Genomic DNA, 52,405 nt, shown 5'->3' with positions numbered 1-52,405 from the left:
GGTTCAGCGTCGGCGGAACCACCTGGTCGCGCAGCGCAAGCACGGTCAGGATGGATTCCACCGCACCGACCGCACCCACCGAGTGGCCGAGTGCGGACTTGGGCGCGTACACCGCGGGCTTGTTGCCACCCAGGGCATTGTTGATCGCCTTGCCCTCGGCGAGGTCACCGACCTGGGTGCCGGTGGCGTGGGCGTTGACATGGCCGATGTCGCTCGGGCTGAGGTCCGCGAGCTGAATCGCCCGGGACATCGCGTGCCCGGCGCGTTCACCGTTGGGGTCCGGCGCCACCATGTGGAAGCCGTCCGAGGTGATGCTGGCCCCCATGATCCGGGCCAGGATGTTCGCGCCACGCGCCTTTGCGTGCTCCTCGGTCTCGATCACCATCAGAGCGCCGCCCTCGCCGAACACGAAGCCGTCGCGGTCCTTGTCGAAGGGGCGACACGCACCGGCGGGGTTGTCGTTGTTGGTGGACAACACGATGCGCATGTTGGCGAACCCGGCGATGGGCACCGCCTCGATCTTCGTTTCCACACCGCCGCAGATCGCGATGTCGGCCTCGCCGAGCACGATCTGCTGCCAGGCACGGGCAACGCCCTCCGACCCGGATGCACAGGCCGATATCGGCGTCATCACCCCGGCCTTGGCGTGCCGTTCCAGGCCCACGGCCGCGGCCGCGCCGTTGGGCATGTACTTCTGCACGGTCAGCGGGGACATCGCTCGGTACCCGCGCGTGTGCATCTCTTGGTATCCGAAGACGAGCTCTTCGGCCGAGCCCAGGCCGGTGCCGATGGACACCATCAATCGGCCGGTGTCGACCTCCGGCGAGCCGGCGTTCTCCCAGACCCGCCGGCCCAGGACGGTGGACATCCGCTGCAGGTATCCCGACCGGCGCAGCTCGATGCGGGTGAGTTGGCTGTCGAAATCCTCCAACAGATGGCCGCCGATGCGGACCGGCAGGTCGTATTCCGTGACGAACGGATCGTCGAGGGTGCGGATACCACTTTGGCCGTCGAGCAACAACTTCCACGTGTCCTCGGCGTCGGTTGCCAGGGCGGTCGTCATGGCAACGCCAGTGACGACCACATTCGGGAGTGCTTTCCCGGTAACCAGCTCTGTCATGGGTCTTACGAACGTTCCTTCCGTGCTTGGCAGCGCTTAGTAGCGCCCGAAGGCGAGTGCCACGTTGTGGCCACCGAACCCGAACGAGTTGTTGATCGCATAACGGAGTTCGCCGTAGCGGGGTTCGCCCGCGACAACGTCCAAATCGATCTCGGGATCGGGGGTTTCGAAGTTGAGTGTTGGCGGTATCACGCCGTCCCGAAGGCTCAATACCGTGAGAACAGATTCCAGCGCCCCGACCGCACCGATGGAGTGCCCCAGAGCCGACTTCGGTGCGTACACCGACGCCTCCTGGCAACCCGCGACGCGAATGGCGTTGGCCTCGGCGGTGTCGCCGATCGGAGTTGCGGTCCCGTGGGCGTTGACGTGGTCGACGTCCTTGGGGGACAACCCCGCCAGCTCCAGCGAACGGGTCATAGCGCGACCGGCGCGCACGCCGTCCGCCGCCGGCGCCACCATGTGGAACGCGTCCGAGGTGATGCCGGCACCCATCAGCCGGGCCAGTGGCTTGGCGCCCCGGGCCTTGGCGTGCTCTTCAGTCTCGATGATCATCAGCGCACCGGCTTCACCGAACACGAAGCCGTCACGGTCCTTGTCGAACGGCCGTGATGCGCGCTCGGGCTCATCGTTGCGCGTCGACATGGCCCGCATCATCGAGAACGCCGCGATGGGCAGTGCTTCGATGGGACCCTCGACACCGCCGCAGACGGCGAAGTCGGCGTCACCCATGACGATCTGACGCCACGCGTGGGCGATCGCCTCCGAGCCCGACGAGCAGGCCGAGACCGGGGTCATGACCCCCGCGCGGGCGCCGAGTTGCAGGCCCACCACCGCCGCGGCGCCGTTGGGCATGATCATCTGAACGGCGAGCGGCGACACCTTGCGGGGGCCGCCCTCGTTCATCAGGTCGTAGGTCTCCACGATCCTCTCGGCGCCACCCAGCCCGGTGCCGACCACGACCGAGAACCGGTCGGGGTCGACCTCCGGGCTGCCGGCGGTCTCCCACAGCTGACCGCTCAGATATTTGGCCAGCCGCTGGACATACGACATACGTCGCAGGTCGAGCCTGCTCATGTGCTCGTCGATGGGCTCCTTGAGGTGGCCACCGATCTTGACGGGCAGATCCCACTTGGTGACGAACTCGTCTTCGAGGGTGTGGATGCCGCTTTCGCCGGACAGCAAACCCTTCCACGTGCCCTCGACGTCCGGCGCGATCGATGTCGTTGCCGCGACAGCGGTTACCACAACGTTGGGGTAACCGCCATTAGCAGTGGAAGGCTTGCTCACTTGCTGTCTGCTTCCAGCCTTGCCTTGACGCTGGCCACGGCATCGGGGTTCTCCGACTCGAGCTTGGCGCGCAGCGCGGCGGCGGCTTCGGGGTCTTCTTCCTCGAGCTTCTGGATGTAGGAGACGACGTCACCGACGGTACGCAGACCAGCGAGGTCCTCGTCCGGGATCTTGACGCCATACTTGTCCTCGGTCTGAACGGCGATCTCGACCATCGACAGCGAGTCGATGTCCAGGTCGTCGACGAACGACTTCTCCGGGGTGACCTCGGAGGGCTCGATACCGGTTACCTCTTCGATGATCTCGGCGATACCGGCGATGATTTCTTGCTGGCTGACGGCCACAGCGTGCTTCCCTTCGTAATGTGTTGTGTGTTAGTCGAATTGACGTGCTATGCGGTTGTACTGGTTGTGCAACTGGTCGAGCTGGCTTTAGAACTCGGCCAAAGCGTCCAGGTCTGCGGGCGACTTGACGGCACGAGCCGTGATCCCCCGAAGTTCTCGTTTAGCGATACCGGTGAGTGTCCCCGCGGGCGGGAACTCCACGGCCGCAGTGACTTCCAGGTCACGCAGCGTCGCGGTGCACAGGTCCCAGCGCACCGGCTGGGTCAGCTGAGCGACCAGCGCCTCCATCGCCGCGGCCGCCGACGCGACCGGCTTGCCGTCGCGGTTCGACAACAGCTTGGCGGTGGGCTCGGACGTCTGAACGGCGGCCGCCGCGGCGGCATAGCCGTCAAGCGCCGACGCCATGTACTTGGTGTGGAACGCTCCGGCCACACCAAGGGCGCGCACCCGAGCCTTCTCCGGCGGGTCTTCCGCCAGCTTCTCCAGCGCGGTCAGCGAGCCGGCGGCGACGATCTGCCCGGCGGCGTTGCGGTTGGCGGGGAACAGGTCAAGCTGTTCGAGTCGGGTCAGAACTTCGCCCTCGTCCCCACCGAGCACCGCCGACATGCCGGTCGGCTCGACGGCGCAAGCCTTGGCCATCTCGGCGCCACGAGTGGCGGCCAGTGCGACGGCGTCGTCGGCGGCGATCACGCCGGCGATCGCATAGGCGGCGATCTCTCCGACGGAGTGGCCGGCGACGACCAGTTCCGTGTTGGACAGCAGGCCGCGCTTGGTCAGCTCCTGGTGGGCCAGCAGCGTGGCGGCGACAACCAGCGGCTGGGTGACCGCGGTGTCGGTGATCTCTTCGGTCGATGCGGTGGTGCCCAGGCGCACGAGGTCGAGGCCACTGGCCTTGGACCACAGCGCCAACTGGTCAGCGGCGCCGGCGAGCTCCAGCCATGGCGAGAGCATCCCCTCGGTCTGCGAACCCTGTCCGGGCGCAAGCAATGCAATCACGTGTTTAAGAGAACACTGTGGAAACGGTTTTGGCGGGTGTATCAGATTATGAACCTCGTCTTAGGTTTTTGTGAACACCCTACAAAACGGCTCCGTAAGCTACGGGTTTGATATCGTGCCGCGATGTGTTGCCTGGGTCACTGTCACCCGGATTGCCTCGCTGCAACCCCTCTGACCGGCAGCGGAACCGCGGGCATGGCGTTGTTGGCGGCGCTTGACGGATTGGTTGGGTAGTTGAGCTGGCCGACCGTCGCCGCCACTCGCAGCACATATGCATCGCGCGGCTGCATGGGATCGCGGCCCGTGAAGTCGGTGATCCGCTTGAGTCGATAGCGCACGGTGTTTGGATGAACGAACAACTTTCTGGCGCATGCCTCAATTGCGCCGCCACAATCTAAGTACGCATCAAGGGTCTCGATCAGCGTGGGACCCGCGTCGGCCAGCGGGCCCATCACGTCGGTATGCAGCGCCACGATCGCCGACGCATCGCCCATCAGGGCCCGTTCGGGCAGCAGCTCACGGGCCGGCACCGGACGCGGCGCTCCACGCCACCCACCCACGGCGTTCATGCCGGATATCGCCTCGCTGGCGCTGTGGTAGGCCGCCGTCAGCATGGCCGCGGTGGGCCCGACGACCACGGGACCGTCGGCGAACGCCACCAGCAGATCGCCGAGGAATTTGTCAGTTGGCGACAGTTGGCCGGAGACGATCGCGACCAGCCAGGTGCCGTGCACGTCGGTGAGGGCCGCGCGCCCGTGCTGCGCGGCGATATCGCGGACGTGCTGACTCGCGCGCTCGCTGTCGTCGGGGCCGGTCGATCCGTCGCGGCCGGGGGCCGGGGTGCCGACCACGACCGTCGCCGGGGCGGTGGTGTCCCAGTTCAGCGCCGCGGCGCGGGACAGCAGTTCGGGGCCGGTGTCGCCGCGGACCACCGCGTCGACGACGCTGGCTTCCATCCGGCTGTCCCAGGTCCCGCGTGCCTCGGCGGCGTTCGCGTAGGCGGTGGCGGCGGTGAACGCCAGGTCGCGGCTGTACTTGAGGATTCCCACGGTCAGCGCGGTCAGCTGGTCGTCGGAGCGAGCCAGCAGCGGGACCACTTCCTCGAAGAAGTCCATGGTCACGCGCGCCATGTCGACGCTGTGGCGCAACGCGATGCGGCGGGCGAGGTCCTGGGGCACCAGCTCGAAGGCCTGCGCGGTGTGGCTGACGTTGCTGTGCGGGTCTTGCATCCACTCGGCGAAGTTGTTGATGGCCGTCTGCACCACCAGCGCCATGCTGGCCCGCTGCGACGCCTCCAGGTCGCCGAAGAACGGCAACCGATCATGCATGACCGAGACCGCCTCGGTGGCCAGCCGGCCGGAGTACTGCTTCAACCGGCGTAGGACGGACTCCGGCACCGTGTCCAGCATCTCCAGTGGCGATCGCGGCTGCTTGGCGAACGGACCGGCGAAGGGATTGTCATTCACCCCTAAAACCTACGCGCCTTTTCTGGAAGTTTCCCCCAAAGGCGGCGTGCGGCGCTCTTAAGGACCAGCCGCAAGGCCGTCACGCGCAGCGCCGCGAGCGTGAAGCTAGCGTCACGTTCGCCGCCGAGCGTGACGCTAAGTTCTCGCTCGGCGAGCGGTGCAGGTCGACCGCGCAGGATTAGGCCGAGCGGAGAGCCTCAGGCCACGCCGGGGTCAGACGTCTGCTCCGGGGCGGCCTGCACGTCGTCGATCTTGTACTGGCGTGCCGCGGCGATCGGCACGGACGGGTCGATCTCACCGTCGCGCGCCAACGCCTCCAGCACCGCGACCACCTGTGATTCGGCGTCGGTGTTGAAGTACCGCCGCGCCGCCGGCCGGGTGTCGGAGAAGCCGAACCCGTCGGTGCCCAGAGTGACGTAGGTGCCCGGCACCCAGGGCCGGATCTGCTCGGGAACGGCACGCATCCAGTCCGAGACCGCGACCACCGGCCCGCTCGCGTTCGAGAGAGCCTGGGTGACGTACGGGACGCCGGCCGGCCGGTCCGGATGGCGCAGTCTCGCCCTGTCGACGGCCACACCGTCGCGGTTCAACTCGCCCCAGCTGGTCACCGACCACACGTCAGCGGCGACGTCCCACTCCGCGGCCAGCATCTCCGCGGCGTTCAGCGCCGACGGCATTGCCACCCCGGACGCCAGGATCTGCGCCTTATTGGTCCGCTCTTCGGTGGCGGCGCGGTAGCGGTAGAGACCGCGCAGCACGCCCTCGGGGTCGAAATTCTCCGGCTCGGGCGGCTGCACGTATGGCTCGTTGTAAACGGTGATGTAGAAGAACACGTTCTCGGGGTTCTCCCCGAACATCCGGGCCAGCCCGCTCTCCACGATGTAGGCGATCTCGTAGGCGAACGCCGGGTCATAGGCGACCGCCGCCGGGTTGGTGCTCGCCAGCAGCAGCGAGTGGCCGTCGGCGTGCTGCAGGCCCTCGCCGGTCAGCGTGGTGCGCCCCGCGGTGGCTCCCAGCAAGAAGCCGCGCGTCATCTGGTCGGCGGCCGCCCACAGGCCGTCCCCGGTGCGCTGGAAGCCGAACATCGAATAGAAGATGTAGATCGGGATCATCGGCTCGTCGTGCGTCGCATACGAGGTGCCGGCCGCGATGAACGAGCCCACCGACCCGGCTTCGTTGATGCCCTCGTGCAGGATGTGGCCGCCTTCGCTTTCCTTGTAGGCCAGCATCAGCTCGGCGTCCACGGCCGTGTACAGCTGGCCGTTGCGGTTGTAGATCTTCAGCGACGGGAACCACGAGTCCATGCCGAACGTGCGGGCCTCGTCCGGAATGATCGGCACTATCCGCGGGCCAACTTCGGAGTCCCGCAACACTTCCTTGAAGGTGCGCACCGTCGCCATGGTGGTGGCGACTTCCTGGGTTCCCGACCCTTTCTTCAGCGCGGCGTAGATGTCCCGGCTGGGCAGCCGCAACGCCCTGGTCTTGGTCCGGCGTTCGGGCAGGAAGCCGCCGAGGGTGCGCCGGCGGTCAATCATGTAGCGGATTTCCGGGGCGTCGGAGCCGGGGTGGAAATAGGGTGGCAGGTAGGGATCCTCCTCGAGCTGGGCGTCGCTGATCGGTATCCGCATGGCGTCGCGGAAGTCCTTGAGGTCTTGCAGCGCAAGCTTTTTCATTTGATGCGTGGCGTTGCGACCCTGGAAATGCGCACCCAGCGAGTAGCCCTTGATGGTCTTGGCCAGGATCACCGTCGGCTGGCCCTTGTGGTCGACGGCGGCCCGGTAGGCGGCGTAGACCTTGCGGTAGTCGTGGCCGCCGCGCTTGAGGTTCCAGATCTCGGAATCGCTCATGTTCTCCACGAGCGCCTTGGTGCGCGGGTCGCGGCCGAAGAAGTGGTCGCGCACGTAGGCGCCGTCGTTGGCCTTATAGGTCTGGTAATCCCCGTCGGGGGTGCTGTTCATCAGGTTCACCAGCGCGCCGTCGCGGTCGGCATGCAGCAGGGCGTCCCACTCGCGGCCCCACACCACTTTGATGACGTTCCAGCCGGCACCGCGGAAGAACGACTCGAGTTCTTGAATGATCTTGCCGTTGCCGCGCACCGGGCCGTCGAGGCGCTGCAGGTTGCAGTTGATGACGAAGGTCAGGTTGTCCAATCCCTCGAGTGCGCCGACGTGCAGCAGTCCGCGGCTCTCCGGCTCGTCCATCTCGCCGTCGCCCAGGAAGCACCACACGTGCTGGTCGGAGGTGTCCTTGATGCCGCGGTCGTGCAGGTAGTGGTTGAACCGCGCCTGGTAGATGGCGTTCAGCGGACCCAGGCCCATCGAGACCGTGGGGAATTCCCAGAAGTCGGGCATCAGCCGCGGGTGCGGGTAGGAGGGCAGTCCGCCGGCGGCGTGGCTGTGCTCCTGCCGGAAGCCGTCCATCCGGTCGGCGGTCAAGCGGCCTTCCAAGAAGGCGCGGGCATATATACCCGGGGACGCGTGGCCCTGGATGAATACCTGGTCCCCGCCGCCGGCGTGCGATTTGCCGCGGAAGAAGTGGTTGAACCCGACCTCGTACAACGCCGCCGACGAGGCGTAGGTCGAAATGTGGCCGCCCACACCGACTCCCGGGCGCTGGGCACGGTGCACCATGATGGCCGCGTTCCACCGGATCCACGCGCGATAGCGCCGTTCTACATCCTCGTCGCCGGGGAACCACGGCTCGAGTTCGGTCGGAATGCTGTTGACGTAATCGGTTGACGTCAGCGACGGGAGGGCGACGCGCTGCTCGCCGGCCCGTTCCAGCAATCGCAGCATCAGATAACGCGCCCGCGACGGACCGGAGCGCTCCAGCAGTTCATCGAAAGACTCCAGCCACTCCGACGTCTCTTCTGGATCGATGTCGGGTAGGTAGGAGGCCACCCCTTCGCGGATCACCCGAACGCGGTCGGGTTCGGTTGCGCTGTGGGGGTTTGTGGCCAGATCGTGGCGCACGAACTCAGTTGTCAACGCACTACTCCTGTTGTTGGCGGAATGTGTGCCGTAACGGGTGGGTCGCACCCTTCCCACCATCGTGCCGCACCGGTGTTTCGCGCGGATAGCCGACTCGGCTAGCCGACGGAGCTCGCCTGGCGAACGCCAACTCGGCGTGTATGGGGCAGGTGCGCAACCCACCCGGTAACGTCAGGCTTGTGCTCATCCGGTGGCGTGCCGTCCCTCAGACGCAGGTGAAGGCTTTGCCCCGGCGCGGGGCCTTGGCGCTGGGTTGTATCGCCGTGGCGCTGATGGGCATCGTCGGGTGCACCTCCGTCACCAACGGCACGGCAACGCCTGACACCAAGGTGGCACCGGCCTACCGGCAGTCGGTATCCGCGTCGGTGTCGGCGTCGTCGGTGACCTCTAGCGTCCGGGAGTCCCAGCGGCAACAATCCCTGACCACCAAGGCGGTGCGCACAGCCTGCGCCACGCTGATCACCACCAGCAAGAACGCGATCGACAAGACCAACGACTTCGTGAAGGCGTTCAACGCCGGCCGCGGCACCGGCCCGACCGAAGGCCCGGCCATCGACGCCCTCAACGACAGCGCCACCACGGTCGGCAACAGCTTCAGCGATGCGATGTCACAGCAGATCAAGGACGCCTTCAACGCCTACATCGACGCCGCCCGCGCGGTGGCCAACGCCATCGGCACCCACGCCGGCACCGGCGAATTCAACAAACGGGTCGATCAACTCAACGACACCAAAAAGAACGCGGTGAAACTGTGCCTGGCAACGTAGTGATGCGGAAGTATGGACCAGGTTCTGGCTGTGCGACGATAATCCCCAATCGCATAGCGTGCGGACGTTAAGGAGGCTCCACGGTGGTCGCGGCGGATGACGCCCCGAGCTACGCTCGCAAATTGGGCATCCAACGGGACCAAGTTGTCCAGGAGTGGGGCTGGGACGAAGACACCGATGACGAGATCCGCGCCGCGGTCGAGGAAGCCTGCGGCAGTGAGTTGCTCGACGAAGACACCGACGAGGTAGTCGACGTCGTGCTGCTGTGGTGGCGAGACGGTGATGGCGACCTGGTGGACACCCTGATGGACGCGATCGGCCCGCTGGCCGAAGACGGCGTGATCTGGGTGCTGACGCCCAAAACCGGCAAGCCCGGCCATGTATTGCCGGCCGAAATCGCGGAGGCCGCCCCCACCGCAGGTTTGATGCCGACCTCGTCGGTCAGCCTGGGGGACTGGAGCGCCAGCCGGTTGGTGCAGCCCAAATCCCGTGCCGGGAAGCGTTGATGCTTTCCGTAGGCACATCCGCCCCGGATTTCACTTTGCGCGACCAGAATCAACAGCGCGTCATGCTGAGCTCCTATCGGGACGCCAAGAACGTTCTGCTGGTGTTCTTCCCGTTGGCTTTCACCGGGATCTGCCAGGGCGAGCTGGATCAGTTGCGTGACCACCTGCCCGATTTCGAAAATGACGGCAGCGCGGTGCTGGCGATCTCGGTGGGACCCCCGCCCACGCACCGGGTGTGGTCGCTGGACAGCGGCTTCACCTTCCCGGTGTTGTCGGACTTCTGGCCTCATGGCGCGGTCAGCCAGAGCTACGGCGTGTTCGACGAGGACGCCGGCTACTCGAACCGCGGGACGTTCGTCGTCGATCGGTCCGGGATCATTCGCTTCGCCGAGATGAAACAGCCCGGCGAGTCCCGCGACCAGCGGATCTGGACCGATGCCCTGGCGGCACTCCGGGCCTGAGCGGGGCTCGAAGTTTTGGGAACTAGGCCTTCGGAGGGGTAGCCTGCCCGGGGCACGGGCGCGTAGCTCAGTGGTAGAGCTCTGGTTTTACACACCAGCGGTCGGCGGTTCGATACCGTCCGCGCCCACCAACGAAAACACAAGGTAGATATCGGTTTCGCGTTTTCGGATCCGACCTATCTCGAACCTCTGTCAGGCCGCTGGCGCCGGCCCCCATCTCGTGCGGCGAATCGGCCGCTTACGAGCTGGCGGCCGTCGTCGTGGTGGTCGACGAGATCGCGTCCGGACAGTAGGCGCTGGCCGCGATCGCGGTGAATTTCTCTGCTTTCTCCTCGGTCAGTGCGGCCGCCTTGGATGTCATCGCCTTCGCGATATCCGCCATCGCCGTGCCGCCGCCGGCCGCCGAGCACACGTAGTGGGCGGCCTGGATAACCTGCGCCGGATCGTTATAGGTGAAGCCGGCCGAATTCAGCGACGCGAGGAACGCGTCGTCGGTGTCATCGGCGTGCGCGGGCACGGCCAAGCCAATCACGGCCGCAACACTGGAAATCGTCAGAACGAGCTTCATAAATTCGAAATCGTCCCAGAAGCGCGGGCGATTCGCGTCTGACGAAACAATTTGTAACAATCGGCAACCTCCGGTTGACAGCTGGTCGGTTCGATACCGTCCGCGTCCACCACTATTTACCCAGTTCAGCGTCGCAGACGAGCCAACGGGTTTGGCGGGCGAACCCCCCGTTGCGCGCGCAGGACAGTGAATGGCGCCGTCCGTGAGCTGGTCGGTCTTGACCGAATTATCCGAGTGTGCATTGCGCAGAGCTTCCCGGCGTTACTCTTTGCCGATGATCGCGGGCGAGAAGGCGCCTGACTTCACTCTGTTTGATCACACCGGTCGGCCCCGGGCGCTGTCCGCGCTCCTTGCCGAAGGGCCGGTTGTGCTCTTCTTCTTCCCATTAGCGTCCTCACCGATCTGTACAGCCCAGGCTTGTCATTTCCGGGACCTGAGCAATGAATTCGTCACGGTGGGCGCCCACCGGGTGGGCATCAGCACCGACACCGTCGACAAGCAGGCCCACTTCGCCCAACAGCGCTCGTTCGATTATCCGCTGCTCTCCGACGCGGACGGCGTGGTGTCCGAGCTGTTCGGAGTGCGCCGAGGCAGGCTCGCCAGGCTGCGTAGATCCGTCGTCGCGCGTGGCGAGGCCCGGCGTGGCCGGCACACTCGGCGCCGTGGCCTGCTGGCCCGGCTGCTGCCGGTCAGACGAACCACTTTCGTCATCGATACCGATCGCACCGTACTCAAGGTGGTCTCCAGCGAGCTGCGCGCATCGGTGCACGCCGACCAGACCTTATGGTTCTTGCAGAACCGCCACGTGGCGCATGGTTCGCCGCATGGCCGGGAGAAACACCCCGACGCGCATCAGCAGTCGGAGGACGAGGGCACAGAACCGGAAACCGCGAACGAGCCGAGCCTGGTCCGGCCATACACGCTGACGGCAGGCCGTACCGACTCTGGTGTGGAACTGCCACTCGAGGCTCCGGTCGAAGTGCTCAACACCACATCGAAGCCACCGCGCTGGCCGAGAAATGATGTGCGGGGCCAGATCCTGACGTGCTGCGCGCACAGCCCCTCGGTCGCAGAGATCGCCGCTCGGCTGTCCTTGCCGCTCGGTGCGACGCGGTTCCTGGTCGGCGACCTCGTGACACAGGGTTATTTGCGGGTGCACGCCCCCCTCGGCGACTCGATGCCGATCGACGAAAGACGTGAACTGATAAGCAGGACCCTGCGTGGCTTACGAGCAATCTGAGGGCCCTGACGCCGCCTCGACGAAAGCCTAGGGCCCGACGCGCCGGGGTGCGTGCCGCCGATCATGCGGCCGGGGGCACTATGAACGCGTGAAACCGTTCCGCATCGACGTTTCTGACGACGTTCTCGACGATCTGCGATCGCGGCTGGCCCGTACGCGTTGGCCGGAGGCAGAATGCGTGCACGACTGGAGCCAGGGCGTGCCGTTCGCCTACACCCGCGAGCTGGCGGACTACTGGGCCAACGACTACGACTGGCGATCGCGGGAAGCCGCACTCAACCGCTTCGATCAGTTCACCACCGAAATCGACGGTCTGGACATCCATTTCATCCATCAGCGATCGCCGCACGCCGATGCCTTCCCGCTGCTGATGACGCACGGCTGGCCGGGTTCGATCGTGGAGTTCCACAAGGTGATCGAGCCGTTGACCAACCCCGCCTCGGGACGCGCCGAGGACGCCTTCCACGTCGTCTGCCCGTCGCTTCCGGGATACGGTTTCTCCGGAAAACCCACCGACACCGGCTGGGGCGTGGAAAAGATCGCCGTGGCATGGGAAACGCTCATGCTGCGCCTGGGGTACGACCGCTACGGCGCCCAGGGCGGCGACTGGGGTGCCGCCGTCACGACACAGATCGGCCGCAACGTCGGCCACTGCGTGGCCATCCACCTGAACATGCCGGTCGGCCGGCCTACCAAGGACTCGCTGACGAACCCGAGCGACGAAGAGCAGCGAGCGCTGGCCGGGTTGGCCAACCACCGCAAGTGGGGCACGGGTTATTCCAAGCAACAGTCCACCCGGCCACAAACACTGGGCTATGGGCTGGCCGATTCGCCCGCGGGGCAGCTCGCCTGGATCGTCGAAAAGTTCTGGGACTGGGCCGATTGCGACGGGCATCCCGAAAACGCGGTGAGCCGTGACGAGCTGCTCGACAACGTGATGGTGTACTGGGTGACCAACACCGCCGCGTCCTCGGCCCGCCTGTATTGGGAGAGCTTTGCGGTGTGGGGTGGCGGCGATCGCGTCGAATTGCCCACGGGCGTCGCGGCTTTCCCCGCGGAGCTGCTCAAGGCGCCGCGTAGCTGGTGCGAGCCGGTCTACAACATCACCCACTGGACAAACATGCCGCGCGGCGGGCATTTCGCGGCGTTCGAACAACCGGAGCTGTTCGTCGAGGACCTCTGCGCGTTCTTCGCGACGGTGCGCTGAGCCGATCAGCCCGGCGGGGCGAAGAACTCCAAGGCAATACCGTCGGGGTCGCGAAAACTCAGTCCCGAGCCGTACGGCGCATCCACGATGCCGCCGTGCTCGACGCCCAGTTCGCCCAGCCGGGTCTCCCAGTTCTGTAGCTCGGCGCGGCTGGCGCAACCGAACCCGACATGATCGAGCCCGACGCGGTGTTCGCTGAACTTTTCGTCGGGTGCGCGGCGATCGTGCTGATGGATGCCGAATATCGTGCCCCCGTCGAGCATCCACACCTGATGGTGAAATCCGGCGTCAGTGTGCTCGTCGAGGATCGGGTCGGCGCCGAGCAGGTCGCGATACCACGGGCCGCTGATCTCGATGTCGCGCACCGTGACCGCGACGTGGTTGAGCGCTGGAAAGGTCATGCCATGCCACGCTAGTCCGCTTTGCGCGGTTTGCCGACCATCGGGCCGTCGGCCGGATACCCGCCGTCCACCGCTGTGCCATCTAGACGATCCGCCGGCCCCGGCGCGCGCGAGATCGCATGTCCCACAAATAGAGCCGGTAACCAAAGATCCAGGCCCAGTGTGGGATCAGCCGATCGGCCAGCCGCAGTGCGGTCAGCAGCCAGCCGAAGCGGCGCTGCTGGCCGGGCGACCAGTCCAGCTGCATCAACGCCCGGAATTCGGGAGCCAGGAACCCCGTCGTCGCGAACAGATTGAACGGGCCCGCCAGCACCCGCAACGGCCATGGCAGGAACGCCAACGACGCCACGCCGTGCAGGTGTTCGCGTACCGGGGGGTCGATGCGCAGCTCGTCGAGGGAGCGTTTCCAGTACTCGTCGAACGCGTTCCGGTCGGGCGGCCACATCCGCTCGGGCACCTGCAGCGTGGTGCCCAGCCGCTTGGCGTCGGCATAGACGGCGTCGGCCGTCGCGTCGTCCAAGGGGCCGTGCAGGGACTCGTGCTGGTCGACGAAGTACCGGTACAGGCACGCCGCCACCCACAGCTGCAACTTGGGGTCAAAAGCGTTGTAGGACACCGGACTCGACGACGTCGACCGGACCTGCCGGTGGGCGACGTCGACGGCCGCGCAGATCAACGCTCGGTCGTACTCGGTCCCGATGGTCGCGGCCGCCAGATACGTGCCGGTAGTGCGGGCGCGCTTGAACGGATGCTTGTAGACATTGCCACTGTCCACCGGACTTTCCAGCACGCCATAGCCGACGCCGGGCAACGACAACTGCATGATGACGTTCGCGGCGGGCAACAACGTCGCCGCAGGGTTCAGCAGGTCGGCGACCCGGGTCGCGGGCCGCTTCACCGGGAACCTTGTCTGCTGGGTCTCATGCCTTCGAGTAGACCATCGCCGGATCGGCACGATCAATGATCTGGTGAGGTCATATCGCCCATCATCTTCGTCGTGTTCGTGGCGATCGCCGGCAGGGCCGCGATGCCCGGTATGAGACGCTGCCGGGGTGGTTGCGAGGCGGACCCGGATCGCGGGTGTGGTGATCGGCTACCTGGCCGACCGCGCGCTGAGCGACCCGCGGCGGGGTCATCCGGTCGCGCTGTTCGGCCGAACCGCCGCAGCGCTGGAGAACGTGACCTACCGCGACAGCCGGATCGCCGGCGCGGTCCATGTCGGAGCGCTGATCGGGACGGTGGGCCTGCTCGGACTGGCGGTGCAGCAGGCCGCGGCGCCGCGCGGCCGGGTGTGGTCGATCGCGGCGACCGCCGCGGCCACCTGGGTCTCGCTGGGTGGAACCTCGTTGGCCTGCACCGGCCTGGACATGTCGGAGCGGCTGGAACGCGGTGACGTCGAGTCCGCCCGGGGGCTGCTGCCGTCGTTGTGTGGGCGCGACCCGGCGTCGCTGGACCGCGCGGGCCTGATCCGAGCGGCGCTGGAATCGATCGCCGAGAACACCTCCGACGCCCAGGTGGCACCGCTGCTGTGCGCGGCGGCCGGCGGCGTACCCGCGGTCTTGATGTATCGCGGCATCAACACCCTGGACTCGATGGTCGGTTATCGCTCGCCGCGCTACCTCCGATTCGGCTGGGCCGCAGCGAGATTGGATGACGTCGCCAACTTCCTCGCCGCGCGGGTGACCGCGTCGCTGGCGGTGCTGCTGGCGCCAGTGGTCGGCGGATCACCGTCGGGTGCGGCGCGGGCCTGGCGCCGTGATGCCGCCCGTCATCCCAGCCCCAACGCCGGCGTCGTCGAGGCGGCCTTCGCCGGGGCGCTGGGCGTGCGCCTGGGCGGTCCCACGCAATACCGCCGCGGGCTGCAGATCCGGCCCACACTCGGCGATGGCCGCGAGCCGACGGTGACCGACCTGCGGCGCGCGGTGACGTTGTCGTCGCTGGTGCAAGCGGGCGCCGCGATGTTGGCCGGACTGTCGATGTACCTGTCGGGTTACCGCCGGCGGCCGTAGCGGTCGGCGAGTTTGGCCTCGACAGACCGCGCCGCTTCCGCCGCTTGGGGTGTGGGCGCCGCCTCGGCGGCGGGCGACGGCCGGTGTTGCTTCTCCTGCCGGCGGGCGCGGATCTCCGAGTAGGCGAAATAGCCCAACCCGATGGGGGCGAGGATGCCGAACGCGATCCACTGGATGCCGTAGGACAGGAACGGGCCGGCGTCCAGCGCAGGCACGCCGACGACGCCGAGCCCACCGGGCTGACCGTCGATCAATTGCAGGTAGGACCCGGCCAGCGGGGTCTTGGTCAGCACCGCGACCTGTTCGGTGTCGATCGAATACACCTGCTGCACACCGTCTCCCACGAACGGATCCTTATTCACCGCGGCGGTCTCGGAGTTGCGCAGCCGCGCCGTGATGGTCACCGTCTGCCCGGGTGGGCGGGGGATCGGCGGGACATGAGACCCCTCCAGGGGCCGCACGTAGCCGCGGTCGACCAGGACGGTCGGTCCGCCGTCGACGACGAACGGCGCCAGCACCTCGAACGCCGGCTTCGAATCGATCACCCGCAACCGGGCCAGCACTTGCACGTCCGGCAGATAGTGCCCGGTGGCCGTGACCTGGCGCCACTGTGCGCCAAAAGCCGCTGAGTTCTGCTGCGGCAGGAACGTTTTCAACGGAACCGGCGCGGTATTCAGCGAAGATTCGATCTGGCGGTTCTCCTGCGACGTCCTGCTGTGCTTACCGAGCTGCCAGGGCGCGAGCACCGTGAAGCACAGATATGCGAAGGCGACGACCACCAGGGCCAGCACGATCCAGCCCGGACGCAGCGGAAACGGCAAGCGGCGCATCAAGTGGATCCGTTCTGCGCGAGCCGTTCATCGACCCAGTCGTGCAGGCCCGGCAGCGCGGCCTCGATGACGGCGTAAACGCGTTCGAAGTCCGCGATGTCGCCGTAGTAGGGATCGTCCACGTCGGGCGTGTGGGCTCCGGTGCGCGCATCGAAGGACCGCAGCATCCGGACACGGTCCTCGTCGGCGCCCAGGTGCCGCAGCATCCGGGCGTGATTGCGGTCCAGGGCCACCACCAGATCGGCCCCCAGGTGCTCGGCGCCGACCTGTGTGGCGCGGTGCTCGGTCGGGTAGCCGTGGGCGCGCAGCACGCCGGCGGCCCGCTCGTCGGCGCGCTCGCCCACATGCCAGTGACCGGTGCCGGCACTGCTCACCCGCACCGCGTCGGCCAGACCCCGCCGGCGCAGTTGGTCGGCGAACATCTTCTCCGCCATCACCGAACGGCAGATGTTGCCGGTGCACACGAAAGTGACGTGCAGCGTCTCGCGATCAGACACCCAGCGCCCTCCGCAGTTCGTCGATGGTCGAGGCGTGCGTCACGCCGGGAGCGGTCGTGTTGCTCCTGGCTGCGCGGTCGGGGAAGTCGGCCTTGCCGTAGCCCCAGCCGACCACCACGGTGTCGATGCCGTGGACGGCCGCGCCGTGCACGTCGTGGCTGCGGTCACCGACCATCAGCACCCGTTCGGGCAGCGGCTGAAGCTGCGACAGGGCGTGGGCCAGCACCTCGACCTTGGTCTTGCGCGAACCGTCAGGACTCGCGCCGGCGATGACCTCGAAGTGCTGGTCGAGCCCGAAATGGGCGAGGATGCGCCGCGCCGTGGGTTCCAGCTTGGAGGTGGCGACCGCCAGCCGGATACCGGCGGCGCGCAGATCCACCAGCAGTGCCTCGATCCCGTCGAAGAGCGCGTTCATCGCCCAGCCCCGGGCGCCGTACTCGGCGCGAAAGGCGGCGATCGCCTCCTCGGCATCGTCGCCGAGCTCCATGGCCCGGAACGTGTCGTCCATCGGGGGGCCGACGATCCGGGCGACCAGGTCGCCGGGCGGAACCGGGGCGCCGATGCGCTCGAGCGCATGCAGGAAGCTGGCGACGATCCCCTCCGCGGAGTCGGTCAGCGTGCCGTCGAGATCGAAGATCGCCAGCTGCACCCCGCCGGGGGAGGTGGCGTCGCCGGGGACCTGGCGATCGGCTGACCTTGTGCCTGTCACCTCACCATTGTCCTCGATGGGTGTCGCCGGGTGTGACGGTGTTGCCGATGCTCCTCCGGGCGGCCCGGCCGGCGCACTAGTGTTTCACGGATGGCGAGTCTGAACCTGAGCCCGCCTGCGGCGCGCTACCACGGTGATCAGGCCGTCGCGCCCGGGATGCTGGATTTCGCCGTCAACGTCCGGCACGGCCGACCACCGGAGTGGCTGTTGCGACGGCTGGCCGAGCGGCTGCCCGACCTGGCGCGCTACCCGAGCATTGACGACGTCCACCGGGCGCAGGACGCGGCCGCCGAGCGGCACGGCCGGACCCGCGACGAGGTGCTGCCCCTGGCGGGGGCGGCCGAGGCGTTCGCCCTGCTGGGTAATTTGCGTCCGCAGCGCGCGGCGATCATCGCGCCGGCGTTCACCGAGCCGGCCGTCGCGCTGACCGCGGCCGGAGTGCCCGTGCACCACGTCGTGCTGGAGCCGCCGTTCGCCCTGGCCGGTGCGGCCGTCCCCGACGACGCCGACCTTGTCGTGGTGGGTAATCCGACGAATCCCACCTCGGTGCTGCACACCCGCGAACAACTGCTGGCGTTGCGCCGGCCCGGACGGATCCTGGTGGTCGACGAGGCCTTCGCCGACTCGATTCCCGGTGAGCCACAATCGCTGGCCGGCGACGCGCTGCCCGACGTGCTGGTGCTGCGCAGTTTGACCAAGACGTGGGCGCTGGCCGGGTTGCGGGTGGGCTACGCGCTGGCTTCCCCAGAGGTGCTGGCGCGGCTGACCGCGCAGCGGGCGCACTGGCCGGTGGGGACGCTGCAACTGACGGCCATCGCGCAGTGTTGCGGTCGGCAGGCCGTCGTCGACGCCGCGGCCGGGGCGACACGATTGACCCGGTTGCGCGCCGAGATGGTGGCCGGTCTGGCGTCGGTGGGAGTCGAGGTGATCGACGGCCAGGCCCCGTTCGTGCTGTTTCGCACACCGGAAGCGGTCCGGCTACGAAAAAGTCTGCATGACAGGGGAATTGCGATTCGCCGCTGTGATACGTTCGTCGGCTTGGACGAGCGGTACCTGCGGGCCGCGGTGCGCCGCGAGTGGCCGCGATTGGTACAGGCGATTTCGGAGGCGGTCACGCCGGAAAGCATCGGGGGGCAGCGGTGAGCGTGCAGCTGGCCGAAGTCATCGCGGTGCTCGACGAGGCCTACCCGCCGCGGCTTGCCGAATCCTGGGATTCCGTGGGCCTGGTGTGTGGTGACCCCGACGACGAGCTGGACTCGGTGACCGTCGCGGTCGACGCGACGCCGGCGGTCGTCGACGAAGTTCCCCGGGCGAGCCTGCTGCTGGCCCATCATCCACTGCTGTTGCGCGGGGTGGACACCGTGGCGGCCAGCACCCCCAAGGGTGCGCTGGTGCACGGGTTGATCCAGACCGGGCGTTCCCTGTTCACCGCGCACACCAATGCCGACTCGGCCTGCCCGGGCGTCTCCGATGCGCTGGCAGCGGCCCTGGGCCTCACCGTCGAGGCCGTGCTCGAACCGGCACCGGGAGCGCCCGACCTCGACAAGTGGGTCGTCTACGTGCCCGGCGTGAACGCGGAAGCGGTGCGGGCCGCGGTGTTTGCGGCCGGGGCCGGCCATATCGGCGACTATTCGCACTGTAGCTGGACCGTCAGCGGTATCGGGCAGTTCCTGCCGCACGAAGGCGCCTCGCCCGCGGTGGGCAGCGTCGGGAATGTCGAGCGGGTGGCCGAAGACCGGTTCGAGGTCGTCGCGCCCGCGCGTTCCCGGGCCGCGGTGCTGGCGGCGATGCGCGCCGCCCACCCCTACGAGGAGCCCGCCTTCGACATCTTCGCGCTGGTGCCCACGCCCAGCGACGCCGGGCTGGGCCGCATCGCGACACTGGCACGCCCGCAACCGTTGCGCGAGTTCGTCTCCCGCGTCAGCGCAGCGTTGCCGCGGACATCCTGGGGAGTGCGGGCGGCGGGCGACCCCGACACGCCGATTTCGCGGGTCGCCGTCTGCGGCGGCGCCGGGGATTCGTTGCTGGCCGCCGCTGCCGGTGCCGGCGTGCAGGCCTATGTCACGGCCGACCTGCGGCACCATCCGGCCGACGAACATCGCCGCGCTTCCGATGTGGCTCTGATCGATGTGGCACATTGGGCAAGTGAATTCCCCTGGTGTGAACAGGCCGCCGGCTTGCTGCGGTCACGTTTCGGTGCAGAGCTCCCGGTGCGGGTGAGCTCGATTCGCACCGACCCTTGGAATGTCGAGCAGATTGGCAACGAGTCCGGGGGTGACGGGCCATGAAAGCCGAAGTGGCACAGCAACGTTCGCTACTCGAATTGTCTAAACTGGATGCTGAGCTGTCCCGGATCACGCACCGGGCCACGCATCTGCCGGAACAAGAGGCGTGCGAGCGGTTGCAGCTGGAATTCGAGGCAGCCGGTGACCGGCTGGCCACGGTCCGCATCGCCTTGGAAGACATCGATGCACACGTGTCGCGGCTCGAGGCGGAGATCGATGCGGTGCGCCAGCGGGAAGACCGCGACCGCTCGCTGCTGCAGTCGGGAGCGACCGACGCCAAGCAACTGTCGGATGTGCAGCACGAGCTGGAGACCCTGCAGCGTCGTCAAACCAGCCTGGAGGACTCGCTGCTGGAGGTGATGGAACGTCGCGAGGAGCTGCAGTCTCAGCTCGACAATGAGCAGCAGACGCTCACGTCACTGGAGGCCGAGATGGCCGGCGCTCGCGAGGCACTCGACGCCGCGGTCGCCGAGATCAGCGAGGCCCGCGAGCTTCAGTCCTCGCGGCGTGACTCGGTGAGCGCCGAGCTGGATCCGGCGCTGTCCGCCCTGTACGAACGCCAGCGCGCCGGGGGAGGCGCGGGCGCCGGGCAGCTGATGGGGCGCCGGTGCGGGGCCTGCCGGCTCGAGATCGACCGCGGCGAGTTGTCCCGCATATCGGCGGCCGCCGAAGACGATGTGGTGCGCTGCCCCGAATGCGGCGCGATCCTGCTGCGGGTCAAGGGTTTTGATCAGTGAAGGTCGTCATCGAGGCCGACGGCGGATCACGCGGCAATCCCGGGCCGGCCGGATACGGCGCGGTGGTGTGGACGGAGGACCGCACGACCGTGCTGGCCGAGGCCAAGCAGGCGATCGGCCGGGCAACCAACAACGTTGCCGAATACCGGGGTCTGATAGCCGGTTTGGACGACGCCCTGGACCTGGGTGCCACCGAGGCCGCGGTGTACCTGGATTCCAAGCTGCTGGTGGAACAGATGTCCGGGCGGTGGAAAGTCAAGCATCCCGACCTGATCGAGCTGCATGCCGAAGCCCGAAACCGGGCCAGGCGGTTCGCGAAGATCAGCTACTCGTGGATTCCGCGGGAGCGCAATACGCACGCCGATCGGTTGGCCAACGAGGCGATGGACGCCGCGGCCGAGGTCGATGGTGCGACGGAAAAGCCCGAGTTGGCCAAGCAATCCGGTCCGGTGCAGAAACCCGAACCGCTCAAGTCCGCGACTGCCCCGTCCCCATCGGCGCCCGGCTGGACCGGCGCACGCGGCACTCCAACCCGCCTGCTGTTACTGCGACACGGCCAGACCGAGTTGTCGGTGCAGCGCCGCTATTCGGGCCGTGGCAACCCGGCGCTCACCGAGATGGGGCGGCGGCAGGCCGATGCCGCGGCGCGCTATCTGGCGCAGCGCGGCGGGATTTCGGCTGTATTCGCCTCGCCGCTGCAACGGGCTTATGACACCGCGGCGGCGGCGGCCAAGGGGCTGGGCCTGGACGTGACCGTCGATGACGACTTGATCGAGACGGATTTCGGCTCCTGGGAGGGGCTGACGTTCGCCGAGGCCGCCGAGCGCGACCCCGAGCTGCACGGTCGCTGGCTGCGCGACACCAGCACCGCACCGCCGGGCGGGGAGAGCTTCGACTCGGTGGCCGATCGCGTGTCGAAGGTTCGTGACCGGATCGTCGCCGCATACCAGGGCACGACGGTGCTGTTGGTGTCACACGTGACACCCATCAAGATGCTGCTGCGCGAGGCGCTGGACGCCGGGCCCGGCATCCTGTACCGCCTGCACCTCGACCTGGCATCGTTGAGCATCGCCGAGTTCTATTCCGACGGAGCGTCTTCGGTGCGGCTGGTCAACCAGACAGCGTATCTGTAAACGTCACTCCTGCTCTTGGTTGAGTCGCGGGATCAAGCCGCCGGCCAACACGTCCTTGACTTGTCGTGGCGAGAGTCGATGCCGCACCGCGAATGACGATTCCTTGCCGACATTGTCGACCTGCAGGACATCCTCTTTCTCGAGCGCGTTCAGATTTCGCAAGCGGAGGGTGTCGTCTTGGTCGATCGAGTCGTAGTCGTCGGGGTTCTCGAACTCGAGCGCCAAAATTCCATAGTTGGCCAGGTTTTGCCAATGGATGCGTGCGAAGGACTTGGCGATGACGACGCGCAACCCGAGGTAGCGCGGCGCGATCGCGGCGTGCTCACGCGAGGACCCTTGGCCGTAGTTGTCCCCGGCAACAATGACGTGCCCACTGTCGCCGGCCTTTTGAGCCCGCTCGGGGTAGGAGTCGTCGACCCGAGTGAAGCTGAACATTGCGAGCTTCGGGATGTTGGACCGAAGCGGAAGAGCCTGCACGCCGGCCGGCGAGATTTCGTCGGTGGAGACGTTGTCGCCGACCTTGAGCAGCACCGGCGCCTCGAGTTCGTCCGGCAGCGGCGACAACTCGGGCAGGCTGGAGATGTTAGGCCCCTTCACGGGCTCGACACGGTGCGCCTCCTCGGCGTCGAGCGGAGGCACCAGCATTGCGGTGTTGACGGAGTTACGTTCGGGCAGATCGAGTTTCGGATACTCCATCTGCTCCTGTTTGGCCCAGTCCCGCGGATCCGTGATCACTCCCGTCAGCGCCGATGCCGCGGCGGTCTCGGGCGAGCACAGCCAGACCGCGTCCTCCTTGGTGCCGGACCGGCCGGGGAAGTTGCGCGGCATCGTGCGCAGCGAGTTGCGGCCGACCGCGGGAGCCTGGCCCATGCCGATGCACCCCATGCAGCCTGCCTGGTGGATGCGCGCGCCGGCGACCACCAGGTCCAGCGTCGCGCCCATCTTGGTCAGGTCGGCCAGGATCTCGCGCGAAGTCGGGTTGATGTCGAAGCTGACCTGCGGGGCCGTCTGGCGTCCCGCCACCATCGCGGCGGCGATCGCGAAATCGCGCAGCCCGGGGTTGGCGCTGGATCCGATCACCGCCTGCGCGATCTCCTCGCCGGTCACCTCGCGAACGGGTACCACGTTGCCCGGCGACGACGGTTTGGCGATCAGCGGCTCGATCTGCGACAAGTCGATTGTGTCCTCGACGTCGTAGCCCGCGTCTTCGTCGGCCAGCAACTCTATCCAGTCATCCTCGCGGTCCTCGGCACGCAGGAATTCGCGAACGGCTTCGTCGCTGGGAAACACGGTCGTGGTGGCGCCGAGTTCGGCTCCCATGTTGGCGATGACATGCCGGTCCATCGCCGTCAGCGTCGCCAGGCCGGGACCGTGATACTCGATGATCCGGTTCACCCCGCCCTTGACGTCGTGGCGACGCAGCATCTCCAGGATCACGTCTTTGGCCGAACACCACTGGGGCAGCTCACCGTCGAGCCGCACACCCCATACCTCGGGCATGCGGATGTGCAGGGGCCGCCCGGTTATCGCGAGCGCCACCTCGAGACCGCCGACGCCGATCGCGAGCATGCCCAACGATCCCGCCGCCGGAGTGTGGGAGTCGGAGCCCACCATCGTCTTGCCGGGGATGCCGAAGCGCTGCATGTGGGTTGGGTGCGAGACTCCGTTGCCCGGTTTGGAGAACCACAGGCCGAAGCGTTGCGCCGCGGTGCGCAGGTACTCGTGATCCTCGGCGTTCTTCTCGTCGCCCTGCAGCAGGTTGTGGTCGACATACTGCACGCTCACCTCGGTGCGGACGCGATCGAGCCCGAGCGCCTCGAGTTCCTGCATCACCAGCGTGCCGGTTGCATCCTGGGTCAGCGTCTGGTCGATGCGGATCGCGATCTCTTCTCCCGGGGACATCTCCCCGGAATCCAGATGCGAGCTGATCAGCTTGTGAGCGACGTTCATGGCCATACCCCGGGGTTTACCCCGGTACGGGTTGTTTTAGCACCATTTTGAGCCGACGTTTGGCGTCGGCTCGACCCTTCGACGAGCCAGCGTGATGGCGCCTTCCGGGCAGTTCTGTTCGGCCGTGGCGGCCTGTGATTCCAGCTCGTCGGACACCTCGTCGACGAGCACCACGCAGTGGCCGGCCTCGTCGGCGTCGAAGACATCGGGCGCCAAGGTGTAGCAGCGCCCGTGCCCGGTGCATCGGTCGGTGTCGACGGCTATGCGGGTCATTGGCGCCGCTCCTCCTCATCGCTTCGCTCTGCATCGTCGCCGGCGCGGCGGGTCATGACACCGGAAAGACCAGCGGCAGCGACTCCACCGAGCGCAGCGCGGCGGTGTAGGCCAGCTCGGTGCCGGGCTTGATCTCGTAATCCGGTATGCGCCTGTGGAATTCGCGCAGCGCCACCCGCAGCTCCATGCGGGCCAGGTGCGAGCCGAGGCAACGGTGCGGACCGCCGCCGAAAGCCCGGTGCCGGTTGGGGTTGCGGGTAAAGTCCACCAGCTCCGGGTCGGGAAACTCGGCCGGGTCGGTGTTTGCCGCCCCCAGTAACGGACTGACCCGTTCGCCCTTGCTGATCGGACACCCGCCGACCTCGACGTCTTCGATGGCGACGCGCGCGACGCCGGGCACCGGTGTTTCCCAACGCAACAACTCCTCGACCGCACTGGGCAGGACGTCGGGCTGCTCGACAAGTTGATGACGGTGATCGGGGTGACGCGCCAGGTACACGAAGAAACAGTCGAGCGAGTCGGTGACCGTGTCCAGTCCGGCGATGAGGAACAGGAAGCAGATGTCGAGCAGCTCGTCTCGCGACAACGGTTGGCCGGTCTCATCTTTGAAGTTCGCGGCGATCATCGCGGACAACACATCGTCGCGGGGGCTGGCGATGTGGTCGTCGATGGCGCGGTCGAAGTATTCGTAGATCTGTTGGGCCACGCCCGCCGAGCTTTCGTGGCGGCGGTTAAAACCCGAGTCGCCCTCGGGGCGGATGACGCCGTCCTTCCACACCAGGAACTGGTCGAGGTCGTCCAGTGGCAGGCCGAGCAGCTGCAGAAAGACGGTGCAGGGCAGCGGCACCGCGAACTCGGTGTGGAAGTCGCACTCGCCCCGGTCGGCGAAGCGGTCGATCATCTCGTTGACCAGCTCGGTGACGCGTGGTTCGCGTCGGGCCATCTCGCGCGGAGTGAACAGCGGGTCGAGGATGCGCCGGTACTTCGCGTGCTCGGGCGGATCGATTTGGAGCGGGATCAGCGGCCGCACGTTACCCAGGTCGACCGCGTCCATGTTCGACGAGAACAGCTCGGTGTGTTTGAGCGCCATTTCGATGTCGGCCAGGCGGCTGAGCACCACCGCCTGCGGCGACCGGAACACCGGGCTGGTTTCGCGCAGCGCCTTGTACATCGGTTGCGGCTCCGCGAGCCCCGTGACCGTCTGGTCGACGAAACTTTCGGCTTCTGTCATGCGGCCAGCCTGGCACCGACCTGCTTATTGGGCAATGGGCTAATGCGGGTCAACTATGCAGGTGGAGCCGCTCGCCGTGCGGTCCGAAGATGACAATGGCCTCCACCGGCCCGTCCACCACGCCGAACCAGTGCGGCGTCCACGTCGAGAACTCGACGGCTTGGCCAGGGTCGATAGTGAAGTCGTGGTCGCCCAGGATGAGCCGCATCCGGCCGGACAGCACATACATCCAGTCCTGGCCCTCGTGCACCGGCAGCTCGGCGGGCGGGATGCGGCGCCGCGCGCTAACCCGGAGCTTGAACGCGTGCAGGCCCCCGGCGGGGCCCTGGCGGGTCAGCGGCCAATAGGTGACGCCGTGGTGGGTGTGCGCGGTGCCGCGCACCCTCGGGTCAAGCGTTGGCGGCGCTTGCAACAGCTCGTCGGTGCTGACGGACAGGGCCCGGGCCAGCCGCGGCAGGTGATCCAGTGCCAGCCGGCGTTTCCCGGATTCGAGGCGGCTTAGCGTCGAGACGTCGATCCCGGCGCGCTCGCCTACCTCTTGCAGCGTCAGGCCCCGCTGAACGCGCAGTTCCCGCAGTCGCCGGCGCACCAGGAGATCGATGTCGGGGGTATTTTTTGCCTGCATGGCAATTCAGCTTGGCAAAAGTTGCGCCGGGTAGGCAAGCTCGCGGCGTGGAGAACTCGTGCAAACCTGATGATGCCCAGCGGTTCTGGGAGGAGCGCTACCGCTCGGCGGAGCGGGTGTGGAGCGGACGGGTCAATCCCCGCCTGGCCGAGGTGGCCACCGACCTGCCGGCGGGTCGGGCGCTCGACCTGGGCTGTGGGGAGGGGGCCGACGCTTTGTGGCTGGCCGAGTGCGGCTGGGAGGTGGTGGCCGTCGATATCTCGACCACCGCGCTGCAGCGCGCTACCGAGGCTGCGTCGGCGCGGAACGTGCTCGCGCACATCGACTTTCAGCGGCACGACCTCAACGAAAGCTTCCCCGGAGGGACCTTCGACCTGGTGTCCGCACAGTACCTGCACTCGCCGGCGCGACTGGAACGCGACGGGGTGCTGCAACGGGCGGCCGAGCGGGTGAATCGCGGCGGTGTGCTGTTGATCGTCGACCATGGAGCGCCTCCGCCGTGGGCGGAGCACCACAATCGCCACTTCGCCGGTATCGGGGAGGTCCTCGCGTCGCTGCAGCTGGACGCGTCGTGTTGGACGCGGGTGCGGACCGAGGCCCTTGAGCGCGAAATGGTCGGGCCGAAAGGGGAACTCGGAACGATGGCCGACAACCTGATGGTTCTGCGACGAACCGGCTAGCCCCGCTTAGGCCGCATCGTGGAAGATCAGGCCCATCGCATAACGCTCGCCGGAGCGAACCACCGAGACGCCGTGGCGCACCGGCGCCGCAGACCAACCCCGGGCTGAGGGCACCGGCCGTTCCCGGGTGGTGAAGACATACCCGTGTCCCTGCGGCAGTTGTGTTGCCATGCCGCGGGATTGGGCTCGCAGTCGTTGTTCGACGAGCAGGAATTCGCCGCCGGTGTAGTCGGTGTCCGGGTTGCTCAGGTTGATGACTACCTGGAGCGGGAAAACCAACTCACCGTACAGATCCCGATGCAAGGCATTCCAGTCGCCTGCGCCGTATTTCAGCATCAGAGCGGTCGATCTGCCCTGGCCGGCGGCGTGGCAGGTGGCCAGCCATTCGTTGAGGTTGTCCGGCCAGGGTGCGTCGCGGCCGAGCTTGCCCCACCAATCGCGCGCTATCGGCAGCAGCCGGGGGTACAGCGCCTGCTTGAGCTGTTCGATCGGTTCGGGGTAGGGCGCATGAAAATAGCGGTATTGCCCGGCGCCATAGCGTTTGGGCGCCATGTCGATGGTCGACCGAAACAGGTCGTCGTCGGCGTAGAGCTTGCGCAGCCGGGCCGCTTCGCCGGGCGTGACCAGCCGCGGCAGCAGCGCACCGCCGTACTCGTCGACCGCGGTGGCAATGGTGTCCCAATCGCCTGTGTCGACGCGCTTTTTCCACTTAGACATCGCCGCCTCCCGTGCGTTGGTCTGCCTGTCCACCATAGATAGCGCCGGCCGGGCGGGGTCGAGCGTCGGTCGCGCGTTGCTGGCCCCAGCATGCCGCAGGTAGTACCGTGGTTCGTCGCGGACGAGTTGGCCGGGCGGCCGCGGACCGTCGCAAGCGGTTCGAGGAAAGTCCGGACTTCACAGAGCAGGGTGATTGTTAACGGCAATCCGAGGTGACTCGCGGGAAAGTGCCACAGAAAACAGACCGCCACCCTCGCGGTGGTAAGGGTGAAACGGTGCGGTAAGAGCGCACCAGCATCCCGGGTGACCGGGGTGGCTAGGCAAACCCCACCCGAAGCAAGGCCAAGAAGGCCGCACCTGGTGCGGCCGCGCAGGCGTTCGAGGGCTGCTCGCCCGAGCCTGCGGGTAGGCCGCTCGAGGCACCCGGTGACGGTGTGTCCAGATGGATGGTCGCCGCCGCGCCGCCGTTGCTTATGCGCGGCGGCGGGGAACAGAATCCGGCTTACAGGCCAGCTCGTCCGCCTTCAGCTTCCTAATGACCGGCCTTGCGGACAGCTTTGGCGAGTTTGCGCAGGGCGTCGTCGAGTTCGTCGCGGCACCCGTCGGCCAGGTCGGCCTCGCGTTGATACAGCAGCCCGTAGGTGAAGGTGTCCTCGCCGGCGGCGTGCGCGGCTTCTGCCTCCAGAGTCAGGTGCTCGCGGCTGACGACGCTGTCTTGATGATCGCCGAGCAGCGACTGGACCGCCTTGGCCTGTTCGGACACCCCAGCCGCGCCCGTGGCGGACGCGGTGTAGCGAAGTCGCTTGGCGCGCTTGCGGATCCGATGGATCGCCTCGTCGCGCTGGTGTTGGTCGTCCGGGTGCTCGCGGTCGACTTGGGCGGAGGCCTTCTGGGCCTTGCGGACCTTCTTGTAGGCGGCGTCGATGGTCACCGGGGCCTGTTCCTCGACCGTGGCGGCGCCGGGCGTTTCGGCCGCAATCAGGTCGAGGGAGTCCAGCAGGCGGAAGTATCGCTGCGATCGCATGGCGATCAATGACCGGCGCAGGCCGATCTGATAGCGTCGCTGGGCACCCCCGACCAGGCGTTCGCGCACCGGTCCGCGCACCAATTCCGGTGCGAGCGTGTCCAAATCGCGCTCGTATCGCTCGGCGAGCACCTCGGCGTCGCGGGCCACACCCAAAATTCCGGCCAGCTCACGCAACTCGTCCAGGACCCAACCCTCCTCGGGCAATCCGAACGACTCCTGGTAGTCCCGCAGCAGGCTGCGTAACTTGCGGGTGGTCACCCGCATCTGGTGAATGGAGTCGTAGGCGTCGGCGCGCACCGCACGATCCCACACCACGAGCTCGCGAACCTGCTCGGCGATGGCGCGCTGCAGCGGATCCTCGGGCGGCTGAGCGCCGTTAGGCTGCGTGGCACCGAGCACCCGCGCCAGCTTGGAGCCGTGGCCCGCCGGTGCGGCGCCGGCGTCCAGTAGCCGGTTGCTCAACCGGTTCAGCAGCTCGACGCCGGCTGTTCCGTTGGCGAGCCCGCTCGCTTCGAGGAGCTCCAATTCCCACTCGCGCCATTCCTGTTCGGTCGCCGCCGAGTCGGTGTCCTCGGCTCCCCGGGTCGACCACGCGGTGACATGGTCGTTGCTGAACTCGGCCAGCGCGGTGCCCGCGGCGTCGTACAGCACCTGGCTCTCGCGTTGGGTGGTGATGCGCGCGACGGGCTGCAGCGGGCGGTCGCGGACAATCGCCAGCACCACATCCGTCAACTCGTTGGGCACGGAGTCGTTTCCGCCCGATGCGTCCAGCGGTAGGCGGACCTCGGTTCGGGCGTCCGGACCGGCCGGCAGCTTCAGGTGCCATCCCGCGTCGGAGCCACCGGTACGGCGGCGCAGGGTGATCTTGTTGCGCGCCAAGTCGTATATGGGCGTGTCGAAGTACGTCGCATCCAGGGTTTGCGTCGGCGACTTCTCGACGTGGGCAACCGCGGCGATCCCTTCGAACGAGGGTGACACGGTGGATTCGACTACGTCGAACTTGCGCTCGACCTCGAGATGACGCGAGGGCGGTGGCGCTTTTGCAGGCATCTTCGGCTCCGTTGCGGGCGCGTCATCGCGGCCGTGAACATGGTGGACGGTGGGAAATGAGCACCCACAGCCTGCCATACCGAAGCGACGAGACCGCCGGGGATCGGCCGGTGAGTGAAGCGCCCGTCGCCGCTGCCGTTACGGCGGGGGAGGAGCTGTGGTGTCGTCCTCCGGCAGCGGCGCATAAACGGCCGGCGGCGGGACATAGCGTTGGATGTTGTCAGCGATGTCGGTGCACCCGCTGACGGAGACGCGCCGGCCCGCGTTCACGCATACGGTCGCCTCCGCCCGACCAGCGGAATGCGTTGCAACGAGAATGCCGGGAGTCGCTGCAAAGCCCGCGAGAAGCAGCACTGCGGCAAACCAGCGGCGCCGTTTCATGTGCGGTCTCCTTCCTGCCACCCGTAAAGCATTCTGCCGTCGCGGCGCAACGGACGGGCCGAGATTGAAGAATGGCTTCATATTTCTTTGCCGGCTAATAGCGCATGCGCGGCGAAAAAACCCCTTATGGTTTGCGGTACGGATAGCGGCCACGGTTGCGGAAGCCGATGAAGGAGCGTTGCCATGGTGTCTTTTGTTCGCCCGGCAGTCCGAGTCGTTGCCGGCGCAATGGCGGCCGGCGCGGTGAGTGTGGCAGTGCTGTTCGCGACGGCGGGTTCGGCCGCCGCGGACTGGCCGATGGACGATCCGGAACCGACGCCCTCGTCGCAACCGAATTGCTCGGCGGCCGATCTGGCCCAGGTGTCGTCGGGCGTTGCCGGGGCGACCTCGGCGTATTTGTTCGCACACCCGGACGTCAACGCGTACATCACCGGTCTGAAGGGGCAGCCCCGCGATGATGCGCGCGCGCAGTTGAAGCAGTACATGGATGCCAACCCGCAGACTCACGCCGACCTCGAGGGCCTTCGCCAGCCGTTGACCGATTTCCAGAATCGGTGCCGCTGAGCGATCGCCGTCAGCCGGCCGGCGGTGGCGGCTGCTGCATGTGCATCGCCAGGTCGCTCAACTCCAGAATCGTCTGAATCTCGGTGTCGCGGAAAGGCCGTCCGTCGGGACCCAGCAGGTCGTGAAACCACTCCCGCGGCATCGCAGGGTCCGGGTTCGGGTGATCCCAGGAATCCCAGGGAAAGAAAGTTTGTGTCTTCCCGGCGACCAGACCCCAATTGAACGCGCCGACTCCTGCACGCTTTGCGATCGGCAGGATGCCTTGCACCGTGCTGCCCAACGGGCGGGCCATGTACTCGGTGCACAGGATCGGGCGGCCCAGCGGGACGAGCTCGGCGATGCGTCTCTCGAACTCCGCCGGCTCAGCATAGGAGTGGAACGTGATGACGTCGGAGTTGTCGAGCTGGATGCCACTGATGACGCTGCGACGTCGCGGATCGGCCCACTCGCCGTGCCAGACGCCACTGGTCAACGGCTGGCAGGGATCAACCAGCCGTGCCCACTCGAACACTTGGGGCAGCAGCTGGGCGACCAAGTCCACCTTGTCCTTGCGCTCGACCGAGGCGTAGGCGTCCGCGGGGTTGTCCGGCTCGTTCCACAGATCCCAGCCCAAGATGCGGTCATCATTGCGGAACTGCGTGAGGACGCCAGTGACATAGCCGCGCATGGTGCGCAGGTAGCCGGGATCGTCCAGGCGTGCCGCCCCCGGACTCTGCACCCAGCCCGAGTTGTGAATGCCCGGTCGCGGCGCGCGCTGTGGGCCAGCCTGGGGGAACGGATCCCAGCACGAATCGAACAAGGCGAACAGCGGTTTGATGCCGTGGCGGGCGGCGATGTCGACGAACCGGGCGAGACGGCCCTGAAACCCGCGATAGTCCTGCGCCCAGAGCTGGTCGTGCAGGAAGACCCGTATCGCGTTGAACCCGTTGGCTCGCGCCCAGCCCAGTTCGGTATCGATGCGCCGGGGGTCGAAGGTTTCGCGCTGGAACATCTCCAGCTGATTGATGGCGTTGGAGGTGATGTAGTTCGCGCCGACCGGCCAGACCTGTGCGCGATACCAGCGGTTGGCACGCTCGGGCGACCACCTGCTTGCTTGCGGCGAGGTGCGAGGCGGTTCGGCGGACGCGCGGGGTGCCTGGGCCAAAGCCATGCCTCCTGCCACTAGCAGCGGCAACGTCAGCACCATTCGACGGCGCACGAAGTCACCGCGAGTCCCCCGGTCGATGTGGTCCACCCCTGCCCGTCAGAGTTCGGATCGTCTCCGCGAGCCATCGTACATCTATGTACCGCAACGGTTTTCAGCGGTTTGGTTGTGGTAGGGATAACGTCGTCAACCAGGCGCGAACCTCAGACCGGCGACGTGAGCGCGCAAAACAGCGCTGCCGATCGGCGTGGACCCGCAAGCGGCGAATCAGAAGCAGTGCTCGTCGGCGGGGAACACCCCACCGGCCACCTCTTGCGCATATTGCGTTGCCGCCCGGCGCAATTCCCCGCCGATGTCCGCGAACCGCTTGACGAAGCGGGCGGCCTTACCGCTGCTCATACCGGCCATGTCCTGCCAAACGAGCACTTGGCCGTCACAGTTCGGTCCGGCGCCGATCCCGATGGTCGGAATGGTCAGCTTGCCGGTGATCTGGGTGGCCAACTCGGCCGGCACCATCTCCATGACGACGGAGAACGCGCCCGCCTCCGCGACGGCAATCGCGTCGTGCACCGTCTGCTCCGCCGCGTCACCGCGGCCCTGCACCCGGAACCCGCCCAAGCCGTTGACGCTTTGCGGGGTGAACCCGATGTGCGCCATCACCGGGATGCCGGCGGCGGTCAGGCAGGCGATCTGCTCGGCCACCCGCTCGCCGCCCTCGAGCTTGACCGCGTGTGCGCCGCCCTCCTTCATGAACCGGGTGGCGGCCGCCAGCGCGGCGGCCGGCCCGGCCTCGTAGCTGCCGAACGGCAGGTCGGCGACGACGAGCGCGTGCGGGGCACCCCGCACCACGCCGCGCACCAGCGGAATCAACTCGTCGATCGACACGGGCACGGTGGTGTCGTAGCCGTACACCACGTTGGCCGCCGAGTCGCCGACCAGCAGTACCGGGATCCCGGCCTCGTCAAAAATGCGGGCGGTCGAATAGTCGTAGGCCGTCAGCATGGCCCACTTGTGGCCTTCGGCCTTCATCTTCTGTAGGTGGTGGGTGCGAATCTTGGGCCTCGCCTTTTCGGGCTGCGCAGGCGAGTTGGCACCGTAAACGTTGTGCTCAGACATCATTGTCCCTAGTGGTCGTCGGTTCGATCCTCGTGGCCGCTGAGGGTCCCCGGGTTCGTTTGACTATTCGATTCTGCCATTTCTTTTGCGCAGTTGCACCGCCGCGGTGGTGTGAGACACACCATGCGCGCATGCAGCGGCTGAGTGGACTGGACGCCAGCTTCTTGTACCGGGAGACCTCGTCTACAGCCCATGCATGTGTGTTCGATCGTCGAACTGGACACGTCGACGGTGCCGGGTGGTGCTACACGTTCGACCGGCTGCGCGACGCCCTTGCACTGCGCATCAAGGCGATCCCGGCGTTTCGTGAAAAGCTCGCCAACGGTCCGCTGAATCTCGACCACCCGGTGTGGGTGCACGACGAGAAATTCGACATCGGTCGCCACCTGCACCGCATCGACCCGTTGGGGCCGATATTTTCACGGCTCGGGACTCAACATCACCGCAATGTCGCTGGAGGGCAAACTCGACATCGGCCTGGTGGCTTGCCCGGATTTGCTGCCGGCCTTATGGGAAATGGCCGACGAGTTCGCGGTGGGGATGGAGGAGCTGTTCGCGCTCGCGCGGTAGCCGGCGGCGGTGCCGCTAATCGCCGATCTCAGGTTTCCTCTGGCAGCATAGGTTGGCATGGGCCTGTCTCGCCGCGGCAAGATCGCGCGCACGCTGCTGATCTGGACGTCGATGGCTGCCGTCGCGCTGCTTCTGGCGGGCTGTGTCCGCGTCGTGGTGGGACGTGCCGTCATGGCCGGACCGAAGCTGGGCCAGGCGGTGGAGTGGACGCCGTGCCGGGCCGCGAACCCGAAGGTCAAACTGCCGGCCGGAGCATTGTGCGGCAAACTGGCCGTGCCGGTCGACTACGACCACCTCGACGGCGACGTGGCAACGCTGGCCATGATTCGTTTCCCTGCGACCGGAGACAAGGTCGGCTCGCTGGTGATCAACCCCGGCGGGCCAGGGGAGTCCGGCATCGAGGCGGCGCTGGGCGTCGTTCAGTCGTTGCCGAAGAAGGTCCGCGAACGATTCGACCTCGTCGGTTTCGACCCCCGCGGCGTGGGAGCGTCGCGGCCGGCGGTCTGGTGCAACTCCGACGCCGACAACGATCGGCTGCGCACGGAGCCCAACGTCGACTACAGCCCGGCGGGCGTCGCCCACATGGAGGACGAAACCAAGCAGTTCGTCGGCCGCTGCATCGACAAGATGGGCAAGGACTTCCTGGCCAATATCGGGACCGTCAACGTCGCACGGGATCTCGACGCCATCCGGGCCGCGCTCGGTGACGAGAAGCTCACCTACCTCGGCTACTCCTATGGCACCCGGATCGGCTCGGCGTACGCAGAGGCCTTTCCGCACAACGTGCGGGCGATGATCCTCGACGGAGCCGTCGACCCCAACGCCGACCAGATCGAAGCCGACCTTCGTCAGGCCAAGGGATTCCAGGACGCCTTCAACGACTACGCCGCCGAATGCGCGAAGCAGCCGACCTGCCCGCTGGGCACCGACCCGGCCAAAGCGGTGGACGTCTACCACAGCCTGGTCGACCCGATGGTCGACCCGAACAACCCCATGGTCGGCCGCCCCGTCCCGACAAACGACCCGCGCGGACTGGGCTACAGCGACGCGATCATCGGCACCATCATGGCGCTGTACTCGCCGAACCTGTGGCATCACCTGACCGACGGTCTGGCCGAACTCGTCGACCATCACGGCGACACCCTGCTCGCCCTGGCCGACATGTACATGCGTCGCGACTCGCACGGCCACTACAGCAACGCCACCGACGCGCGGGTGGCGGTCAACTGTGTGGACCAGCCGCCGATTACCGACCGCGCCAAGGTGGTTGACGAAGACCGCCGCTCCCGCGAGGTCGCGCCGTTCATGAGCTACGGGCAATTCACCGGCAACGCCCCGCTGGGCACCTGCGCGTTCTGGCCGGTGCCGCCAACCAGCAAGCCGCACACCATTTCCGCGCCCGGGCTGGCGCCCACGGTGGTGGTGTCGACGACCCACGATCCAGCCACTCCGTACAAGGCGGGCGTCGATCTGGCCAACGAGCTGCGCAGCTCGCTGCTCACTTACGACGGCACCCAGCACACCGTCGTCTTCCAGGGCGACGGCTGCATCGACAACTACGTGACGGCGTATCTGGTCGGCGGCTCCATCCCGCCCAACGGCGCCAAGTGCTAACCGGACAGTCACGCTGACGCCGAACGTGCACTCACGGCGAGTTTTTCGTCGATTCTTCGCCGTGAGTGCACGCTCGGCGACGACGGCAGCCGAGACCAAGGCGTAACCGTTTCGCGCTGTCACGGGTACCCGGGACTGCAACGATGACAGCCATGTCGCGCCTGAGATCCCTGAGCTCGGCGCTGTTTTCCTTCGGGCTGCTGCTCAGTGGTCCCTGCGTCGTCGCAGCGCCCACGGCCGGCGCCACGCCGGAACCGGGTGCCGGGCAGACGCCGGGTCCGAATCCGCCGTCGGCCGCGGTGCCGCAGGGGTGGGGCAGCTGCAGCCAATTCGTCAGTGACACAAGCGATATCCCGACCGCTCAGTGCACCAACGTGTCGGTACCGATCGACTACAACAATCCCGCCGGCGCGCAGGCCAAGCTGGCGGTGATCCGGGTGCCCGCGACGGGACAACGGATCGGATCCCTTCTGGTCAATCCCGGCGGTCCCGGCGGCTCGGCGGTCGACATGGTGGCCTCGATGGCCTCGGACCTGGGGGACTCTCCAATTAGGCGCAGTTTCGACCTGGTCGGCTTCGATCCGCGTGGGGTGGGCCATTCGACACCTGCGCTGCGCTGCCGCACCGACGCCGAGTTCGACGCGTACCGGCGTGAGCCGATGGTCGACTACAGCCCGGGCGGGGTCGCCCATATCGAGCAGCTCTACCGGCAGTTGGCCCAGCAGTGCGTCAACCGGATGGGCACGGCATTTCTGGCCAACACCGGCACCGCCTCGGTCGCACGCGACATGGATGCCGTCCGCCAAACACTGGGCGACGACCAGATCAACTACCTGGGCTACAGCTACGGCACCGAGCTGGGCACCGCCTATCTGGAGAAGTTCAGCAACCACGTGCGCACGATGGTGCTCGACGGCGCCATCGACCCGACCGTCGGCCCGATCGACGAGAACGTCAACCAAATGGCGGGGTTCCAAACCGCTTTCAACGACTACGCCACCGACTGCGCCCGCTCGGCCGGCTGCCCGCTGGGCACCGACCCGGCCCAATTCGTCAACCGATACCACGCGCTGGTCAACCCGCTGGTGACCAAGCCGGGTCGCACCGCAGACCCGCGCGGCCTGAGCTATGCCGACGCGACCACCGGCACCATCAACGCCCTATACACGCCGGCGCACTGGAAATACCTGACCAGTGGCCTGCTCGGCCTGGCGCGCGGCACCGACGCGGGTGACCTGCTGCTGCTCGCCGACGACTACGACGGGCGCGATAAGGATGGGCACTACTCCAACGACCAGGATGCGTTCAACGCGATCCGCTGCGTCGACGCGCCGAATCCGACCGACCAAGCCAGTTGGGTGAGCGCCGATCAGCGCATCCGCCAGGCCGCGCCGTTCCTCAGCTATGGGCAGTTCACCGCAAATGCTCCCCGCGATTTATGCGCGCTGTGGCCGGTGCCGGCGACGTCGGCCCCGCACGCCGCGCCGCCCATGGCGGCCGGCAAGGTCGTCGTCGTCTCCACCACCCACGATCCGGCCACGCCGTATCAGGCCGGCGTCAACCTGGCCCGCCAGCTCGGCGGCCCGCTGATCACCTACGACGGAACACAACACACCGCGGTGTTCAACGGCCACGAATGCGTGGACACCGCCGTCGTCCGATATTTCGTCGCCGGCACGCCGCCGCCGGCTTCCTACCGCTGCCAATCCTGACCAGCGCCGGACAAGCGAGTCTTCATCCCGCGGGCGACTGCCCAAACTTCCGAGCAGCAAGCCCTCGAAGGTGTCCCGGCCGTGCACCGAATTGTTTGCTGATTATTCAGGGTTGCAGCTGGGTATTCCTCTGACCGTGCGTTTCATCTATCTCGCTGTTGCGGCCGGGCTAGCCGTCGCCGCCTTGCTCATCGCCCCGGCTGTGCTGATGGGCGCGTCTGCTCACGCTGATTACAGTGGTTACCGTCGCTGCGTGGGAAAGATTACGGAACCGGTCGGGGAAGCCGACCCGCAGAACTTGCAGCTTGTCGGCGAAATCGAGCAAGATCTCAATTCTGGTGTCTCGCCTGCTGCTGAAGCCCAGAGAGTTGCCCACAAGGGATTCAACCCACAGCTTGCCAATGGGATTGTTCAGTGTGTGATTGAGGAGCGTCCTTAAGGCACGAGCGAAGCCGTAGAGCCGCGCCGGCGCGCCAAGGTCGCGCGTTCGCGTAGCCTAGGTCCGGACCGCGTGCTGGCGCTTCACTTGTTCGGAATCAACCGACTCGATGGCTTATTAAATTGAACTCGTGTACGCGCGCGGTCGTCGTCTAGAGAGCGCATCCGGCCGAGGCGGAATTCTGTGACATCCGCACCGCCTCAGGGCTCCGAATATCTACGGACGCTTTTAGCTCGTTTCGAGATGGATTTAGGGGATGGATTGTGGGTAGATCGCGCGACCTCAAGGAGTGGTTTTGGCTCCACGTTGGCCAGCTCAGGGGGGCCCTGGACACGATGATGCGACGAAAGGACTTACAGCTCATAGGGGAAGCGTCGCGGCAACGCGCTGCCGTGTGGACGGAACGGGCAGGCGCACGCGACGAATTCCGCCCGGAAAGTTCATGCTGCGCGCGGGAAGGGTGAACGGCTAGTGTGCGCCGGCTCCCGTCGTCAGGTCACGACCTTCGCGGCGGGAGCGCTTGTCATCAGCGGACTGTCGGATAGGTACCGCGTCCGACCTGGAGTCCAGGTCACAGCACAGCGGTACTGATCCGGTAACACAGAATTAACAGCAGTTGCATACTGTTCGAGTTATGGATCGACAGAAGGAATTCGTCCTCCGCACCCTCGAGGAACGAGACATCCGCTTCGTTCGGCTGTGGTTTACCGATGTGCTGGGATTCCTCAAGTCGGTCGCCATCGCCCCGGCCGAGCTCGAAGGCGCCTTCGAGGAGGGCATCGGCTTCGACGGATCCTCGATCGAGGGCTTCTCGCGGGTCTCGGAATCCGACACCGTGGCCAACCCCGACCCGTCCACCTTCCAGGTACTGCCGTGGGCCTCGCCCAACGGCCACCACCACTCGGCGCGGATGTTCTGCGACATCACCATGCCGGACGGATCACCGTCGTGGGCCGATCCGCGGCACGTGCTGCGCCGCCAGCTGCAGAAGGCCAACGACCTGGGCTTCTCCTGCTACGTGCACCCCGAGATCGAATTCTTCCTGCTCAAGCCGGGCCCCGACGACGGGACGCCGCCGGTTCCCGTCGACAATGCCGGCTACTTCGATCAGGCCGTCCACGACTCCGCCTCGAACTTCCGCCGCCACGCGATCGAATCCCTAGAATTCATGGGCATCTCGGTGGAGTTCAGCCACCACGAGGGCGCGCCCGGCCAGCAGGAAATCGACCTGCGCTTCGCCGACGCGCTGTCGATGGCCGACAACGTCATGACGTTCCGCTACGTCATCAAAGAGGTCGCGATCGAGAACGGCGCCCGCGCGACCTTCATGCCCAAGCCGTTCGGGCAGCATCCCGGCTCGGCGATGCATACCCACATGAGTCTGTTCGAGGGTGATGTCAACGCCTTCCACAGTCCCGACGATCCGCTGCAGCTTTCGGATGTGGGCAAGTCCTTCATCGCCGGAATCCTCGAGCACGCCTCGGAGATCAGTGCGGTCACCAACCAATGGGTCAACTCCTACAAGCGCTTGGTGGGAGGCGGCGAGGCGCCCACCGCAGCGTCGTGGGGTGCGGCCAACCGGTCCGCGCTGGTGCGGGTGCCCATGTACACGCCGCACAAGACGTCGTCGCGGCGCGTCGAGGTCCGCAGCCCCGACTCCGCGTGCAACCCGTACCTGGCCTTCGCCGTGCTGCTGGCCGCCGGACTGCGCGGGGTGGAGAAGGGTTACGTGCTGGGGCCGCAGGCCGAGGACAACGTGTGGGACCTGACCGCCGAGGAACGCATCGCGATGGGATATCGCGAGCTGCCGACCAGCCTGGACAGCGCACTTCGTGCCATGGAGTCCTCCGAGCTGGTCGCGGAAACCTTGGGGGAGCACGTATTTGACTTCTTCCTGCGTAATAAGCGCACGGAGTGGGCCAACTACCGCAGCCACGTCACCCCGTACGAACTGAGCACCTACCTGTCGCTGTAGCCCGTATCGGGCGCCGATCAGGCTGACGACCGGCAGGTTGCGCTACGGTCGTGGTCGTGACCAAACCCGCGACGCAGCGCCCCAGGCTGCCCAGCGTCGGCCGGCTCGGGTTGGTCGATCCGCAAGCGGCCGAACGCATAGCGCAGCTGGGTTGGTACGAGCACGACGACCAAGCTCATGTCGACCTGCTCTGGTCGCTGTCGCGTGCGGCGGATCCCGACGCCGCGCTGCTCGCCTTGGTCCGGTTGTCCGAGAACCCCAATGCCCGATGGGATCAGCTCAACGCCGCCCTGCTCGCCGAACGTCCGCTGCGCGGTCGGCTGTTCGGCGTGCTCGGCTCGTCGCTGGCCCTCGGCGATCACCTGGTCGCCCAGGCAGAGTCCTGGAAACTCCTGCGCGGCAACGTCAAACTCCCCACCCACGACGAGCTGCGCGACATGTTCACCGAATGCGTCGACGAATCGCTGGCGGCGCCGGGCTCGGCGATGGTGCGGTTACGCACGCTGTACCGTGACCAGCTGCTGGTGCTGGCCGCGCTGGATTTGGCCGCGACGGTCGAGGACGAACCGGTGGTGCCGTTCACCGTGGTGGCGGCACACCTCTCGGACCTTGCCGATGCCGCGCTGGCCGCCGCGCTGCAGGTGGCCGAGAACAGCGTGTGTGGTGACCGGACGCCGCCGCGGCTGGCGGTCATCGCGATGGGCAAATGCGGTGCCCGCGAACTGAACTACGTCAGCGACGTCGACGTCATCTTCGTCGGCGAGCAGGCCGACACGGTCACCACCCGGGTGGCCAGCGAGATGATGCGGCTGGCCGCCGAGGCGTTCTTCCAGGTCGATGCCGGCCTGCGGCCGGAGGGGCGCAGCGGTGAACTGGTCCGCACCGTCGAGTCGCACATCGCCTATTACCAGCGCTGGGCTAAGACCTGGGAGTTCCAGGCGCTGCTCAAAGCCCGTGCGGCGGTGGGCGACGCGGAGCTCGGGCAGCGCTACCTGGACGCGCTGATGCCGATGGTTTGGGTCGCCTGCGAGCGTGAGGACTTCGTGGTCGAGGTGCAGGCCATGCGCCGCCGGGTCGAACAATTGGTGCCCGCCGAGGTCCGCGGCCGCGAAATCAAACTCGGCAGCGGCGGATTGCGCGACGTGGAATTCGCCGTGCAGCTTCTGCAGCTGGTGCACGGCCGCGGCGACGACTCGCTGCACGTGGCGTCGACGGTGGATGCGCTGGCGGCGCTCGGCCAGGGCGGCTACATCGGACGCGAGGACGCGGCCAACCTCACCGCCTCCTACGAGTTCCTCCGGCTCCTCGAGCACCGGTTGCAGCTGCAGCGGCTCAAGCGCACTCACTTGCTGCCCGAGGCCGACGACGAGGAGGCGGTGCGCTGGCTGGCGCGGGCCGCCCACATCCGGCCGGACGGGCGCCAAGACGCGGCCGGGGTGCTGCGCGAGGAGTTGCGACACCAGAACCTGCGGGTGTCGCAGCTCCACGCCAAGCTCTTCTATCAGCCGCTGCTGGAATCGATCGGCCCGGCCGGGCTGGAGATCGCCCGCGGCATGACCTCCCAAGCCGCCGAGCGCCAGCTGGCGGCGCTGGGCTACGAGGGCCCGCAGTCCGCGCTGAAACACATGTCGGCCCTGGTCAACCAAAGCGGGCGGCGTGGTCGGGTGCAGTCGGTGCTGCTACCCAGGCTGCTGAACTGGATGTCGTACACGCCCGATCCCGACGGCGGGCTGCTGGCCTACCGGCGGCTGTCCGAGGCGCTGTCCGGGGAAAGCTGGTATTTGGCCACGCTGCGTGACAAGCCCGCGGTGGCCCGCCGGCTCATGCATGTGCTGGGGACCTCGGCGTACGTGCCGGACCTGCTGATGCGCGCCCCAAGGGTGATTCAGGATTACGGCGACGGGCCGTCCGGGCCGAGGCTGCTCGCCACCGAGCCGGCCGCGGTGGCCCGCGCGCTGGTCGCCGCGGCCGGCCGCTACTCCGACCCGGTACGGGCGATCGCCGGGGCGCGCACCCTGCGGCGTCGCGAGCTGGCCCGCATCGCGTCCGCCGACCTGCTCGGCATGCTCGAGGTCACCGACGTCTGCGGGGCGCTGACCTCGGTGTGGGTGGCGGTGCTGCAGGCCGCGCTGGAGGCGATGATCCGGGCCAACCTGCCCGGGGACGGCAAGGCGCCGGCCGCGATCGCGGTCATCGGCATGGGCCGGCTCGGCGGCGCCGAGTTGGGTTACGGATCCGACGCCGACGTGATGTTCGTTTGCGAACCGGCGTCCGGTATCGAGGATTCCGCGGCGATGCGCTGGGCGACGGGTGTCGCGGAGCAGGTGCGGGCGCTGCTGGGGACGGCAAGCGTCGACCCGCCGCTGGAGGTCGATGCCAACCTGCGGCCCGAGGGCCGCCAGGGTCCGCTGGTGCGCACCCTGGCGTCCTACGCCGCCTACTACGAGCAATGGGCGCAGCCGTGGGAGATCCAGGCGCTGCTGCGCGCGCACTCGGTTGCCGGAGACGCGGAGCTGGGGCAGCGGTTCCTGCTGATGGCCGATAAGACCCGGTATCCAGCTGACGGGGTATCCCGCGAGGCGATGCAGGAGATCCGGCGCATCAAAGCGCGCGTCGATGCCGAGCGGTTGCCGCGGGGCGCGGACCCCAACACGCACACCAAGCTGGGCCGCGGGGGACTGGCCGACATCGAATGGACCGTGCAGCTGCTGCAACTACGGCACGCTCACGAGATTCCCGCGCTGCACAACACGTCGACGCTGCAGTGCCTGGACGCGATCGCCGCGGCCGACCTGGTGCCCGCCGATGAGGTCGAGCTGCTGAGGCAGGCTTGGCTGACCGCGACCCGAGCCCGTAACGCGCTGGTGCTGGTCCGCGGTAAGCCCACCGACCAGCTGCCCGGGCCCGGCCGTCAGCTCAAAGCGGTCGCCGTGGCCGCGGGCTGGCCGACGGATGAGGGAGGCGAGTTCTTGGACAACTATCTACGGGTGACCCGACGCGCAAAAGCGGTGGTGCGGAAGGTGTTTGGGAGTTGAGTCAGGAGGCTGGCGCGTTGGACGCCATATTCGAGGTGCTCAGCGCGGCGGAGGCCGATCGCGTGACGGCGCTGTACGCTCCGTTGGCCGATTCGGTCCGCGAGCTCGTCGACGCCACCATCCGGACCGAGGCCGACGACGAGGTTGTCGCCGAGGCTCGGAGGGCGATCGAGGCCGTCACCGCATCGTTGCGGCAACGCACCCGCCCGCTCGGGGTGAGCTATCGCGTCAACGGTCGTCCCCTGCCGTTGGGCAACGCCGCGATCGGCGTATGCAACCCCATTGCGCCGCCGATCGTCGTGCACCACGAGGGCGAGGGCCGCTGCTGGAGCGAGTTCACCCTCGGCTCGGCGTACGAGGGTCCGCCCAAATTGGTGCACGGCGGCGTCAGCGCTCTGGTGCTCGACCACATGCTCGGCGAGGCGGCCAGCGAAGGGTTGTCGAAAGCACGCTTCACCGGCACCATCACGGTGAAATATTTGCGCGGCACCCCGCTGGGCCCGCTTCGCTGTGAGGCGTGGGTCGACGGCAAGGACGGCCGGAAAGTGTTTGCGCGCGGCACTATTTCGGATGCCGCCGGCGTGACCGTCGAGGCCGACGGCGTCTTCATCGAGCCGGCCTGGGCCCAGGATGCGCAGTGAAGTTCTACATCAGCAGCGCCTTCCTGAACACCCGCGAGATCATCGAGCTCGCCAAGGCGGCCGACGAGCTGGGGTATGACGGGATCGGCATCCCCGACCACGTCGTCAATCTGGAGAACCTGGACACCCCGTACCCGTACACCAAAGACGGGGAACGGCGTTGGCAGCCCTTCACCGACTGGCCCGACCCCTGGGTTCTCGTCGGTGCGCTGGCCCAGGTGACCACGCGCTTGCGATTCGTCAACACCGTCTATATCCCCGCGATGCGCAACCCGTACTCGGCGGCGAAAGCCATTGGCACCGCGGCGGTTTTAGCGTCCGGCCGGGTGGAGCTGGGTATCGGCGTGGGATGGTGCCGTGAGGAATTCGCTTTGATGGGTGAGCAATTCGAGGCGCGCGGCACACGCACCGATGAGATCATCGCGCTGATGCGGGCGCTGTGGGCGCCGGGCTGGACGGAGTTCGAGGGCCAGTTTTACCAAGCGCCGCGCCTGGAGATGCAACCCACTCCGCCGCCGATACCGGTGTATGTCGGCGGCCTCAGCGACATCGCGCTGCGCCGTGCCGCCCGCAACGACGGCTGGATCGGCGACTTGATCAAAACAGAGCGGGCCATCGACGCGATCGGGAGGCTGCGGGAGATGCGTGCCGAAAACGGTTTGACCATGGATGATTTCACCATCCTGACACCGCTGACCGATGCGTTCACCACCGCCGACTATCAGCGGGTCGAGGACGCCGGCATCACGGGCATCATCACCATGCCGTGGATGTTCTACGCCGGGCCCGACGCCAGCCTGGACGACAAGATCGACGGCATGCAACGCTTCCGCAAGGACCTCGCGCTGGACGGCTAGAGGCGCTGACACATAAACGGCGGCGAAGACACGCCGCCTAGGCTCGCCATGGATTATGTTTCGGGGGACCACCACCCCGAACGGAGTGAACATGCGCCACAACATTTATGCCGTAGCGGCGGCGACCGTCGGATTGCTCGCGACGGCGTGCAGCGGATCGCCGCAGTCGGGCACGTCGACGACCACGAGTGGGACGCCCACCAAGGTGGTGACGACGACGGTGTCGCAAGCCACCACGACCAGCGCCGCCGGCCCGACGAGCGTCGCGGGCACGGACCTGCGGTCGCTGATACCGACACCGCCCAACACCAACAGGACCGACGGTCCTGATCCCGTCCACGACAACGGCATTCACTTGCACTTTTTCGTCAACGGATCGCCGACTGATGTCATGAGCGCCTACAAGACCGCGCTTTTGGGCATGAAGTGGACGTTGATCGTCGACAGCTCCAGTGGCGGCGCAGGGGGCGGCGGGGCCACCTACACGGCCAGCAACGGCAACGTTTTCGGGGCGTTCAGCGGAGGGGGTTTTGGCACCACGACCGACATCGACGCCTGCGCATGGCCGTCGGAGCCCGTCACGAAGGATTGCGGGCGCCACGGGTAAAGCCCCCGGCGCCTACCGGAGTTGACCCAAATCACGCCGCGAAAAGTCGGAGCATAATTGGGCGAAGGGCCGGAGCTGGCTTTTCGAACGACCGGGCGGCTTCGGACGGATTGGGAAAGCATGATGACCGACGAATCCAATGCGGGTCAGCTCTCGCCTGGTGAACTTATCGAGCAGGCCCTAGACATCATCATGAACCGCTTCGATCTCGACGCCGCGCAAGCCTTGAAAGTGCTTCGCAGCATGTCGCGCGAAACGAGGACGCAGATGTGCGTGGTCGCCGAGCAACTAATCAACGACAGCGACCCGGTGGAGGCCTTGCGCCTTGAACAGGATGCACCGCTTCGGCTGGCCCCGGAGACGAAACGGATAGTTTGAACAGCCGTTGCCATTGGCGGACTCAACAAATGCGATTAACACCGCGGTTGGCGGGTAAACCGACACAATGGGGCGTGATATCAGGATGATCGACGCCGAACTGCGAGCCATCGCGGCCCTGCGCCGTGCGGCTCGGGAACGGGGCCGTCCGCTACCGTCGATAGACGTGGCAGATTCGCTGCTGGATGAACGCTACGAGTTGACCCGCTTCGCACCCGTTCGAGAAGTCGCGACGGCGTAGCGTTTTCGTTAAGAACTCAATACGGCCCTTCGCCAGAAATACACGAAACCGGGCATTCGATTCTGGATCCAAGATCCTCCCCCCGGCTGGATCCGCTGGATGAGCTGGAACCCGATACATGCAGGTCACTGCTGGTTATCGGACGCCATCGTGTACCTGTATCCAGACGCTCAGGTCTTTTTCCGGGCAACCACCAGAACCTCGGCTGACGGTGACGTCTGGATCATCAGGGGAATCCAGTTCTATGACGGCTATGGCAACCCGGTTGGCGGGTCGGTACTCAAGCACGATGGCATGACATGGCGTGGGAAGGTTCGGAATACCCGTTCATTTTCTGGGACATAATTCCCAACATCGCCCCTTCGGGTGTGGCTCAAATCCGCTCCGCATCAATGACGAACCATTGCTGACGTGCTGAACGATTGCTTTCGAAGCGTCGACGCCCGGCAGCCCCCAAACTGCCGGGCTCCTGAGTAGTAAACGATGACGCCCGTTTGAAACATCCAGGCGGGCGTCATCGTTTCGCGGCTTCAGTTTTCGCTTTTGCGGCGGTCTCTCACGTATGCCGCCTCGGCTTCCCGGCACTCGGCGAGCACGTGATCGCGATCCCACGAGCGACGGTGAAACGGGTTCCGCAGATCGCGTAACCGGCTGCGCGGTCCCGTGCCTCGGCAGCGGTCGCAGGGACGCACTCTCTGATCGCGCGGCTTGCCGGAGGGCTTGCAGATGATCCAGTTCGCACGCACGACGCTGGATACCTACGCCAAGCTGTTCCCGGATGCCGACGAGTCCACGCGCATGGCGGTATGCGCGATCATCGCGGCGCGGATCAATCCTCCTGCGGTCCCGCTGCGGTCCCAGACCCCTGACCTGTAGCTGCGCCGCAGGTCAGGGGGCTAGCCTGCTTACACGTCGTAGTACAGCGCGAACTCGTAAGGGTGCGGCCGGATTTGGACCGGCAGGATCTCGTTCTCACGCTTGAAGTTGATCCACGTCTCGATGAGGTCGGGCGTGAAAACGCCTCCCTCGGTGAGGTATTCGTGGTCCTCTTCCAGCCGGTCGATCACCGCGGACAGCTGCGTGGGGGCCTGCGGGATGTTGGCGGCCTCCTCGGGCGGCAGCTCGTAGAGGTCCTTGTCGACCGGCGCCTGCGGCTCGATCTTGTTCTTGATGCCGTCCAGGCCGGCCATCAGCATGGCCGAGAAAGCCAGGTACGGGTTGCCCGACGAGTCGGGGCAACGAAACTCGAGCCGCTTGGCCTTCGGGTTGGTGCCGGTGATCGGGATGCGGACGCATGCCGACCGGTTGCGCTGGCTGTAGACCAGATTGATCGGAGCCTCGAAGCCAGGAACCAACCGCTTGTACGAGTTCGTCGTCGGATTGGTGAAGGCAAGCAGCGACGGCGCGTGGTGCAGCAGGCCGCCGATGTAGTGGCGGGCGGTGTCCGACAGGCCGGCATACCCGGTCTCGTCGTACATCAGCGGACTCCCGTCCTTCCACAGCGACTGGTGGGTATGCATGCCGGAGCCATTGTCACCGAACAGCGGCTTGGGCATGAACGTGACGGTCTTGCCGTTCTGCCAGGCCGTGTTCTTGACGATGTACTTGTAGAGCATCATGTCGTCGGCCGCGTGCAGCAGCGTGTTGAATTTGTAGTTGATCTCAGCCTGACCGCCGGTGCCCACCTCGTGGTGGCCCTTCTCCAGGCTGAAGCCTGAGGTGATCAGGTTGGTCAGCATCTTGTCGCGCAGGTCGACGTAGTGGTCGACGGGGGCGACGGGGAAGTAGCCACCCTTGGGGCGCACCTTGTAGCCGCGGTTGGGGCTGCCGTCGAGCTCGTTCGGCGAGCCGGTGTTCCACCAGCCCGAGATCGCGTCGATCTCGTAGAACGAGCCGTTGGTGCGCGAGTCGAAGCTCACCGAGTCGAAGATGTAGAACTCGGCCTCGGCACCGAAGTAGGCGGTGTCGGCCACGCCGGTGCTGATCAGGTAGTTCTCGGCCTTGCGGGCGATGTTGCGCGGGTCGCGCGAGTACGGCTCGAGGGTGAAGGGGTCGTGCACGAAGAAGTTGAGGTTCAGCGTCTTGGCTTCGCGGAACAGGTCGATCTGCGCGGTCGCCGGGTCTGGCAGGAGCAACATGTCGGATTCGTGAATGGACTGGAATCCGCGGATCGACGAGCCGTCGAAGGCTAGGCCGTCCTCGAAGACGCTCTCGTCGAAGAACGAAATCGGGATCGTGAAGTGCTGCATGATGCCGGGCAGGTCACAGAACCGAACGTCGACAAATTCAACGTTTTCGTCCTTGGCGAGCTTGAAGACGTCGTCGGGCGTCGTTTCCGTCACAGAATGCTCCTTTACTTGGTGAGATCCGCGGCCTGACGCTAGGGAGCAGATGTTGCCCGTCAGTCAACCCGATGTTGCGCGCACGTTACGCGACCATGCCACACGCTAAAAGTGGCCGCGTCGGCGGCGGGTTCTATTGTGGGGCCATGGATCGCAAGATCGTATCTTTTCCGGTGGCGGGGCGCACGACCTGCCGGTCTTACCAGGCCCAGCAGACGGAGTATTCGGACTCCGGTCCGCGCCGATGATGACGGAATCACGATCGGCGTACCCCGGCGAAAAGCTGGGATTTCCGCAGAGCGGGCCGGGGTCGCTGGCGCCGATGGGACGCCGGCTGGGCGCACTGATGGTCGACTGGTTGATCTCCTACGGTCTGGCCGCGCTGGCCATGCGCTTCGGCTTGTTCTCCCAACCGGCGCTGGCCACCGCGATCCTGGTGATCTGGTTCGCGCTGGGCGTGGTCTTTTTGCGATTGTTCGGGTTCACCCCCGGCCAGCTGGCGCTACGCCTGCAAGTTGTGACGGTCGACGGCCGCGGGCCAGTCGGCCTGGGGCGCGCGGTGGTGCGTGGCGTGCTGGTCGGGACGGTCGTACCGGCGTTGTTCACCGACTTCGACAGCCGCGGAATGCAGGACCGACTGACCGCGACGGCCGTGGTGCGACGCTGACCTGACGGCGGCGCGCTACTTGCGGCGCACGGTGCGCTGCACGCCGCGCATCTTCCCGGCGTTGGGCAGCGGTCCCTTGGGCATGACTGCGGCCCCGGCCCGCGACCCCAGCGCGGCCAACCGCGACTCCAGCGTGTCCATCTGCTTGACGGTGATGTTGGCCGGCAGCCGGGTGAGGTGGCGCTCCAGCTTGGCCAGCGGCACCTCGTCCTCGCCGTTGCCGACGATGATGTCGTAGATCGGCACGTCCCCGATCAGCCGGGCGGTGCGCTTCTTCTCCTGCGCCAGCAGCGGTCGCACCCGGGCCGCCGCTCCCTCGCCGACCAGGATGACGCCGGGCCGGCCGATCACCCGATGCACGGCGTCGAAGTGGCCGGTCGCGGCCACCCCCGGGGTCACCCGCCACTTGCCGCGCAGGTTGTCCAAAGCCCATGCGGCGGCCCCGGTTTGGCCTTCGGCTTTGCGGTAGACCGACTTTTGGGCGCGGCGGCCGAACACGATGAAGGCGACCAGGCCGCCCAGCACCACGCCAAGCGGGATCAGGGTGATCATCGTCAGCCCGCCGGCCCAGATACCGACCCCTACCGAGATGCCGACGATCAGCACGAAGGCGCCGATCATGTACGGCAGGAGGCGCTTGTCCTCTTGGCGCTGAATTTTGAACGCCTGCCACAGCTGGGTGCGGCGCTCTCGCGCGGCGGCCTTGCGGGCAGCCTGCGCCTGCGCTCGGGCGGCCTTGTTCTCAGCGGCATTGCGGGGTTTAGCCATAGTCAAAGAATACGTAGGGCCGCGATAGGCAAACGCCGCTGCCGTGCCGCGGCGTCGTCAGGCGCGGTTGTGAGCGGCTTGCTCGTAGAGCCGTCCCGCGCGATAGGACGAGCGCACCAGCGGTCCGGCCAGCACCCCGGCGAAGCCCAGCTCCTCGGCGTCCTGCGCGAACTCGACGAATTCTTCCGGCTTCACCCAGCGCTCGACGGGGTGGTGCCGCGCCGACGGGCGCAGGTACTGGGTGATGGTGATGATGTCGCAGCCGGCGTCGTGCAGGTCGGCGAGGGCGGTGCGCACCTCGCGCGGGGTCTCGCCCATGCCGAGGATGAGGTTGCTCTTGGTGACCAGGCCGAAGTCGCGCGCCGCGGTCAGCACGTCGAGGCTGCGCTGGTAGGTGAAGGCGGGCCGGATCCGTTTGAAGATGCGTGGCACGGTTTCGACGTTGTGCGCCAACACTTCCGGGCGTGACTCGAACACCTCGGCGAGCCGGGTGGGCTCGCCGTTGAAGTCGGGGATCAACAGCTCGACGCCGGTCGATGGATTCAGTTCCTTGATGGCGCGCACGGTCTCGGCGTACAGCCAGGCTCCGCCGTCGGGCAGGTCGTCGCGGGCCACCCCGGTGACGGTGGCGTAGCGCAAGCCCATCGTGCGCACGCTGTCGGCGACCCGCCGTGGCTCGTCGCGATCCAGTTCGGCGGGCTTCCCGGTGTCGATCTGGCAGAAGTCGCAGCGGCGGGTGCACTGATCACCGCCGATCAAAAAGGTGGCCTCCCGGTCCTCCCAGCATTCGAAGATGTTGGGGCAGCCGGCCTCCTCGCACACCGTGTGCAGCCCTTCGCGCCGGACCAGGCTTTTGAGCTGCGTGTACTCCGGCCCCATCCGGGCCCGCACCCTGATCCACGGCGGTTTGCGCTCGATCGGGGTCTCGGCGTTGCGCACTTCCAGGCGCAAGAGCTTGCGTCCTTCGGGTGCGGCAGTCACATCGCTGATGCTACGCGCGCGGCGGGGTGGTCACGGACCGGCAGCACCCCGTCGAGGGCGTCGCAGACGGCGTCGCCGACCGCCGTCTGGACATCCTCGACCGACACCGGGCGGCGCAGTTCGGCCGACAGCGACGTAACTCCGGCGTCGCTGATTCCGCACGGCACGATGGCGCTGAAGGCGCCGAGGTCGCAGTCGCAGTTGAGGGCGAATCCGTGCAGGGTGGTCGCCCGCGACACCCGGACGCCGATGGCGGCCACCTTGCGGTCGGGCCGGCCCTCACCGCCCGGCACCCACACCCCCGACCGGTCCGGCACCCGGACCCCGTCCACGCCCAGGTCGGCGCAGACCTTGATCAGCGCCTCTTCCAGGCGCCGCACGTAGTTGACCACGTCGAGCGGCTCGGCCAGCCCGATGATCGGATACCCGACCAGCTGACCGGGGCCGTGCCAGGTGATCTTGCCGCCACGGTCGGTGTCGACGACGGGCGTGCCGTCCACCGGCCGTTCGTGCGGCTCGGTGCGTCGACCCGCGGTGTAGACCGCGGGGTGTTCCAGCAGCAGTAGCGTGTCGCTGCCGCCGGCCACCCGGGCGTCGGCAAGGTCGCGTTGCTGCTGCCAGGCCACGCGGTAGTCGACGTTGCCGAGCTGGCGGACGTCGATCAAGGCCTGGCTGGATCGGATGGAATCGATCACGTTCGCGACGGTACTCGGCCCGGGCAGGCGGGGCACAGCCCCGCCGCCGCGGCCGTCTGCGCCGTCGCGTGGCGACCCGCTGCGCCCGGCTTCGGCTGTTGCGGCGACCCGCTGCGCCCGGCTTCACCGCGCTTGCGATCGTCGCGGCCGCGCTGGCGATCGCCACTAGTCATGGTCGCGCCGGGCGGTGGCGTAGGCGAGCGCCTCGCCAATGGTGTTGTGGTGGAAGACGAAACCGGCACGCTCCAGCGCGGACGGGATGGCGCGCTGCCCCATCAGCAGGCCCTCGTCGGCGAACTCGCCCAGCGCCGCCCGGATGGCAAAACCGGGCACCATCAACGGGGTTGGACGGTTGACCGCGCGCCCGAATGCGGTGGTGAACTCGGCGTTGGTGACCGGCGCGGGCCCGGTCATGTTCACCGGGCCGGTCAGCTCGCGGTCGAAAATCGCGAACAACAGCGCACGCACTTCGTCTTCCAGCGTGATCCACGACATGTACTGCCGCCCGCCGCCCAGCCGGGCGCCCAGGCCGGTGCGGAACAACGGCCGCAACCGGCCCAGCACGCCACCGGCGGGGGAGAACACCAGCCCGGTGCGGGCCAGCACCACCCGGGCGCCGCCGTACTGGGCGGGCAGTGTGGCGGCTTCCCAGTCTTCGCAGAGCCGGGCCAGGAAACCCGTTCCCGCACGGTCGTTTTCATCGACCACGCGGTCCTTGGTGTTGCCGTAGAAGCCCACTGCGCTGGCGTTGACCATGGTCGCTACACCCGCGTCGGCGACGGCATGCGCCAAGACTTCGGTGGGGGCGATGCGGCTGTCGCGCAGACTCTGCTTGAAGGCGCCCGACCACCGCCGCTTGCCGATGTTGACCCCGCACAGGTTGACGACGGCGTCGACGTCACCGAGGGTGTCGGGATCGAGGTCGCCAGTCTCGGGATTCCAGTGCAGCTCATCGGCGTTGGCCGGGGCCCGGCGCACTATGCGCAACACCCGATGATCGGCGGCGCGCAGGGCGGCGGCCAAGGCGGAGCCGATCAGGCCGGACGAACCCGCAATCGCGATAACGGCGTTCTGACCAGCGCGAGCCACGTTCGCTTGTCCTTCTTATAGGCCGAGGTCGGCCTCGAAGGCTCCCTCTTCGAGCCGGTGCTTGATGGTGGTCAGGAAGCGGCCGGCGTCTGCGCCGTCGATAAGTCGGTGGTCATAGGTCAGCGGGAGATAGCAGATCGAGCGGACGCCGATCGATTCGTTGCCGCCGTCGTCGACCACGACCCGAGGCCGCTTCACGATCGCGCCGGTGCCCAGCATGGCGGCCTGCGGCGGAACCAGGATCGGGGTGTCGAACAGCGCCCCCTGGCTACCGATGTTGGTGATGGTGAAGGTGCCGCCGGACAGCTCGTCGGGCTTCAGGTCGCCCGATCGGGCGCGCGCGGCGATGTCGGCGATCGCCCTGGCCAGCCCGGCCAGCGACAGGTCGCCCGCGTTGTGCACCACGGGGGAGAGCAGGCCCTGTTCGGTGTCGACCGCGAAGCCGAGATGCTCGGCGTCGTAGTAGGTGATCTCCTTGGTGTCCTCGTTGTAGCTCGCGTTGACGTTGGGATGGATCTTCAGCGCGTCGATCACCGCCCGGGCGATGAACGGCAGGAAGGTCAGGTTCACCCCCTCGCGCTCGGCGAAAGACGCCTTGGCCCTGGCCCGCAACCCGACCACCCTGGTCATGTCGACCTCGTGGGTCTGAGTGAGTTGGGCTGTCGCCTGTAGGGATTCGCGGGTTTTGTTCGCGGTGATCTGACGGATCCGGCTGGCCTTCTGGGTGGTGCCCCGCAGATGCGCCAGCGCCGGCGCAGGGGTGGAAGCCGCGGCGGCCTTGGGGGCCGCGGCAGCTGGAGCCGGCGCGGCCGCGGGCGCCTTGGTTGCCTGTTGCTTCTGTTCGGCGGCGGCCAGCACGTCTTGCTTGCGGATGCGCCCGCCCACCCCGGTGCCAGTGACCGAGTTCAGGTCGATGTTGTTTTCGGCGGCCAGTTTTCGCACCAGCGGCGTCACGTACGGACTGCCGTCGGCCCCCGAGCTCGCCGGCGGGGCCGCCGGGTGCGGCTGCGCCGGTTGAGCTTTCGGCTCAGGCGCGGGCTTGGGCTGCGGCGCAGGGGACGGCGTGGGTTCCGGCCTGGGTTGCGCCTGGGGCTCGGGCGCCGGTTGCGGCTTGGGTTCGGGCGCGGGCGGGGGAGCGGCGGGTGCCGCGGGCGCGGCGGCGTCGGAACCTGCGCCGATGCGCGCCAGCTCGCCGCCGACGGGCACGGTGGCGTCCTCCTCGGCGGTGATGCTGATCAGCACACCGGCCACCGGTGACGGGATCTCGGTGTCGACCTTGTCGGTGGACACTTCCACCAGTGCATCGTCGACCTGGACCGAATCACCGACCTTCTTGAGCCAGCGGGTCACGGTGCCCTCGGCCACCGACTCGCCGAGCTCGGGCATCAAGACCGGGGTCGCGTCGCCGCCACCGGAGCCCTGCTGGGCGGGTGCGGGTTCCGGCTGGGTTTGGGGCTGCGGCTCCGGCTGGGCCTCCGGCTCG

General features: G+C 67.1%; 52 protein-coding genes, 1 tRNA gene, 1 other RNA gene and 2 pseudogenes. 29 read left to right on the top strand and 27 right to left on the bottom strand.

All coding sequences use genetic code 11. The features are described 5' to 3' along the window. The 6 genes from kasB to aceE form a co-directional block, all read right to left on the bottom strand. Positions 1-1,120, bottom strand: a 1,120-nt coding sequence (kasB, locus tag VFW69_RS16275; protein ID WP_526502531.1) for a 3-oxoacyl-ACP synthase KasB, incomplete at its 3' end; no start/stop codon positions are given. Between the two features lie 36 nt (positions 1,121-1,156). After that, positions 1,157-2,407, bottom strand: a complete 1,251-nt coding sequence (gene kasA, locus VFW69_RS16270; protein WP_526502530.1) for a 3-oxoacyl-ACP synthase KasA — start codon at positions 2,405-2,407, stop codon at positions 1,157-1,159. Then, positions 2,404-2,751: a meromycolate extension acyl carrier protein AcpM gene (gene acpM, locus VFW69_RS16265; RefSeq protein WP_526502529.1), complete on the bottom strand. Its 348-nt coding sequence runs from the start codon at positions 2,749-2,751 to the stop codon at positions 2,404-2,406. Before acpM ends, kasA begins: the two co-directional genes overlap by 4 nt. An 87-nt stretch (positions 2,752-2,838) precedes the next feature. Continuing rightward, positions 2,839-3,747, bottom strand: a complete 909-nt coding sequence (locus tag VFW69_RS16260) for an ACP S-malonyltransferase (protein ID WP_526502528.1) — start codon at positions 3,745-3,747, stop codon at positions 2,839-2,841. Between the two features lie 143 nt (positions 3,748-3,890). Then, a complete protein-coding gene (locus VFW69_RS16255; RefSeq protein ID WP_526502527.1) occupies positions 3,891-5,213 on the bottom strand; it encodes a PucR family transcriptional regulator in 1,323 nt (440 codons plus the stop codon). Between the two features lie 197 nt (positions 5,214-5,410). Continuing rightward, positions 5,411-8,200, bottom strand: coding sequence for a pyruvate dehydrogenase (acetyl-transferring), homodimeric type (aceE, locus tag VFW69_RS16250; RefSeq protein WP_526502526.1), 2,790 nt, complete (start codon positions 8,198-8,200; stop codon positions 5,411-5,413). 182 nt (positions 8,201-8,382) lie between these two features. Here aceE and VFW69_RS16245 point away from each other — a divergent pair, with 182 nt between their 5' ends. The 4 genes from VFW69_RS16245 to VFW69_RS16230 all read left to right on the top strand — a co-directional run bounded on the left by VFW69_RS16245 (position 8,383) and on the right by VFW69_RS16230 (position 10,068). Continuing rightward, positions 8,383-8,970, top strand: a complete 588-nt coding sequence (locus VFW69_RS16245; protein WP_526502525.1) for an Rv2240c family protein — start codon at positions 8,383-8,385, stop codon at positions 8,968-8,970. 83 nt (positions 8,971-9,053) lie between these two features. After that, positions 9,054-9,476: a DUF3052 family protein gene (locus tag VFW69_RS16240; RefSeq protein WP_526502524.1), complete on the top strand. Its 423-nt coding sequence runs from the start codon at positions 9,054-9,056 to the stop codon at positions 9,474-9,476. Further along, a complete protein-coding gene (locus tag VFW69_RS16235) occupies positions 9,476-9,937 on the top strand; it encodes a peroxiredoxin (protein ID WP_526502523.1) in 462 nt (153 codons plus the stop codon). The genes VFW69_RS16240 and VFW69_RS16235 overlap by 1 nt, the downstream gene beginning before the upstream one ends. Before the next feature lie 56 nt (positions 9,938-9,993). Beyond that, a tRNA-Val gene (locus VFW69_RS16230) sits at positions 9,994-10,068 on the top strand. Between the two features lie 107 nt (positions 10,069-10,175). Here VFW69_RS16230 and VFW69_RS16225 read toward each other — a convergent pair. Continuing rightward, positions 10,176-10,505 (bottom strand): DUF732 domain-containing protein, encoded by a 330-nt coding sequence (locus VFW69_RS16225; RefSeq protein WP_526502522.1) that lies wholly within the window; start codon positions 10,503-10,505, stop codon positions 10,176-10,178. A 274-nt stretch (positions 10,506-10,779) separates the two neighbouring features. Here VFW69_RS16225 and VFW69_RS16220 point away from each other — a divergent pair. From VFW69_RS16220 to VFW69_RS16210, 3 genes and pseudogenes are all read left to right on the top strand, one after another. Continuing rightward, a pseudogene (locus VFW69_RS16220) lies at positions 10,780-11,307 on the top strand (peroxiredoxin); the annotation flags it as partial. Between the two features lie 3 nt (positions 11,308-11,310). Beyond that, the gene (locus tag VFW69_RS16215; protein WP_526502534.1) at positions 11,311-11,745 is read left to right on the top strand and encodes a DUF742 domain-containing protein; all 435 of its coding nucleotides are present in this window, start codon (positions 11,311-11,313) and stop codon (positions 11,743-11,745) included. A gap of 88 nt (positions 11,746-11,833) precedes the next feature. Then, positions 11,834-12,952 carry an alpha/beta fold hydrolase gene (locus VFW69_RS16210; RefSeq protein WP_526502521.1) on the top strand — a complete coding sequence of 373 codons (1,119 nt, stop codon included), beginning with the start codon at positions 11,834-11,836 and terminating at the stop codon, positions 12,950-12,952. Between the two features lie 5 nt (positions 12,953-12,957). Here the strand turns inward: VFW69_RS16210 and VFW69_RS16205 are convergent, their stop codons facing one another. Together VFW69_RS16205 and VFW69_RS16200 are read right to left on the bottom strand one after the other, a co-directional pair. Continuing rightward, positions 12,958-13,353 (bottom strand): VOC family protein, encoded by a 396-nt coding sequence (locus tag VFW69_RS16205; protein WP_526502520.1) that lies wholly within the window; start codon positions 13,351-13,353, stop codon positions 12,958-12,960. 82 nt (positions 13,354-13,435) lie between these two features. Next, positions 13,436-14,251 (bottom strand): oxygenase MpaB family protein, encoded by an 816-nt coding sequence (locus VFW69_RS16200; RefSeq protein WP_526502519.1) that lies wholly within the window; start codon positions 14,249-14,251, stop codon positions 13,436-13,438. A 154-nt stretch (positions 14,252-14,405) separates the two neighbouring features. Between VFW69_RS16200 and VFW69_RS16195 the strand changes: the two genes are divergently transcribed. Further along, a complete protein-coding gene (locus VFW69_RS16195; protein WP_526502518.1) occupies positions 14,406-15,362 on the top strand; it encodes a cobalamin biosynthesis protein in 957 nt (318 codons plus the stop codon). On the opposite strand, the gene VFW69_RS16190 is transcribed toward VFW69_RS16195, so the two are convergent. From VFW69_RS16190 to VFW69_RS16180, 3 genes are read right to left on the bottom strand one after another with little or no spacing between them, the layout of a single operon-like run. After that, on the bottom strand, positions 15,344-16,192 hold the full coding sequence (locus VFW69_RS16190; protein WP_526502517.1) for an SURF1 family cytochrome oxidase biogenesis protein: 849 nt from the start codon (positions 16,190-16,192) through the stop codon (positions 15,344-15,346). The genes VFW69_RS16195 and VFW69_RS16190 overlap by 19 nt on opposite strands. Continuing rightward, the gene (locus VFW69_RS16185) at positions 16,192-16,689 is read right to left on the bottom strand and encodes a low molecular weight protein-tyrosine-phosphatase (RefSeq protein WP_526502516.1); all 498 of its coding nucleotides are present in this window, start codon (positions 16,687-16,689) and stop codon (positions 16,192-16,194) included. The genes VFW69_RS16190 and VFW69_RS16185 overlap by 1 nt, the downstream gene beginning before the upstream one ends. After that, positions 16,682-17,398 carry an HAD-IA family hydrolase gene (locus tag VFW69_RS16180; RefSeq protein ID WP_526502515.1) on the bottom strand — a complete coding sequence of 239 codons (717 nt, stop codon included), beginning with the start codon at positions 17,396-17,398 and terminating at the stop codon, positions 16,682-16,684. Before VFW69_RS16180 ends, VFW69_RS16185 begins: the two co-directional genes overlap by 8 nt. A 90-nt stretch (positions 17,399-17,488) precedes the next feature. Between VFW69_RS16180 and cobC the strand changes: the two genes are divergently transcribed. The 4 genes from cobC to VFW69_RS16160 are packed head-to-tail and all read left to right on the top strand — an operon-like array spanning position 17,489 to position 21,553. Next, positions 17,489-18,541, top strand: coding sequence for an Rv2231c family histidinol phosphate aminotransferase CobC (gene cobC / locus VFW69_RS16175; RefSeq protein ID WP_526502514.1), 1,053 nt, complete (start codon positions 17,489-17,491; stop codon positions 18,539-18,541). Beyond that, complete coding sequence (locus tag VFW69_RS16170) at positions 18,538-19,686, top strand: Nif3-like dinuclear metal center hexameric protein (protein WP_526502513.1); 1,149 nt, start codon at positions 18,538-18,540, stop codon at positions 19,684-19,686. The genes cobC and VFW69_RS16170 overlap by 4 nt, the downstream gene beginning before the upstream one ends. After that, entirely contained in the window at positions 19,683-20,420 is a 738-nt protein-coding gene (locus VFW69_RS16165) for a zinc ribbon domain-containing protein (RefSeq protein WP_526502512.1), read from the top strand. Before VFW69_RS16170 ends, VFW69_RS16165 begins: the two co-directional genes overlap by 4 nt. Next, on the top strand, positions 20,417-21,553 hold the full coding sequence (locus VFW69_RS16160; protein WP_526502511.1) for a bifunctional RNase H/acid phosphatase: 1,137 nt from the start codon (positions 20,417-20,419) through the stop codon (positions 21,551-21,553). Before VFW69_RS16165 ends, VFW69_RS16160 begins: the two co-directional genes overlap by 4 nt. Positions 21,554-21,556: 3 nt before the next feature. Here VFW69_RS16160 and VFW69_RS16155 read toward each other — a convergent pair whose 3' ends face one another. The 4 genes from VFW69_RS16155 to relB are packed head-to-tail and all read right to left on the bottom strand — an operon-like array spanning position 21,557 to position 25,632. Beyond that, positions 21,557-23,509, bottom strand: a complete 1,953-nt coding sequence (locus tag VFW69_RS16155) for an aconitate hydratase (RefSeq protein ID WP_526502510.1) — start codon at positions 23,507-23,509, stop codon at positions 21,557-21,559. 30 nt (positions 23,510-23,539) lie between these two features. Continuing rightward, positions 23,540-23,776 (bottom strand): ferredoxin, encoded by a 237-nt coding sequence (locus VFW69_RS16150; RefSeq protein WP_526502509.1) that lies wholly within the window; start codon positions 23,774-23,776, stop codon positions 23,540-23,542. Between the two features lie 52 nt (positions 23,777-23,828). Then, the gene (locus VFW69_RS16145) at positions 23,829-25,007 is read right to left on the bottom strand and encodes a cytochrome P450 (protein WP_526502508.1); all 1,179 of its coding nucleotides are present in this window, start codon (positions 25,005-25,007) and stop codon (positions 23,829-23,831) included. Positions 25,008-25,056: 49 nt separating this feature from the next. Continuing rightward, the gene (relB, locus tag VFW69_RS16140; RefSeq protein WP_526502507.1) at positions 25,057-25,632 is read right to left on the bottom strand and encodes a type II toxin-antitoxin system RelB family anti-toxin; all 576 of its coding nucleotides are present in this window, start codon (positions 25,630-25,632) and stop codon (positions 25,057-25,059) included. 47 nt (positions 25,633-25,679) lie between these two features. Here relB and VFW69_RS16135 point away from each other — a divergent pair, with 47 nt between their 5' ends. After that, positions 25,680-26,312 carry a class I SAM-dependent methyltransferase gene (locus VFW69_RS16135; RefSeq protein ID WP_526502506.1) on the top strand — a complete coding sequence of 211 codons (633 nt, stop codon included), beginning with the start codon at positions 25,680-25,682 and terminating at the stop codon, positions 26,310-26,312. A 6-nt stretch (positions 26,313-26,318) separates the two neighbouring features. Here the strand turns inward: VFW69_RS16135 and VFW69_RS16130 are convergent, their stop codons facing one another. Next, a complete protein-coding gene (locus VFW69_RS16130; protein ID WP_526502505.1) occupies positions 26,319-27,029 on the bottom strand; it encodes a 2OG-Fe(II) oxygenase in 711 nt (236 codons plus the stop codon). A gap of 122 nt (positions 27,030-27,151) precedes the next feature. Between VFW69_RS16130 and rnpB the strand changes: the two genes are divergently transcribed. Then, positions 27,152-27,550: RNase P RNA component class A (gene rnpB, locus VFW69_RS16125), an RNA gene on the top strand. Between the two features lie 11 nt (positions 27,551-27,561). Here the strand turns inward: rnpB and VFW69_RS16120 are convergent. Continuing rightward, positions 27,562-29,106, bottom strand: coding sequence for a CYTH and CHAD domain-containing protein (locus VFW69_RS16120; RefSeq protein WP_526502504.1), 1,545 nt, complete (start codon positions 29,104-29,106; stop codon positions 27,562-27,564). 138 nt (positions 29,107-29,244) lie between these two features. After that, positions 29,245-29,487, bottom strand: coding sequence for a hypothetical protein (locus tag VFW69_RS16115; protein WP_526502503.1), 243 nt, complete (start codon positions 29,485-29,487; stop codon positions 29,245-29,247). Between the two features lie 183 nt (positions 29,488-29,670). On the opposite strand from VFW69_RS16115, the gene VFW69_RS16110 reads away from it, so the two are divergent. After that, the gene (locus VFW69_RS16110) at positions 29,671-30,051 is read left to right on the top strand and encodes a hemophore-related protein (protein WP_526502502.1); all 381 of its coding nucleotides are present in this window, start codon (positions 29,671-29,673) and stop codon (positions 30,049-30,051) included. Positions 30,052-30,061: 10 nt separating this feature from the next. Here VFW69_RS16110 and VFW69_RS16105 read toward each other — a convergent pair whose 3' ends face one another. Both VFW69_RS16105 and panB read right to left on the bottom strand, forming a co-directional pair. Next, a complete protein-coding gene (locus tag VFW69_RS16105; RefSeq protein ID WP_526502501.1) occupies positions 30,062-31,249 on the bottom strand; it encodes a glycoside hydrolase 5 family protein in 1,188 nt (395 codons plus the stop codon). Positions 31,250-31,462: 213 nt separating this feature from the next. Next, positions 31,463-32,311 (bottom strand): 3-methyl-2-oxobutanoate hydroxymethyltransferase, encoded by an 849-nt coding sequence (gene panB, locus VFW69_RS16100; RefSeq protein ID WP_526502533.1) that lies wholly within the window; start codon positions 32,309-32,311, stop codon positions 31,463-31,465. A 131-nt stretch (positions 32,312-32,442) separates the two neighbouring features. On the opposite strand from panB, the pseudogene VFW69_RS16095 reads away from it, so the two are divergent. From VFW69_RS16095 to VFW69_RS16035, 13 genes and pseudogenes are all read left to right on the top strand, one after another. Further along, a pseudogene (locus VFW69_RS16095) lies at positions 32,443-32,697 on the top strand (wax ester/triacylglycerol synthase domain-containing protein); the annotation flags it as partial. After that, positions 32,645-32,881 carry a WS/DGAT domain-containing protein gene (locus VFW69_RS16090; protein ID WP_526502532.1) on the top strand — a complete coding sequence of 79 codons (237 nt, stop codon included), beginning with the start codon at positions 32,645-32,647 and terminating at the stop codon, positions 32,879-32,881. The pseudogene VFW69_RS16095 and the gene VFW69_RS16090, both read left to right, overlap by 53 nt. A 57-nt stretch (positions 32,882-32,938) precedes the next feature. After that, a complete protein-coding gene (locus VFW69_RS16085) occupies positions 32,939-34,495 on the top strand; it encodes an alpha/beta fold hydrolase (RefSeq protein WP_526502500.1) in 1,557 nt (518 codons plus the stop codon). A gap of 143 nt (positions 34,496-34,638) precedes the next feature. Beyond that, positions 34,639-36,207 carry an alpha/beta fold hydrolase gene (locus VFW69_RS16080; RefSeq protein WP_526502499.1) on the top strand — a complete coding sequence of 523 codons (1,569 nt, stop codon included), beginning with the start codon at positions 34,639-34,641 and terminating at the stop codon, positions 36,205-36,207. Between the two features lie 112 nt (positions 36,208-36,319). Further along, entirely contained in the window at positions 36,320-36,646 is a 327-nt protein-coding gene (locus VFW69_RS16075; RefSeq protein WP_526502498.1) for a hypothetical protein, read from the top strand. A 634-nt stretch (positions 36,647-37,280) separates the two neighbouring features. Beyond that, positions 37,281-38,621: a type I glutamate--ammonia ligase gene (gene glnA / locus VFW69_RS16070; RefSeq protein WP_065030618.1), complete on the top strand. Its 1,341-nt coding sequence runs from the start codon at positions 37,281-37,283 to the stop codon at positions 38,619-38,621. Positions 38,622-38,671: 50 nt separating this feature from the next. Continuing rightward, on the top strand, positions 38,672-41,656 hold the full coding sequence (locus VFW69_RS16065) for a bifunctional [glutamine synthetase] adenylyltransferase/[glutamine synthetase]-adenylyl-L-tyrosine phosphorylase (protein WP_526502497.1): 2,985 nt from the start codon (positions 38,672-38,674) through the stop codon (positions 41,654-41,656). Next, positions 41,653-42,297 (top strand): PaaI family thioesterase, encoded by a 645-nt coding sequence (locus VFW69_RS16060; RefSeq protein WP_526502496.1) that lies wholly within the window; start codon positions 41,653-41,655, stop codon positions 42,295-42,297. The genes VFW69_RS16065 and VFW69_RS16060 overlap by 4 nt, the downstream gene beginning before the upstream one ends. Then, the gene (locus VFW69_RS16055; protein ID WP_526502495.1) at positions 42,294-43,154 is read left to right on the top strand and encodes a TIGR03619 family F420-dependent LLM class oxidoreductase; all 861 of its coding nucleotides are present in this window, start codon (positions 42,294-42,296) and stop codon (positions 43,152-43,154) included. The genes VFW69_RS16060 and VFW69_RS16055 overlap by 4 nt, the downstream gene beginning before the upstream one ends. Positions 43,155-43,245: 91 nt before the next feature. Further along, positions 43,246-43,761 (top strand): hypothetical protein, encoded by a 516-nt coding sequence (locus tag VFW69_RS16050; RefSeq protein ID WP_526502494.1) that lies wholly within the window; start codon positions 43,246-43,248, stop codon positions 43,759-43,761. A gap of 120 nt (positions 43,762-43,881) precedes the next feature. Next, positions 43,882-44,139, top strand: coding sequence for an ANTAR domain-containing protein (locus tag VFW69_RS16045; protein ID WP_526502493.1), 258 nt, complete (start codon positions 43,882-43,884; stop codon positions 44,137-44,139). Between the two features lie 67 nt (positions 44,140-44,206). Further along, complete coding sequence (locus VFW69_RS16040; protein WP_526502492.1) at positions 44,207-44,380, top strand: hypothetical protein; 174 nt, start codon at positions 44,207-44,209, stop codon at positions 44,378-44,380. Positions 44,381-45,106: 726 nt separating this feature from the next. After that, positions 45,107-45,256, top strand: a complete 150-nt coding sequence (locus VFW69_RS16035) for a hypothetical protein (protein ID WP_526502491.1) — start codon at positions 45,107-45,109, stop codon at positions 45,254-45,256. 29 nt (positions 45,257-45,285) lie between these two features. Here VFW69_RS16035 and glnA (VFW69_RS16030) read toward each other — a convergent pair whose 3' ends face one another. Beyond that, positions 45,286-46,722 (bottom strand): type I glutamate--ammonia ligase, encoded by a 1,437-nt coding sequence (gene glnA / locus VFW69_RS16030; protein ID WP_526502490.1) that lies wholly within the window; start codon positions 46,720-46,722, stop codon positions 45,286-45,288. A 244-nt stretch (positions 46,723-46,966) separates the two neighbouring features. On the opposite strand from glnA (VFW69_RS16030), the gene VFW69_RS16025 reads away from it, so the two are divergent. Further along, positions 46,967-47,389 (top strand): RDD family protein, encoded by a 423-nt coding sequence (locus VFW69_RS16025; RefSeq protein WP_526502489.1) that lies wholly within the window; start codon positions 46,967-46,969, stop codon positions 47,387-47,389. A 15-nt stretch (positions 47,390-47,404) separates the two neighbouring features. Here VFW69_RS16025 and VFW69_RS16020 read toward each other — a convergent pair whose 3' ends face one another. From VFW69_RS16020 to sucB, 5 genes are all read right to left on the bottom strand, one after another. Then, a complete protein-coding gene (locus tag VFW69_RS16020) occupies positions 47,405-48,157 on the bottom strand; it encodes a DUF4191 family protein (protein ID WP_526502488.1) in 753 nt (250 codons plus the stop codon). 57 nt (positions 48,158-48,214) lie between these two features. Beyond that, the gene (lipA, locus tag VFW69_RS16015; protein ID WP_526502487.1) at positions 48,215-49,138 is read right to left on the bottom strand and encodes a lipoyl synthase; all 924 of its coding nucleotides are present in this window, start codon (positions 49,136-49,138) and stop codon (positions 48,215-48,217) included. Beyond that, positions 49,135-49,833, bottom strand: coding sequence for a lipoyl(octanoyl) transferase LipB (gene lipB, locus VFW69_RS16010; protein ID WP_526502486.1), 699 nt, complete (start codon positions 49,831-49,833; stop codon positions 49,135-49,137). Before lipB ends, lipA begins: the two co-directional genes overlap by 4 nt. A gap of 165 nt (positions 49,834-49,998) precedes the next feature. Beyond that, a complete protein-coding gene (locus tag VFW69_RS16005; RefSeq protein ID WP_526502485.1) occupies positions 49,999-50,922 on the bottom strand; it encodes a TIGR01777 family oxidoreductase in 924 nt (307 codons plus the stop codon). 15 nt (positions 50,923-50,937) lie between these two features. Beyond that, a partial coding sequence (sucB, locus tag VFW69_RS16000; protein WP_526502484.1) for a 2-oxoglutarate dehydrogenase, E2 component, dihydrolipoamide succinyltransferase occupies positions 50,938-52,405 on the bottom strand: 1,468 nt, incomplete at its 5' end.

It is taken from the genome of Mycobacterium sp. (genome assembly GCF_036273375.1).
Classification (GTDB): Bacteria; Actinomycetota; Actinomycetes; order Mycobacteriales; family Mycobacteriaceae; genus Mycobacterium.
The sequence above is the reverse complement of the archived record's forward strand: the minus strand, read 5'-3'. Positions and strand labels throughout refer to the sequence as shown.

Coding starts and splice junctions, on each gene's coding strand:
- VFW69_RS16235 (WP_526502523.1), top strand. CDS start 9,476: ATGCTTTCCGTAGGCACATCCGCCCCGGATTTCACTTTGCGCGACCAG.
- VFW69_RS16225 (WP_526502522.1), bottom strand. CDS start 10,505: ATGAAGCTCGTTCTGACGATTTCCAGTGTTGCGGCCGTGATTGGCTTG.
- VFW69_RS16205 (WP_526502520.1), bottom strand. CDS start 13,353: ATGACCTTTCCAGCGCTCAACCACGTCGCGGTCACGGTGCGCGACATC.
- VFW69_RS16190 (WP_526502517.1), bottom strand. CDS start 16,192: ATGCGCCGCTTGCCGTTTCCGCTGCGTCCGGGCTGGATCGTGCTGGCC.
- cobC (WP_526502514.1), top strand. CDS start 17,489: ATGGCGAGTCTGAACCTGAGCCCGCCTGCGGCGCGCTACCACGGTGAT.
- VFW69_RS16165 (WP_526502512.1), top strand. CDS start 19,683: ATGAAAGCCGAAGTGGCACAGCAACGTTCGCTACTCGAATTGTCTAAA.
- VFW69_RS16155 (WP_526502510.1), bottom strand. CDS start 23,509: ATGGCCATGAACGTCGCTCACAAGCTGATCAGCTCGCATCTGGATTCC.
- VFW69_RS16150 (WP_526502509.1), bottom strand. CDS start 23,776: ATGACCCGCATAGCCGTCGACACCGACCGATGCACCGGGCACGGGCGC.
- VFW69_RS16145 (WP_526502508.1), bottom strand. CDS start 25,007: ATGACAGAAGCCGAAAGTTTCGTCGACCAGACGGTCACGGGGCTCGCG.
- relB (WP_526502507.1), bottom strand. CDS start 25,632: ATGCAGGCAAAAAATACCCCCGACATCGATCTCCTGGTGCGCCGGCGA.
- VFW69_RS16130 (WP_526502505.1), bottom strand. CDS start 27,029: ATGTCTAAGTGGAAAAAGCGCGTCGACACAGGCGATTGGGACACCATT.
- VFW69_RS16120 (WP_526502504.1), bottom strand. CDS start 29,106: ATGCCTGCAAAAGCGCCACCGCCCTCGCGTCATCTCGAGGTCGAGCGC.
- VFW69_RS16115 (WP_526502503.1), bottom strand. CDS start 29,487: ATGAAACGGCGCCGCTGGTTTGCCGCAGTGCTGCTTCTCGCGGGCTTT.
- VFW69_RS16110 (WP_526502502.1), top strand. CDS start 29,671: ATGGTGTCTTTTGTTCGCCCGGCAGTCCGAGTCGTTGCCGGCGCAATG.
- panB (WP_526502533.1), bottom strand. CDS start 32,311: ATGTCTGAGCACAACGTTTACGGTGCCAACTCGCCTGCGCAGCCCGAA.
- VFW69_RS16085 (WP_526502500.1), top strand. CDS start 32,939: ATGGGCCTGTCTCGCCGCGGCAAGATCGCGCGCACGCTGCTGATCTGG.
- VFW69_RS16080 (WP_526502499.1), top strand. CDS start 34,639: ATGACAGCCATGTCGCGCCTGAGATCCCTGAGCTCGGCGCTGTTTTCC.
- glnA (WP_065030618.1), top strand. CDS start 37,281: ATGGATCGACAGAAGGAATTCGTCCTCCGCACCCTCGAGGAACGAGAC.
- VFW69_RS16050 (WP_526502494.1), top strand. CDS start 43,246: ATGCGCCACAACATTTATGCCGTAGCGGCGGCGACCGTCGGATTGCTC.
- VFW69_RS16045 (WP_526502493.1), top strand. CDS start 43,882: ATGATGACCGACGAATCCAATGCGGGTCAGCTCTCGCCTGGTGAACTT.
- VFW69_RS16040 (WP_526502492.1), top strand. CDS start 44,207: ATGGGGCGTGATATCAGGATGATCGACGCCGAACTGCGAGCCATCGCG.
- VFW69_RS16035 (WP_526502491.1), top strand. CDS start 45,107: ATGATCCAGTTCGCACGCACGACGCTGGATACCTACGCCAAGCTGTTC.
- VFW69_RS16025 (WP_526502489.1), top strand. CDS start 46,967: ATGATGACGGAATCACGATCGGCGTACCCCGGCGAAAAGCTGGGATTT.
- VFW69_RS16020 (WP_526502488.1), bottom strand. CDS start 48,157: ATGGCTAAACCCCGCAATGCCGCTGAGAACAAGGCCGCCCGAGCGCAG.